General features: G+C 70.5%; 61 protein-coding genes and 1 tRNA gene (2 of these 62 running past the window's edge). 25 read left to right on the forward strand and 37 right to left on the reverse strand.

Features of this window, described 5'->3' with window-relative positions:
* Positions 1 to 73, reverse strand: the 5' end (the start) of a protein-coding gene (locus tag AC1RN5_RS14305) for a dTDP-4-dehydrorhamnose 3,5-epimerase family protein (protein WP_493041815.1). Its footprint begins 482 nt before the window's first position; only the first 73 of its 555 coding nucleotides appear in the window; its start codon is at positions 71 to 73; the stop codon falls past the left edge of the window.
* A gap of 146 nt (positions 74 to 219) precedes the next feature.
* Here AC1RN5_RS14305 and proC point away from each other — a divergent pair, with 146 nt between their 5' ends.
* Entirely contained in the window at positions 220 to 1,011 is a 792-nt protein-coding gene (gene proC / locus AC1RN5_RS14310; protein WP_493041816.1) for a pyrroline-5-carboxylate reductase, read from the forward strand.
* 3 nt (positions 1,012 to 1,014) lie between these two features.
* On the opposite strand, the gene AC1RN5_RS14315 is transcribed toward proC, so the two are convergent.
* Genes AC1RN5_RS14315 through AC1RN5_RS14330 form a run of 4 tightly spaced genes read right to left on the reverse strand, consistent with a single transcriptional unit; the run spans position 1,015 to position 4,048 of the window.
* Positions 1,015 to 1,449: a DUF2147 domain-containing protein gene (locus tag AC1RN5_RS14315; RefSeq protein ID WP_493041817.1), complete on the reverse strand. Its 435-nt coding sequence runs from the start codon at positions 1,447 to 1,449 to the stop codon at positions 1,015 to 1,017.
* Between the two features lie 60 nt (positions 1,450 to 1,509).
* Positions 1,510 to 2,856, reverse strand: coding sequence for an ATP-binding protein (locus AC1RN5_RS14320; RefSeq protein WP_493041818.1), 1,347 nt, complete (start codon positions 2,854 to 2,856; stop codon positions 1,510 to 1,512).
* Positions 2,856 to 3,563 (reverse strand): response regulator, encoded by a 708-nt coding sequence (locus tag AC1RN5_RS14325; protein ID WP_493042141.1) that lies wholly within the window; start codon positions 3,561 to 3,563, stop codon positions 2,856 to 2,858. The genes AC1RN5_RS14320 and AC1RN5_RS14325 overlap by 1 nt, the downstream gene beginning before the upstream one ends.
* Before the next feature lie 5 nt (positions 3,564 to 3,568).
* Positions 3,569 to 4,048, reverse strand: a complete 480-nt coding sequence (locus AC1RN5_RS14330; RefSeq protein WP_493041819.1) for a MarR family winged helix-turn-helix transcriptional regulator — start codon at positions 4,046 to 4,048, stop codon at positions 3,569 to 3,571.
* A 77-nt stretch (positions 4,049 to 4,125) separates the two neighbouring features.
* On the opposite strand from AC1RN5_RS14330, the gene AC1RN5_RS14335 reads away from it, so the two are divergent.
* A complete protein-coding gene (locus tag AC1RN5_RS14335; RefSeq protein ID WP_493041821.1) occupies positions 4,126 to 5,013 on the forward strand; it encodes a branched-chain amino acid aminotransferase in 888 nt (295 codons plus the stop codon).
* A 34-nt stretch (positions 5,014 to 5,047) separates the two neighbouring features.
* On the opposite strand, the gene AC1RN5_RS14340 is transcribed toward AC1RN5_RS14335, so the two are convergent.
* The 5 genes from AC1RN5_RS14340 to AC1RN5_RS14360 all read right to left on the reverse strand — a co-directional run bounded on the left by AC1RN5_RS14340 (position 5,048) and on the right by AC1RN5_RS14360 (position 8,332).
* Complete coding sequence (locus AC1RN5_RS14340; RefSeq protein ID WP_493041822.1) at positions 5,048 to 6,040, reverse strand: tetratricopeptide repeat protein; 993 nt, start codon at positions 6,038 to 6,040, stop codon at positions 5,048 to 5,050.
* Between the two features lie 146 nt (positions 6,041 to 6,186).
* Positions 6,187 to 6,591, reverse strand: coding sequence for a DUF4870 family protein (locus tag AC1RN5_RS14345; protein ID WP_493041824.1), 405 nt, complete (start codon positions 6,589 to 6,591; stop codon positions 6,187 to 6,189).
* Between the two features lie 62 nt (positions 6,592 to 6,653).
* On the reverse strand, positions 6,654 to 7,163 hold the full coding sequence (locus AC1RN5_RS14350) for a hypothetical protein (protein ID WP_493041825.1): 510 nt from the start codon (positions 7,161 to 7,163) through the stop codon (positions 6,654 to 6,656).
* 3 nt (positions 7,164 to 7,166) lie between these two features.
* The gene (gene folB, locus AC1RN5_RS14355) at positions 7,167 to 7,514 is read right to left on the reverse strand and encodes a dihydroneopterin aldolase (RefSeq protein ID WP_493042142.1); all 348 of its coding nucleotides are present in this window, start codon (positions 7,512 to 7,514) and stop codon (positions 7,167 to 7,169) included.
* Positions 7,515 to 7,597: 83 nt separating this feature from the next.
* The gene (locus tag AC1RN5_RS14360; RefSeq protein ID WP_493041826.1) at positions 7,598 to 8,332 is read right to left on the reverse strand and encodes an SDR family oxidoreductase; all 735 of its coding nucleotides are present in this window, start codon (positions 8,330 to 8,332) and stop codon (positions 7,598 to 7,600) included.
* A gap of 219 nt (positions 8,333 to 8,551) precedes the next feature.
* On the opposite strand from AC1RN5_RS14360, the gene AC1RN5_RS14365 reads away from it, so the two are divergent.
* The 3 genes from AC1RN5_RS14365 to AC1RN5_RS14375 all read left to right on the forward strand — a co-directional run bounded on the left by AC1RN5_RS14365 (position 8,552) and on the right by AC1RN5_RS14375 (position 11,697).
* On the forward strand, positions 8,552 to 9,130 hold the full coding sequence (locus AC1RN5_RS14365) for a YdcF family protein (RefSeq protein WP_493041827.1): 579 nt from the start codon (positions 8,552 to 8,554) through the stop codon (positions 9,128 to 9,130).
* Between the two features lie 64 nt (positions 9,131 to 9,194).
* Entirely contained in the window at positions 9,195 to 10,124 is a 930-nt protein-coding gene (locus tag AC1RN5_RS14370) for an SMP-30/gluconolactonase/LRE family protein (RefSeq protein WP_493041828.1), read from the forward strand.
* 133 nt (positions 10,125 to 10,257) lie between these two features.
* On the forward strand, positions 10,258 to 11,697 hold the full coding sequence (locus AC1RN5_RS14375; protein ID WP_493041829.1) for an aldehyde dehydrogenase family protein: 1,440 nt from the start codon (positions 10,258 to 10,260) through the stop codon (positions 11,695 to 11,697).
* 57 nt (positions 11,698 to 11,754) lie between these two features.
* Here AC1RN5_RS14375 and AC1RN5_RS14380 read toward each other — a convergent pair whose 3' ends face one another.
* Positions 11,755 to 12,315, reverse strand: a complete 561-nt coding sequence (locus AC1RN5_RS14380; RefSeq protein WP_493041830.1) for a TetR/AcrR family transcriptional regulator — start codon at positions 12,313 to 12,315, stop codon at positions 11,755 to 11,757.
* A gap of 113 nt (positions 12,316 to 12,428) precedes the next feature.
* On the opposite strand from AC1RN5_RS14380, the gene AC1RN5_RS14385 reads away from it, so the two are divergent.
* The 3 genes from AC1RN5_RS14385 to AC1RN5_RS14395 all read left to right on the forward strand — a co-directional run bounded on the left by AC1RN5_RS14385 (position 12,429) and on the right by AC1RN5_RS14395 (position 15,446).
* Entirely contained in the window at positions 12,429 to 12,869 is a 441-nt protein-coding gene (locus tag AC1RN5_RS14385) for a tautomerase family protein (RefSeq protein WP_493041831.1), read from the forward strand.
* 91 nt (positions 12,870 to 12,960) lie between these two features.
* Complete coding sequence (locus AC1RN5_RS14390; RefSeq protein ID WP_493041833.1) at positions 12,961 to 14,496, forward strand: long-chain-fatty-acid--CoA ligase; 1,536 nt, start codon at positions 12,961 to 12,963, stop codon at positions 14,494 to 14,496.
* A gap of 17 nt (positions 14,497 to 14,513) precedes the next feature.
* Entirely contained in the window at positions 14,514 to 15,446 is a 933-nt protein-coding gene (locus AC1RN5_RS14395) for an alpha/beta hydrolase (RefSeq protein ID WP_493041834.1), read from the forward strand.
* Between the two features lie 48 nt (positions 15,447 to 15,494).
* Here the strand turns inward: AC1RN5_RS14395 and AC1RN5_RS14400 are convergent, their stop codons facing one another.
* Positions 15,495 to 16,748, reverse strand: coding sequence for an adenosylmethionine--8-amino-7-oxononanoate transaminase (locus AC1RN5_RS14400; RefSeq protein WP_493041835.1), 1,254 nt, complete (start codon positions 16,746 to 16,748; stop codon positions 15,495 to 15,497).
* Between the two features lie 141 nt (positions 16,749 to 16,889).
* Here AC1RN5_RS14400 and AC1RN5_RS14405 point away from each other — a divergent pair, with 141 nt between their 5' ends.
* Entirely contained in the window at positions 16,890 to 17,906 is a 1,017-nt protein-coding gene (locus AC1RN5_RS14405) for a hypothetical protein (RefSeq protein WP_493041836.1), read from the forward strand.
* Here the strand turns inward: AC1RN5_RS14405 and AC1RN5_RS14410 are convergent.
* The 6 genes from AC1RN5_RS14410 to AC1RN5_RS14435 form a co-directional block, all read right to left on the reverse strand.
* Positions 17,890 to 18,360: an Hsp20/alpha crystallin family protein gene (locus AC1RN5_RS14410; protein ID WP_493041837.1), complete on the reverse strand. Its 471-nt coding sequence runs from the start codon at positions 18,358 to 18,360 to the stop codon at positions 17,890 to 17,892. The two genes, AC1RN5_RS14405 and AC1RN5_RS14410, sit on opposite strands and share 17 nt — an antisense overlap.
* Before the next feature lie 88 nt (positions 18,361 to 18,448).
* Positions 18,449 to 19,111, reverse strand: a complete 663-nt coding sequence (locus AC1RN5_RS14415) for a Crp/Fnr family transcriptional regulator (protein WP_493041838.1) — start codon at positions 19,109 to 19,111, stop codon at positions 18,449 to 18,451.
* A gap of 129 nt (positions 19,112 to 19,240) precedes the next feature.
* Positions 19,241 to 19,702 carry a pyridoxamine 5'-phosphate oxidase family protein gene (locus tag AC1RN5_RS14420; protein WP_493041839.1) on the reverse strand — a complete coding sequence of 154 codons (462 nt, stop codon included), beginning with the start codon at positions 19,700 to 19,702 and terminating at the stop codon, positions 19,241 to 19,243.
* A gap of 70 nt (positions 19,703 to 19,772) precedes the next feature.
* A complete protein-coding gene (locus tag AC1RN5_RS14425) occupies positions 19,773 to 20,567 on the reverse strand; it encodes an enoyl-CoA hydratase/isomerase family protein (protein WP_493041841.1) in 795 nt (264 codons plus the stop codon).
* Between the two features lie 49 nt (positions 20,568 to 20,616).
* Positions 20,617 to 21,150, reverse strand: coding sequence for an isochorismatase family protein (locus tag AC1RN5_RS14430; protein ID WP_493041842.1), 534 nt, complete (start codon positions 21,148 to 21,150; stop codon positions 20,617 to 20,619).
* 93 nt (positions 21,151 to 21,243) lie between these two features.
* Complete coding sequence (locus AC1RN5_RS14435; protein ID WP_493041843.1) at positions 21,244 to 21,795, reverse strand: OmpA family protein; 552 nt, start codon at positions 21,793 to 21,795, stop codon at positions 21,244 to 21,246.
* A gap of 241 nt (positions 21,796 to 22,036) precedes the next feature.
* On the opposite strand from AC1RN5_RS14435, the gene AC1RN5_RS14440 reads away from it, so the two are divergent.
* On the forward strand, positions 22,037 to 22,846 hold the full coding sequence (locus AC1RN5_RS14440; RefSeq protein ID WP_493041844.1) for a hypothetical protein: 810 nt from the start codon (positions 22,037 to 22,039) through the stop codon (positions 22,844 to 22,846).
* Positions 22,847 to 22,956: 110 nt separating this feature from the next.
* Here AC1RN5_RS14440 and AC1RN5_RS14445 read toward each other — a convergent pair whose 3' ends face one another.
* Positions 22,957 to 24,519: an ATP-binding protein gene (locus AC1RN5_RS14445; RefSeq protein WP_493041845.1), complete on the reverse strand. Its 1,563-nt coding sequence runs from the start codon at positions 24,517 to 24,519 to the stop codon at positions 22,957 to 22,959.
* A 245-nt stretch (positions 24,520 to 24,764) separates the two neighbouring features.
* On the opposite strand from AC1RN5_RS14445, the gene AC1RN5_RS14450 reads away from it, so the two are divergent.
* Entirely contained in the window at positions 24,765 to 25,571 is an 807-nt protein-coding gene (locus AC1RN5_RS14450) for an alpha/beta hydrolase (RefSeq protein WP_493041846.1), read from the forward strand.
* Between the two features lie 38 nt (positions 25,572 to 25,609).
* On the opposite strand, the gene AC1RN5_RS14455 is transcribed toward AC1RN5_RS14450, so the two are convergent.
* Together AC1RN5_RS14455 and AC1RN5_RS14460 are read right to left on the reverse strand one after the other, a co-directional pair.
* Positions 25,610 to 26,650, reverse strand: a complete 1,041-nt coding sequence (locus tag AC1RN5_RS14455) for an MBL fold metallo-hydrolase (protein WP_493041847.1) — start codon at positions 26,648 to 26,650, stop codon at positions 25,610 to 25,612.
* A 1-nt stretch (position 26,651) separates the two neighbouring features.
* Positions 26,652 to 28,619, reverse strand: a complete 1,968-nt coding sequence (locus AC1RN5_RS14460) for an SGNH/GDSL hydrolase family protein (protein WP_493041848.1) — start codon at positions 28,617 to 28,619, stop codon at positions 26,652 to 26,654.
* Positions 28,620 to 28,812: 193 nt separating this feature from the next.
* Between AC1RN5_RS14460 and bioF the strand changes: the two genes are divergently transcribed.
* Together bioF and bioD are read left to right on the forward strand one after the other, a co-directional pair.
* Positions 28,813 to 29,964: an 8-amino-7-oxononanoate synthase gene (gene bioF, locus AC1RN5_RS14465; protein ID WP_493041849.1), complete on the forward strand. Its 1,152-nt coding sequence runs from the start codon at positions 28,813 to 28,815 to the stop codon at positions 29,962 to 29,964.
* Positions 29,961 to 30,623 carry a dethiobiotin synthase gene (bioD, locus tag AC1RN5_RS14470; protein WP_493041850.1) on the forward strand — a complete coding sequence of 221 codons (663 nt, stop codon included), beginning with the start codon at positions 29,961 to 29,963 and terminating at the stop codon, positions 30,621 to 30,623. Before bioF ends, bioD begins: the two co-directional genes overlap by 4 nt.
* On the opposite strand, the gene nhaA is transcribed toward bioD, so the two are convergent.
* A complete protein-coding gene (gene nhaA, locus AC1RN5_RS14475) occupies positions 30,609 to 31,796 on the reverse strand; it encodes a Na+/H+ antiporter NhaA (RefSeq protein WP_493041851.1) in 1,188 nt (395 codons plus the stop codon). The two genes, bioD and nhaA, sit on opposite strands and share 15 nt — an antisense overlap.
* A gap of 83 nt (positions 31,797 to 31,879) precedes the next feature.
* On the opposite strand from nhaA, the gene AC1RN5_RS14480 reads away from it, so the two are divergent.
* Together AC1RN5_RS14480 and AC1RN5_RS14485 are read left to right on the forward strand one after the other, a co-directional pair.
* Positions 31,880 to 33,292 (forward strand): protein adenylyltransferase SelO, encoded by a 1,413-nt coding sequence (locus tag AC1RN5_RS14480; RefSeq protein WP_493041852.1) that lies wholly within the window; start codon positions 31,880 to 31,882, stop codon positions 33,290 to 33,292.
* A gap of 72 nt (positions 33,293 to 33,364) precedes the next feature.
* On the forward strand, positions 33,365 to 33,685 hold the full coding sequence (locus AC1RN5_RS14485) for a plasmid stabilization protein (protein WP_493041853.1): 321 nt from the start codon (positions 33,365 to 33,367) through the stop codon (positions 33,683 to 33,685).
* A gap of 79 nt (positions 33,686 to 33,764) precedes the next feature.
* Here AC1RN5_RS14485 and AC1RN5_RS14490 read toward each other — a convergent pair whose 3' ends face one another.
* Genes AC1RN5_RS14490 through AC1RN5_RS14500 form a run of 3 tightly spaced genes read right to left on the reverse strand, consistent with a single transcriptional unit; the run spans position 33,765 to position 36,145 of the window.
* Complete coding sequence (locus AC1RN5_RS14490) at positions 33,765 to 34,664, reverse strand: DMT family transporter (RefSeq protein ID WP_493041854.1); 900 nt, start codon at positions 34,662 to 34,664, stop codon at positions 33,765 to 33,767.
* A complete protein-coding gene (gene gluQRS / locus AC1RN5_RS14495; protein WP_493041855.1) occupies positions 34,661 to 35,506 on the reverse strand; it encodes a tRNA glutamyl-Q(34) synthetase GluQRS in 846 nt (281 codons plus the stop codon). The genes AC1RN5_RS14490 and gluQRS overlap by 4 nt, the downstream gene beginning before the upstream one ends.
* Positions 35,507 to 35,515: 9 nt before the next feature.
* Positions 35,516 to 36,145, reverse strand: a complete 630-nt coding sequence (locus AC1RN5_RS14500) for a TetR/AcrR family transcriptional regulator (RefSeq protein ID WP_493041856.1) — start codon at positions 36,143 to 36,145, stop codon at positions 35,516 to 35,518.
* A 783-nt stretch (positions 36,146 to 36,928) separates the two neighbouring features.
* Between AC1RN5_RS14500 and AC1RN5_RS14505 the strand changes: the two genes are divergently transcribed.
* Entirely contained in the window at positions 36,929 to 37,489 is a 561-nt protein-coding gene (locus AC1RN5_RS14505; protein ID WP_493041857.1) for an HNH endonuclease, read from the forward strand.
* On the opposite strand, the gene AC1RN5_RS14510 is transcribed toward AC1RN5_RS14505, so the two are convergent.
* Positions 37,486 to 38,136, reverse strand: coding sequence for a 2-hydroxychromene-2-carboxylate isomerase (locus AC1RN5_RS14510; RefSeq protein ID WP_493041858.1), 651 nt, complete (start codon positions 38,134 to 38,136; stop codon positions 37,486 to 37,488). The two genes, AC1RN5_RS14505 and AC1RN5_RS14510, sit on opposite strands and share 4 nt — an antisense overlap.
* A gap of 92 nt (positions 38,137 to 38,228) precedes the next feature.
* Here AC1RN5_RS14510 and AC1RN5_RS14515 point away from each other — a divergent pair, with 92 nt between their 5' ends.
* A complete protein-coding gene (locus tag AC1RN5_RS14515; RefSeq protein ID WP_493041860.1) occupies positions 38,229 to 38,612 on the forward strand; it encodes a DUF4345 family protein in 384 nt (127 codons plus the stop codon).
* On the opposite strand, the gene AC1RN5_RS14520 is transcribed toward AC1RN5_RS14515, so the two are convergent.
* From AC1RN5_RS14520 to AC1RN5_RS14540, 5 genes are read right to left on the reverse strand one after another with little or no spacing between them, the layout of a single operon-like run.
* Positions 38,609 to 39,802 (reverse strand): MFS transporter, encoded by a 1,194-nt coding sequence (locus AC1RN5_RS14520; protein ID WP_493041861.1) that lies wholly within the window; start codon positions 39,800 to 39,802, stop codon positions 38,609 to 38,611. The genes AC1RN5_RS14515 and AC1RN5_RS14520 overlap by 4 nt on opposite strands.
* Entirely contained in the window at positions 39,799 to 40,443 is a 645-nt protein-coding gene (locus tag AC1RN5_RS14525) for a GNAT family N-acetyltransferase (RefSeq protein ID WP_493041862.1), read from the reverse strand. The genes AC1RN5_RS14520 and AC1RN5_RS14525 overlap by 4 nt, the downstream gene beginning before the upstream one ends.
* A complete protein-coding gene (locus AC1RN5_RS14530) occupies positions 40,440 to 41,003 on the reverse strand; it encodes a demethoxyubiquinone hydroxylase family protein (RefSeq protein ID WP_493041863.1) in 564 nt (187 codons plus the stop codon). The genes AC1RN5_RS14525 and AC1RN5_RS14530 overlap by 4 nt, the downstream gene beginning before the upstream one ends.
* Positions 41,000 to 41,515, reverse strand: a complete 516-nt coding sequence (locus AC1RN5_RS14535) for a disulfide bond formation protein B (RefSeq protein ID WP_493041864.1) — start codon at positions 41,513 to 41,515, stop codon at positions 41,000 to 41,002. Before AC1RN5_RS14535 ends, AC1RN5_RS14530 begins: the two co-directional genes overlap by 4 nt.
* A 28-nt stretch (positions 41,516 to 41,543) precedes the next feature.
* Entirely contained in the window at positions 41,544 to 42,122 is a 579-nt protein-coding gene (locus AC1RN5_RS14540) for a YqaA family protein (protein WP_493041866.1), read from the reverse strand.
* Positions 42,123 to 42,236: 114 nt separating this feature from the next.
* On the opposite strand from AC1RN5_RS14540, the gene hppD reads away from it, so the two are divergent.
* From hppD to AC1RN5_RS14570, 6 genes are all read left to right on the forward strand, one after another.
* The gene (hppD, locus tag AC1RN5_RS14545; RefSeq protein WP_493041867.1) at positions 42,237 to 43,331 is read left to right on the forward strand and encodes a 4-hydroxyphenylpyruvate dioxygenase; all 1,095 of its coding nucleotides are present in this window, start codon (positions 42,237 to 42,239) and stop codon (positions 43,329 to 43,331) included.
* Positions 43,332 to 44,312 (forward strand): isoaspartyl peptidase/L-asparaginase family protein, encoded by a 981-nt coding sequence (locus AC1RN5_RS14550; RefSeq protein WP_493041868.1) that lies wholly within the window; start codon positions 43,332 to 43,334, stop codon positions 44,310 to 44,312.
* Positions 44,312 to 45,442, forward strand: coding sequence for a homogentisate 1,2-dioxygenase (locus AC1RN5_RS14555; protein WP_493041869.1), 1,131 nt, complete (start codon positions 44,312 to 44,314; stop codon positions 45,440 to 45,442). Before AC1RN5_RS14550 ends, AC1RN5_RS14555 begins: the two co-directional genes overlap by 1 nt.
* Before the next feature lie 66 nt (positions 45,443 to 45,508).
* Positions 45,509 to 45,817 carry a hypothetical protein gene (locus tag AC1RN5_RS14560; RefSeq protein WP_493041870.1) on the forward strand — a complete coding sequence of 103 codons (309 nt, stop codon included), beginning with the start codon at positions 45,509 to 45,511 and terminating at the stop codon, positions 45,815 to 45,817.
* Positions 45,814 to 46,821, forward strand: coding sequence for a fumarylacetoacetate hydrolase family protein (locus AC1RN5_RS14565; protein WP_493041871.1), 1,008 nt, complete (start codon positions 45,814 to 45,816; stop codon positions 46,819 to 46,821). Before AC1RN5_RS14560 ends, AC1RN5_RS14565 begins: the two co-directional genes overlap by 4 nt.
* Entirely contained in the window at positions 46,818 to 47,375 is a 558-nt protein-coding gene (locus AC1RN5_RS14570) for a MarR family winged helix-turn-helix transcriptional regulator (RefSeq protein ID WP_421934749.1), read from the forward strand. Before AC1RN5_RS14565 ends, AC1RN5_RS14570 begins: the two co-directional genes overlap by 4 nt.
* Here AC1RN5_RS14570 and AC1RN5_RS14575 read toward each other — a convergent pair.
* The 3 genes from AC1RN5_RS14575 to AC1RN5_RS14585 form a co-directional block, all read right to left on the reverse strand.
* Positions 47,311 to 47,622: a hypothetical protein gene (locus AC1RN5_RS14575; protein WP_304701728.1), complete on the reverse strand. Its 312-nt coding sequence runs from the start codon at positions 47,620 to 47,622 to the stop codon at positions 47,311 to 47,313. The genes AC1RN5_RS14570 and AC1RN5_RS14575 overlap by 65 nt on opposite strands.
* An 84-nt stretch (positions 47,623 to 47,706) precedes the next feature.
* Entirely contained in the window at positions 47,707 to 49,581 is a 1,875-nt protein-coding gene (gene feoB / locus AC1RN5_RS14580; RefSeq protein WP_493041872.1) for a ferrous iron transporter B, read from the reverse strand.
* Positions 49,578 to 49,874, reverse strand: a complete 297-nt coding sequence (locus tag AC1RN5_RS14585; RefSeq protein WP_493042143.1) for a FeoA family protein — start codon at positions 49,872 to 49,874, stop codon at positions 49,578 to 49,580. Before AC1RN5_RS14585 ends, feoB begins: the two co-directional genes overlap by 4 nt.
* 176 nt (positions 49,875 to 50,050) lie before the next feature.
* Between AC1RN5_RS14585 and AC1RN5_RS14590 the strand changes: the two genes are divergently transcribed.
* Both AC1RN5_RS14590 and AC1RN5_RS14595 read left to right on the forward strand, forming a co-directional pair.
* On the forward strand, positions 50,051 to 50,431 hold the full coding sequence (locus AC1RN5_RS14590) for a hypothetical protein (RefSeq protein ID WP_493041873.1): 381 nt from the start codon (positions 50,051 to 50,053) through the stop codon (positions 50,429 to 50,431).
* A 57-nt stretch (positions 50,432 to 50,488) separates the two neighbouring features.
* A tRNA-Leu gene (locus AC1RN5_RS14595) sits at positions 50,489 to 50,572 on the forward strand.
* A 30-nt stretch (positions 50,573 to 50,602) separates the two neighbouring features.
* Here the strand turns inward: AC1RN5_RS14595 and AC1RN5_RS14600 are convergent.
* The 3 genes from AC1RN5_RS14600 to AC1RN5_RS14610 form a co-directional block, all read right to left on the reverse strand.
* The gene (locus tag AC1RN5_RS14600; protein WP_493041874.1) at positions 50,603 to 51,631 is read right to left on the reverse strand and encodes a sterol desaturase family protein; all 1,029 of its coding nucleotides are present in this window, start codon (positions 51,629 to 51,631) and stop codon (positions 50,603 to 50,605) included.
* Between the two features lie 110 nt (positions 51,632 to 51,741).
* On the reverse strand, positions 51,742 to 52,119 hold the full coding sequence (locus AC1RN5_RS14605) for a DUF3597 domain-containing protein (protein ID WP_493041875.1): 378 nt from the start codon (positions 52,117 to 52,119) through the stop codon (positions 51,742 to 51,744).
* A 116-nt stretch (positions 52,120 to 52,235) separates the two neighbouring features.
* Positions 52,236 to 52,556 carry the 3' end of a TonB-dependent receptor gene (locus AC1RN5_RS14610; protein WP_493041876.1) on the reverse strand. Its footprint extends 1,941 nt past the window's final position, so the window shows 321 of its 2,262 coding nt (coding positions 1,942-2,262); the start codon falls outside the window, past its right edge; it ends in the stop codon at positions 52,236 to 52,238.

Below are 52,556 nucleotides of genomic sequence, written 5' to 3' on the forward strand. Positions count from 1 at the left end.
CATGCAGAACAACACCCTCAGGTAGTGGTCCGCTTGCTGCGCAGGATTGAGGCGGGGGCGGAGGGTTGTTCATGCTGGCGAGGTTCTTTGTAACCTTGGAGCATGTCTTCGTAGCAACCGCCGCGCGACGCGCCTAGTGCTCAAATCCGACTCCTCGCCAAGCTGACTTGGCCCGCCTCATCGCCTAGGGTGCGCCCTCCCTGACGCCTGGAGCGCGATATGACCCCCATTCTGATCCTGGGCGCGGGCCGCATGGGCGGCGCCCTGATCCAGGGCTGGCGCAAGGCCGGCGCCTTTTCCCCCGCCGAGCTGATCCTGCGCGATCCGCATCCCACCGAGCTGGCGCAGGCGATCGCCCGCGACGGCGCGCGGCTCAATCCGCCGGACGCCGACCTGGCGCAGGCCCGGACGGTGCTGCTGTCGGTCAAGCCGCAGCTCTGGCGCGAGACCGCGGCCCAGGTGGCCGATCGGCTCCACCCCGACGCGGTGATCGTCTCGGTCGCCGCCGGGGTGCGCTCGGCCGACATCGCCGCCGCCTTCGGCCGCCAGGTGGCGCGGGTCATGCCCACCACCGCCGTGGCCATCGGCCAGGGGACCACCAGCATCTACGCCGCCCAGGCCCCGGCGCGCGCCCGGGCCCACGCCCTGTTCGGCCCGGTCGGGACGGTGGTCGATCTCGACGACGAGGAGCTGATGCACGCGGCCACCGCCGTCTCGGGCTCGGCGCCGGCCTATCTCTACGCCTTCATCGAGGCCCTGGAGGCCGGCGGCGCGGCGGCGGGCCTGCCGCCGGAGGCCGCCCAGCGCCTGGCCCGGTCCACCATCGCCGGCGCCGCGGCCCTTCTGGCGGAGAGCGGCGAGGAGCCGGCCGAGCTGCGCCGCCAGGTCACCTCGCCCGGCGGCACCACCCAGGCGGCCCTGGAGGTGCTGATGGGGGAGGGGGGCCTCACGCCCCTGCTGCGCGACGCCGTGGCCGCGGCCGTGCGGCGGTCGCGGGAACTCGGCGCCTAGGGTCTAGCGCGTCCAGGTCTGGGCCTGGCAGATCGGGCCGATGCAGCCCTCCACCTTCAGGGTTCCATTGGGATTGGCGCTCAGCTTGGAGCCGTAGGTCTTGCCGCTGCCGGGGTCGTAGATCTTGCCGCCGGCCCACCTGCCCGGGCCGGCCGGCTTGAAGTCGCGGATCAGTTGCAGGCCCAGCACCGTGCGGGCCCGCTGGGCCGGGTCGGGATTGTTGGTGTCCTTCTGCGGGCCGCCGGCCTTGTCCTTGGGGTTCTTCATCCAGACGATGGTCCCGCAGGCCTTGCCCGGGTCGGCCGCGCAGGGGGCGACGCGGACCTTGGCCGAACCGCCCTGGGTCAGCCAGTCCCCCATCACCGGATCGGCGGCCTGGGCGGCGGTGGCGCTGAGCAGACAAAGCGCGGCGGCGGAGGCGAGATGGGCGGATTTCATGAAGGCGTCCCCGGTTTTTCCAAGCTGAACCATGATCGCCTGAACATGAGCTGAATGATCCTATCCCGGCAATCTGACGATGGCGCGAAGCCCGCCCATCGGCGAGCGGGCCAGGGTGACGTCCCCGCCATGGCCGCGGGCCACGTCGCGGGCGATGGCCAGGCCCAGGCCCACCCCCTTGTCGTTCTGGTTGCGGGACTCGTCCAGCCGGCTAAAGGCCTTGAAGGCCTCCTCGTAGCGGTCCTCCGGGATGCCCGGCCCGTCGTCGTCCACCGTGATCTCCACCCCGCCGGCGGTCCGGGCCTGGGCGTTGACGACGATGTGCTCGCCATGGACGGCGGCGTTCATCACCAGGTTGGAGAGGGCCCGCTTCAGGGCGTTGGGCCGGACGCTGGCGGTGAGGTCGTCCTGCGCGGTGACGCTGACCTGCGCGCCGGCCCGCACCGCGCCCTCGCTGACCTCCTCGATCAGGCCGCGCAGCCGCACGATCTCCACGCCCTCGCCCCCCTCGCCACGGGCGAAGGCCAGGTACTCGTCGATCATGTGCTCCATCTCGGAGAGATCGCGCTTCATCTCTCCGGTGCGCTTGGTGGGCTCGGCCAGGGCCAGCTCCAGCTTCAGGCGGGTGAGCGGGGTGCGCAGGTCGTGGCTGACGCTGGCCAGCAGGGCGGTGCGCTGGTCCAGGTGGCGCTGGATGCGCGCCTTCATGGCCAGGAAGGCCTGGGCGGCCTGGCGCACCTCGCGCGCGCCGGTGGGCTTGAAGAAGGGAACCTCCACCCCGCGTCCGAAGTCGTCGGCGGCTGAGGCCAGCCGTTCGATGGCGCGCACCTGGTTGCGGATGAAGAGGATGGAGATGGCGGTCAGCAGCAGGGTCGCCACGGTCATCCACAGCACGAAGATGTGGCCTTGCGTGGCGATGGCCCGGTCGCGGGGCGCCAGCACCCGCATCACCCCCTGGGGGGTCTGCACCCGGATGTCGACATAGGCCGGATAGCGGGTCGTATCGAACCAGAAGGGCTGGTCGATGCGGCCGGCCAGGGCCTTTTCCAGGGAGCGGTCCACCACCGCGAACAGGGCGGGCCTGCGGCCCACCGGCAGGGTGCGGCCGGTCTGGAAGGCCAGCGACAGGCTCATGGACCGCTCGGCCCGGTCGGCGATGCGGGCGAAGCTCTCCGGGGTGGGATCATCCTGATAGCTCTCCACCGCCCAGGCCACGTCGCCCGCCAGCCCCTCCGACAGCCGGCTGGTCACCGCCTGCCAGTGGGCGTCGAAGAACACCCAGGTCACGGCCACCTGCATCAGGGCCACCGGCAGGATGATGATCAGCAGCGAGCGGCCGAACAGGGTGGTCGGCAGGCTGCGCTTGATCAGCCGCTGCATCCGGATGGGCGACAGCCGCAGGCGCATCAGTCGGGCGCCAGCAGATAGCCCACGCCGCGCACCGTCTGCAGGTAGCGCGGGGTCTTGGGATCGGTCTCGATCTTGCGGCGCAGGCGGGTGACCTGCACGTCCACCGCCCGGCCGGAGGGGTCGACGGTCTCGCGGGCCAGCTCCAGCCGGTCCACCGGCTCGTGCGGGCTGCGGGCCAGGCGCTTGAGCAGCGCCACCTCGGCCTCGGTCAGCCGCACCGGCGCGCCGTCGCAGCTGAGCTCCCCGCGCTCCAGGTCGAACCGGCAGCGGCCCAGCGAGATCGGCCCGCCCCCGTTCGATCCCGGCCGCCCCTGGGCCCGGCGCAGGATCGCCTCGATGCGCAGCAGCAGCTCCTCGGGCTCGAAGGGCTTGTTCAGATAGTCGTCGGCCCCGAGCTTCAGCCCCTCGATCCGGTCCTCCGGCAGGCCGCGGGCGGTCAGCATCAGCACCGGGGTGCGGCCGGCGATCCCCTTGCGCTCCCGCAGCCACTTGGTGAGCGAGAACCCGTCCTCGCCGGGCATCATCACGTCGAACACCGCCAGGTCGAAGTCCAGGGTCTCCATCAGCCTGCGCGCCGCGGCCCCGCCGGGCGCGGCGGTGACCCGGAAGCCGGCCCGGGCCAGGTATTCCTTCAAGAGCTCGCGGATGCGGTCGTCGTCGTCCACCACCAGCAGGTGGCGTTCCCCGGCCTGGGTCTCGGTCATCGCCATCAGCCCAAAGTCCCCGTCTTGGTGCGCCCGCCGGCGAGCGCGGCCAGGATACGCCGCGTTCCGGTCACCCCGTCTAGTCCGCCGGTGCGATAGGCCCGCGCCAGCTGCCCGCGCAGCCGCTCGGCGATGCGGGCCTCGAAGGCCGCGCCGGCCGCCGTCAGGCTCACCGCCCGGCGCCGTCCGTCCAGCTCGCCCTGGGCCTTTTCCGCCAGGCCCTTGGCCTCCAGGTCGCTCAGCACCCGGCTGGCGGCCTGCTTGGACAGGCTGGTGATGTGGGCCAGCTCCTGCACCCCCAGGCCGGGCCGGCGCTTCAGCAGGAAGGCCGCCCGCCAGTGGGAGCGGCCCAGGCCCGCGCCCTCGGCCTCCAGGCCCGCGTCCACCCCGGCCCACAGGGAGGCCTCCGCCAGCATCAGCAGCTCAAGCCCCGCGTCCAGCTCCTCGTCGCGCAGCACCAGTCTCGGATCGGCCACGGCGCTCATCGGCCTGTCCCATTTTGTTTGACGTCGCAGGCGCGGAGGTCTGTAAGGAGGCGTTCCCCATAGGAGGTCTCCTTCCCATGTCTCTCGTTCCCTTCGACGACCGCGACGGATGGATCTGGCTCGACGGCCAGTTCACGCCCTGGCGCGAGGCGAAGGTGCACGTACTGACCCATGGTCTCCACTACGCCTCGGCGGTGTTCGAAGGCGAGCGGATGTATGGCGGGGAGATCTACAAGCTGACCGAGCATACCGAGCGTCTGTTCAAGTCGGCGGAGATCCTCGACTTCGAAATCCCGTTCACGGTGGCCGAGATCGATCAGGCCTGCAAGGACACCTGCGCCAAGAACGGTCTCACCGACGCCTATCTGCGGCCCATCGCCTGGCGCGGCTCGGAGATGATCGGGGTCTCGGCCCAGAACACCAAGATCCACGTGGCCATCGCCGTCTGGGATTGGCCCAGCTACTTCAAGCCCGAGGAACGCGCCAAGGGCATCCGCATGTGCTGGGCCAAGTACAAGCGCCCCTCGCCGGAGACCGAGCCGGTCCACGCCAAGGCCACCGGCCTCTACATGATCTGCACCATCTCCAAGCACGCGGCGGAGAAGGCCGGCTACACCGACGCCATGATGCTCGACTACCGCGGCTACGTGGCCGAGAGCACCGGCTCCAACGTCTTCTTCGTCAAGGACGGGGTGCTCCACACCCCCACGCCCGACTGCTTCCTCAATGGCATCACGCGCCAGTCGGTGATCGCGCTGGCCAGGTCCAAGGGCGTGGAGATCGTCGAGCGGCACATCAAGCCCGAGGAGCTCTCGACCTTCACCGAATGCTTCGTGGTGGGCACGGCCGCCGAGGTGACCCCGGTCTCCGAGATCGGTGAGTACAAATTCACCCCGGGCAAGCTGTCCCTGACCCTGATGGACGACTACGCCCGCATGGTCCGCCGCGAGCTGGTGGCGGCCTAGAGAGATACTGGGGATGAGCGGAGTGGAGAGGTGGTCAGACCATCACCTTGGCTTCCAGCTCCGCCAGACGCCGCCGCGTGACGGCCAGGTCCTCGCCGAAGGCGACGGGGTCGGCCGAGGCCAGGGCCCCGGAGATGTCCAGGCTCTCCCTGTAGAGATCCAGCGCCCGCACCCGGTGTCCGCGGTCCTCGCGGGCGTCGGCCAGGCGTTCCAGGGCGAGCGTCAGGGCGCGGCGGGCGCCGACGTCCGAGGGGACGGCCTCGACGAGACCGCGGCGTAGGGCGAGCGCCTCCTCATAGGCGTCCACCGCCCCGTCCAGCCGATGCTCCTCATAGGCCACGTCGCCGACATTGGTCAGCGCGTCGGCGAGCGCCGCGGGGTCGCCGATCTGGCGGGCCAGGCTGAGCGCCTCGTCATAGGCCTCGGCGGCCTGGTCGGTCAGGCCCTGGGCGCGGGCGAAGTCCCCGGCGTCCTGGGCGGCGATGCGCCGCTCCTGATCGTCCCCCGCCAACGACGAAAGCCGCCGGACGATGTCGGCGGCTTCTGACCAGCGTTCGGCCCTGGTGTGGTCGTGGAGCGCTCGCCTGGCCTCGGCGAAGGCTCCCGGGGCCCCGGGCGGCGCGCCGGAATGGACCGCCGGTTCGGGCGCCGGCTCGGCCAGGGCCACGATCTCGGGCTCCGCCGCCTCGGCGGCGACGGCGGTTTCTAGCGCATGGCTGGCGTGGGTGGAGCCGTGGTCGTGGCTGGCGGCCGCCGCCGGATCGGCGGTGAAGTCGACGGTGACCGGCGGACCGCCCTTGCGCCGCTTGCCGCCGGAGGGGCCGCTCGGCCCCTTGGGCATCAGGGCGGCGATGAACAGCAGGACCCCCAGGCCCGCGCAGGCGGCGGCCACGAACATCCGCAGGGTCTCGAAGGCCCCCAGCGGGATCGGGGGAATCCGCCCCTCCAGCCCGCCCGGAGTGAGAATGGCGTAGGCGACGCCTCCGAGCGCCAGCCCCAGCAGCATCCCGATGATCCGACCCAGCATACGAATTCCCCCGGCCGTCCGCCCCCCAGGCGCCGACCGGTGAAGGTTCGGGACCCGAGGCGGCGGGCGTCGAGGCGATGCAACCCGCAGGGGAGACGATCGGACCGATCCGCGCGCTTCTTGGGCGAAGCGCGCGGAATCTGCCTCTAAAACAGCCAGTTCAGGGGGCGGGGATAGGCCTCGTCCCGCGACAGGTACATCAGGCCCAGGATGCAGCGGACCGCGAACCAGATTCCCACCACGCTGCAGATGAAGATTCCCAGCATCAGGAACGGCACTCCCACCAGGATCAGGGAGAAGATCCCGCCGAACAGGCAGAGCGCCCCGCCGATCAGGAACCATCCGATCGACAGCCAGAAGGTGCGGATCAGGAAGGTGTAGTGGCTCTCCATCTTCGGGCCCGCCGTGGCGCGGTTCGCATAGGCGATGATCAGCCCGATGAACACGGTGAACCCGCTGGCGAAGGTCAGCAGGTAAAGCACATAGGACACCACCGGCAGGGTCTTGTCTTCGGCCAGGCCGGAACTGCCGATATCCACGCGATCACTCATGACGGGCTCCTCTTCGTCTCGTCTCTGAGGATCATGTGGCCCTGTTTCCGGCCGGCGCCAGTTTAATTCGCGTCCATGTTCTGGTCGGCGCGATTGAGCCACGGCAGGGCGCCGGCCGCCAGGATCAGCACGAAGACCAGGCGGGCGGCGAGCGCCACCCCCAGGGTCCAGGCGCCGGCCGTGGCGGCGAACAGCAGCAGGGCCACCGCGCCGGCCCCCAGCAGGCCGATGGCCCAGATCAGCGGCTCGGCCAGCGGCGTCCCGGCGTTGCGGAACCGGGCGCCCGGCGTGGTCACCGCCGCCGTGCCGGCCACCGCGCCGATGAAGGCGCTGAAGGAGGCGGCGCGGTTCTCCGGCCGCAGGCCGCGGGAATAGCTCATGGCCGGTATGGTCAGCCGCCCGCGGGCGAAGGTCAGGATGGCCCCGCCCTCGGCGCTCCTCAGGCTGCGCAGCTTGTCCAGGCTGTAGCGCCGCTCGCGCCTGCCCCGCCGCTCGACGATCTCGCCGCCTTCCAGCGTCCACACGGTCTCGCCCTGCAGGGGCGAGAGCCGGGCGCTGTGGGAGATGGCCATGGCTTAGCCGCGGACGACCGTGATCTCGACGCCGGCGGCCGCGGCGTGGGGGGCCAGCGCCAGGGGCTTTTCGACCCGTACCCGCGCCCGCGTCACCCGGGGATCGGCCAGGCAGGCCCGCGCCAGGCGTTCGGCGAAGGCCTCCACAAGGCCGATATGACCCTCGGCGGCGATGGCGCGCGCGGCCTCTCCGACCATCTCGTAATTGACGGTGTCGCTCAGCTTCTCGGCGCCGGCGGCCGGGACATCCAGCTCCACGTCGACCACCAGGGGCTGGGCCTTGCCCTTCTCGTGGGAATAGACGCCGATCTGGGCGTCGATCTTCAGTCCGGTGACGAAGATCTTGGTCATGACGATGCGGCCGGCGGCCAAGGGTTTGGCTTGAGTTTCGGCGGGAATCTCCTGGATCGGCGAGAGGGCCAAGGTGGGCTCCTTCAGGTCAGGTGCTGACCGGAATCGACAGCGACCATCTGGCCCGTCACCGACCTTGCGTCAATCAGATAGGCCAGGGCCTGGCCGATCTCCGCCGGATCGACGGCGTGGGCCAGGGGCGTGGCGGCGACCTCGGCGGCGAAGGCGGCGGCGTCCTGGTGGATGGAGGCGAGGGTCGGCCCCGGCCCGATGCCGTTGACCCGGATGCGCGGCGCCAGGGCCTGGGCCAGCATCTTGGTGGCGCTCCACAGGGCGCTTTTCGACAGGGTGTAGGAGAAGAAGTCCGCCCCCGGCGCCAGCACCCTCTGGTCGAGGATGTTGACGATCAGGCCGTTGCGGTCGGCCGGCAGCCGCCGGGCGAAGGCCTGGGCCAGGACCAGGGGCGCGCGCAGGTTGGTCTCCATATGCGCGTCCCAGGAGGCCCGGTTCAGGCTGGCCAGGCTGTCCTCCTCGAACACCGAGGCGCAGTTCACCAGCAGGGTGACGGGGCCCAGCTCGGCCTCGACGTCGCCCACCATGGGGGCGGCGGCCGCCTCCTGGCGCAGGTCGCAGGGATGGAGATAGGCCTTGCGGCCCAGGCTGCGGACATCGGCCGCGGCGGCCTGGGCGTCGTCGTCGACGGCCCGGCAGTGGATGGCGACATCATAGCCGGCGCGGGCGCAGGCCAGCACCAGGGCCCGGCCGATCCGCCGCGCGCCCCCGGTCACCAGGGCCGCGCCGCGCGTGGTCTCCGGCATGGCGGACGATCAGTCCAGGCGGCCGAACTCGAAGATGTTGAGGCCGCCGATGACGACGAGGAAGGCGAGGATGGTGTAGATGGCGACCATGGTCGGAGCTCCGGTTGTTGCGGTCGGCTTTAGCGAGCGGCGAGGGGTGGGGCAACATGGTTCGTAACCCGGCTTGATTTGCCGCCGATCCGAACCGCCGGTTCTATCGTCCCGACCAGGGAGGGACCGGTGCGCGACGACGAGCTGACAGACGCCCTGATCGCCCAGATCAATCGCGACCATCTGATCACCACCCCCCTCGAGCCCGCCGATCTGCTGTTCGTGTTCGGCACCCGCCATGGGGTGACGGAGTTCGTCGAGGCGGCGGCCGGGCTCTGGCGTGACGGTTATTTCCGCCACGCCCTGGTGAGCGGCGGCCCCACCCCGGGCGGCGAGGCGGACGAGGCCCGCGTCCTGGCCGACCTGATGATCGCCGCCGGGGTTCCGGAAGAGGTCATCCTGCTGGAGCGGGCGGCCGCCAACACCGGCGAGAACGTCATCTTCTCCCTGCCGATCCTGGAGGCCGCCATCGGCCTGGCCAACATCGGCTCGCTGATCGCGCTGGGAAAGGTCTGCACCTCGGCCCGCTACCTGATGACCCTGCAGCGCCATTGGCCGCAGGTCCGCAAGATGCTGTTTCCGGTGAACTATTTCCCACACCCCGTGGAGGAGTGGCCTCATCGCCCGCAGCTGCGGGCCAAGGTGCTGGCCGAGTGGCGCAAGATCGCGCCCTACCGTGAGGCCGGCTTCATCGCCGACCTGCCCTGACATCGGGCTTGTCTCGCGCGGCGCCTGGGGCCCAAGCTGAAAGAAAAGCCCGCGAGGAAACCCCATGCCGCTCACCGCCATCGCCCCGGCGAGCCTCACCAAGATCGCGCTCGGCATCGACCGGCCCGAGGACGTGGTGGTGGGCAAGGACGGCCGGGTCTTCGCCTCCGACCACCAGTGCGCGGTGGCCGAGATCCTTCCCGACGGCTCCTTCCAGCGGATGGGGCCCAAGGGCGGCGCCCCCAATGGCGTAAATATGGACCTCCAGGGCCGGGTGCTGATCGCCAACTTCGGCATCTACGACAAGGAGGAGGGACCCCTCCAGCGCTTCGACCCGGCGACCGGCAAGCACGAGACCCTGGTGGCGGAGGTGGGCGGCCGGCGCCTGACCAGCGCCAACTATCCGGTGCTGGACCGGGCCGGGAACATCTGGTGCGCCAACTCCACCCACGCCGAGACCTGGCCCCAGGCCCTGGACGGCCGCCCCGACGGCTTCATCTTCGTCCTGCGCCCCGACGGCTCGGCCGACATCGTCGCCGAGGGGCTGAAGTTCCCCAACGGCCTGGCGCTCTCGGCCGATGACCAGACCCTCTACTGCGCCCAGACCAGCGGCGCCGACGTCATGGCCTTCCCGATCCTGCGGGGCGGCAAGCTGGGCGCGGGCAAGCGCTATGGCCCGGTCCTGGGAAAACTCCAGCAGCCCGGCCAGCCGGCGCCCGAGGCCGCCGACCTCGGCTATACCGACGGGGTGGGCATGGACGCCGAGGGCAACCTCTGGGTCTGCCTGCCGGCCGCCAACAAGGTGGTGGCCATCACGCCCAGCCTTGAAGTCGTCACCGTGATCCACGATCTGTCGGGCGAGATCGTCAACCACCCCACCAACATCACCTGGGGCGGCCCCGATCTGAAGGACCTCTATATCGGCTCCATCCGCGCGGGTTACGTCCTCAAGGGGCGCAGCCCGGTGGCCGGCCAGCCGCACGCCCACCAGTAAGATTCACCCCCGTGCCCTTGCGGAATACGGCATTGGGGGCTTCCCCAGTGATCAACGATCACTAAAATGCTTGTTTGAAGTCCGGCGGTGACGCCCGCCGGCGAGCCATCAACGAAATCCCGGGAGGACGCCCATGCGCGAGTACCTGAAGTTCTACATCAACGGCGAGTGGGTCGAACCGGCCGAGAAGAAGACCCTCGACGTCATCAACCCCGCCACCGAGGAAGTCTGCGGCAAGATCGCGCTCGGCGCCGCCGCCGACGTCGACAAGGCCGTCATGGCCGCCCGCAAGGCCTTCCCGGCCTGGAGCCAGACCACCCGCGAGGAGCGCCTGGAAGTCCTGGGCCGCATCCTGGCCGAATACCAGAAGCGCTTCGGCGACCTGGCCGTCGCCGTGACCGAGGAGATGGGCGCCCCCGCCAACCTCGCCCAGCGCGCCCAGGTTCCGATCGGCATGGGCCACCTGGCCACCGCCGTGGAAGTGCTCAAGACCTTCAAGTTCGAGGAGGACCGCGGTCCGACCCTGCTGGTGAAGGAGCCGATCGGCGTCTGCGGCTTCATCACCCCCTGGAACTGGCCCCTGAACCAGATCGTCTGCAAGGTGGCCCCGGCCATCGCGACGGGCTGCACCATGGTCCTGAAGCCCTCGGAAGTGGCCCCGTTCTCCGGCCAGATCTTCGCCGAGATCATGCATGCCGCGGGCGTTCCCGCCGGCGTCTTCAACCTGGTGCACGGCGACGGCCTCGGCGTCGGCGTCCCGCTCTCCAGCCACCCGGAAGTGGACATGGTCTCCTTCACCGGTTCGACCCGCGCCGGCATCGAGGTGGCCAAGAACGCCGCTCCGACCGTCAAGCGCGTGGCCCAGGAACTGGGCGGCAAGAGCCCCAACATCGTCCTGGACGATAGCGCCTTCGCCAAGGGCGTCGCCCGCGGCGTGGCCACCATGATGACCAACTCCGGTCAGTCCTGTAACGCGCCGACCCGCATGCTGGTCCCCAAGACCCGCATGGACGAGGCCATCACCGTGGCCCGCGAAGCCGCCAGCCAGGTCACCGTCGGCGACCCCAACGGCAACGCCCAGCTCGGCCCGGTGGTCTCCGAGGTGCAGTTCAACAAGATCCAGAAGCTGATCCAGGCCGGCATCGACGAGGGCGCGACCCTGGTGGCCGGCGGCGTCGGCCGTCCGGAAGGCCTGGACAAGGGCTACTATGTGAAGCCCACCGTCTTCGCCAACGTGAACAACGAGATGACCATCGCCAAGGAAGAGATCTTCGGCCCCGTGCTGTCGATCCTTGGCTATGACACCCTCGACCAGGCCATCGAGATCGGCAACGACACCGAGTACGGCCTGGCCGCCTATGTGCAGGCCGAGGACCTCGAAAAGGCCCGCGGCGTGGCCCGCAAGCTGCGCGCCGGTCAGGTGTCGATCAACGGCGGCGGCGGCGACATGATGGCCCCCTTCGGCGGCTACAAGATGAGCGGCAACGGGCGCGAGTGGGGCGACTTCGCCTTCCACGAGTTCCTGGAGACCAAGGCCATCCTCGGCTACGCGCCGAAGCCGGCCGCCGAATAGTCCGACCCTACAGACCCCCGGGGCGTCCGCGCCTCGGGGGTTTTGGTTCGCCTCGGCCTAGGCGCGCGCGGCGTCCTTCCGGCAGCCCTCCAGGGCCGCGGCCAGCACCTCCCGACCCAGTTCAGACGACTCCGGCATCGCCCTCGCGAGAGCCAGCGCGCCCACCATGCGCGCCAGCAGGGCGATGGCCTGCGCCCGCGCTTCCGGCCCATCGGGCAGGCGGGCCGCCATCGATTCCACCATCCGCTCGAAGCCCTCGGCGAAGACCTGCTTCACAGGCTCGCCCTGACGCGCCACGTCCCCGGCCAGGGCGGCGGCCGGGCAGGCGCGGCCCGGCGCCCGGCGCGCGGCCTCCGACAGGTACTGGGCCAGCAGGTCGTCCAGATCCTCAACCCGCGCCCGCTGGTCGTCCATCTGGCGGAAGGCCTGGTCCAGGGCCTCGGCCGCCAGCGCCTCCTTGGAATTGAAGTGGTTGTAGAAGCCGCCGTGGGTGAAGCCCGCGGCCTTCATCAGGTCGCCCACCGCCAGCCCCTCGAAGCCCCGCTCGCGGAACAGCTTCGCCGCCGTGGTCACCACCTTGTCGTGGTTCTCCTGCGCCTGCTCGCGGCTGATGCGCATGGCGGACTCCTTCTTTGCTTACGGGCGTCATCAATAGAACCCCGACGGGGCTTGATCAATCCGCCGCTCCGCATCTATGATGACGATCATCATCATTGGAAATGGAGGGACCCATGCCGCTCTGGAAGATCTACCACCCCGAAGGCGCCTTCTCGGCGGCGGACAAGCAGGCCTTGTCCCAGGCGATCACCGCCCTCTACAGCCGCCTGCCCAGGTTCTATGTCGGCGTCGTGTTCCAGGCGGTGCCGGCGGACTCCTTCTTCGTCGGCGGCGAACCGGCGGAGAAGTTCGTGCGCATCTGGGTCGATCACATCGCCCGCACCCTGCCGACCCCGGAGGCCAAGGCCTGGTGGATCAAGGCCTGCGACGAGGTCCTCGCGCCCTTCATTCGCGACCGTGGCTTCGACTGGGAGTTCCACATCGACGAGACCCCCTTCGACCTCTGGTCCATCCAGGGCCTGCGGCCGCCGCCGGCCAATTCGGAGGCCGAGGCGCGCTGGATCGCCGAGAACAAGGCCACCCCCTACGATCCCCCGGCGGCGAGTCCCGCCTGACGCGGCGTCGCCCGTTGCCATCCCGGCCATCTGGTGCGAATTCAGATGGGCCGGGCCCCCGTCTCGAGGGGCCGGCGAGCCGGGAGGATCGATGTCCCAGGACATCTCGTGCGTGGCCGACGTCGCGCGTCATCACCGACGCGTGCGGCCTGACGCCCAGGCCCTGTGGTTCGAGGGCCGCGCCACGACCTATGCCGAGTTCGACAGCCTCTCGTCCCAGTGCGCCCAGGCCCTGATCGCCGCCGGGGCCCGGCCGGGCGACCGCATCGGGACCCTATCGAAGGGCAATGACGACTTCTTCGTCCTCTGGTTCGGCTGCCTGAAGGCGCGCGTCTGCCTGACGCCGGTGAACTGGCGTCTCGCGCCGCCGGAGGTGGAGTTCATCCTCAAGGACGCCGGCTGCCGGCTGGTGGTGGTGGGCCCCGACTACGCCGCCCTGCTGGCCGGCCTCGACCTGCCGGACCTCGACACCACCGTGGTGTTCGGCGAGGCCTTCCGCGCCTGGCTGGCGGATCAGCCGGTGACCGATCCCCATCTCGCGCCCCTGCCCGACGACGACGTCATCCAGCTCTACACCTCCGGCACCACCGGCCTGCCCAAGGGCGTCCAGCTCACCGAGACCAACTACGCCCACTGTTTCGATGGGGCGACCAAGGTCTGGGCCCGCTTCGAGCCGGGCGACGGGGTGCTGGTGGCCATGCCCCTGTTCCACGTGGCCGGCGCCAATCTGGGCATGCTGGCCCTGCTGCAGGGCGCCCGGACGGTGGTCATGCGCGAGGTCGATCCGGCCCTGCTGCTCTCGCTGATCGGCGAGCACGGGATCGCCCACGCCTTCCTGGCCCCGGCCCTGATCAACATGCTGCTGCAGCATCCGGCCATGGCGGACGCCGACCTCACCACCCTCGATCACGTCTATTACGGCGCCTCGCCGATCTCCGAGGAGGTGCTCAAGCGCGCCCAGGACCGCTTCGGTTCGGACTTCTCCCAGCTCTACGGCCTGACCGAGACCATCGGCGGCGGCGCCTACCTGCCCCCCGACGACCACGATCCCCGGCTTGGCAAGCTGCGCGCCTGCGGCAAGCCCTCGCCGGGCTACGAGGTGCGCATCCGCCTCGACGGCCGCGAGGCCGAGACCGGCGAGGTGGGCGAGATCGAGATCCGCTCGCCGGGCGTCATGAAGGGCTACTGGAACCGACCCGACGCCACCGCCCAGGCCATCGACGCCCAGGGCTGGTTCCGCTCGGGCGACGCCGGCTTCTTCGACGCCGACGGCTACCTGTTCATCCACGACCGGGTGAAGGACATGATCGTCACCGGCGGCGAGAACGTCTATCCGGCCGAGGTGGAGAACGCCCTGTTCTCCCATCCCGATGTCGCCGACGCCGCCGTGGTGGGCGTGCCCGACGCGCGCTGGGGCGAGGCGGTGAAGGCGATGGTGGTGCTGCGCCCCGGCGCGGCCGCCGGCCCGGCCGACCTCATCGCCCACTGCCGGCCGCTGATCGCCGGCTACAAGGTGCCCAAGAGCGTCGACTTCGTCGGCGTCCTGCCCCGAAACCCCTCCGGCAAGGTGCTGCGCCGTGAACTGCGCGCACCCTACTGGGAAGGCCGCGACCGCCAGGTCGGCTAGCTCAAGGAAAGAGACCCATGGATCCGCACATCAAAGCCATGCTCGACGCCGCCGACGCCGCGGCCGCGGGCCAGACCGCCCCGCCGCTGGACGCCATCCCGCCGGAGATGATCCGCGCCGGCTACCGCATGCAGCGCCAGGCCCAGAACCTGAACGCGCCGAAGGACGTCACCGCCACCGACATCAAGGTGGACGGCGCCGAGGGACCGATCCCGGCCCGACTGTACGTTCCGGCGGGCGCCCCGGCCGTCACCCCGCTGCTGGTCTATTATCACGGCGGCGGCTTCGCCATCGGCGACCTGGAGACCCATGACGGCCACTGCCGCCGCATGGCCGCCTATGCGGGCATCCGGGTCCTGGCCATCGACTACCGCCTGGCCCCCGAGCACCCCTTCCCGGCGGGCCACGACGACTGCCTGGCCGCCACGAAGTGGGCCTTCGACCACGCCGCCGAGATCGGCGTCGATCCCACCCGCATCGCCGTGGGCGGCTGCTCGGCCGGCGGCAACCTGGCCGCCTCCATCAGCGTCGACATGAAGAACGATCCGAAACGGAAGATCGCCTTCCAGCTGCTGCTCTATCCGGGCATCTGGCCCGATGAGGAGACCCAGTCGCGCAAGGACCTCGACGGCCCGGTGCTCACCAAGGCCGCTATCGCCTGGTTCGATAAGTGCCTGGCCGCCATCGGCCACCCCCAGGCCCACCGCGCCATGCTGGGCCGCGCCGACGTCGCCGGGACCCCGCCCGCCCTGGTGGTCACCGCCGGCTATGATCCCCTCAAGGACGAGGGCCGCGACTTCGCCGCCCGCCTCAACGCCGCCGGGGTCAAGGCGACCCACCGGGAATATCCGGACATGGTCCACGACTTCCTGATCATGGGCGACGTCTCCCCCGCCATCGACGCCGCCGCCCACGAGACGGCCGACGCCCTGAAGGCGGCCCTGGCCTAGGGACCTCTTCTCCTCTCCCCCGCAAGAGGGGGAGAGGAGGGGGCGCGGCTAGCCGCCCACCACCCGACAGATCGCCCCGGTCAACCGCTCCAGCTCCGCGTCCGAGGTCACGAAGGGCGGGGTCAGATAGACCACCTTGCCCATCGGGCGGATCCAGCAGCCCAGCTCCACGAACCGGGCGCACAGGACGCCGGCGTCCACGGCCTCGGCGAACTCCACCACCCCGATGGCGCCCAGGGTGCGCACGTCCACCACGCCCGGCGCGGCGCGGCAGGGTTCCAGCCCCTGGGCCAGGGCCGCATTGATCCGCGCCACATCGGCCTTCCAGGCGCCGCTCTCGAACAGGTCGAGGGAGGCGTTGGCCGCCGCGCAGGCCAGGGGATTGGCCATGTAGGTGGGCCCGTGCATCAGGGCCGCCCCGGCGTCGTCGGACCAGAAGGCCTCGAACACCTTGTCGCTGGCGATGGCCGCCGACAGGGGCAGGGTGCCGCCGGTGAGCGCCTTGGACAGCGTCACGATGTCGGGGACCACGCCGGAGCCCGTACAGGCGAACAGGTCCCCGGTCCGCCCGAAGCCGGTGAAGATCTCGTCGAAGATCAGCAGCAGGCCATGCTTGTCGGCCAGCCGCCGGAGCGTCGCCAGCACGCCGTCGTCGTGCAGCAACATGCCGCCGGCCCCCTGCACCCGGGGCTCGACGATCAGGGCGGCGATCTCGGGCCCCCTCTGGGTTAGCAGGGCGTCCAGGGCCGCCTCGCTGTCGGCGTCGTGGGGCAGGGCGACGACGTGCTGGGCCGGCATGACGCCGGCGAACAGGCCATGCATCCCCTCCTCGGGGTCGCAGATGGTCATCGTGGCGAGCGTGTCGCCGTGATAGCCGCCCAGGAAGCTGACGAACTTCGTCCGCCCCGCGACGCCCCGGTTGATCCAGTACTGCAGGGCCATCTTCATCGAGATCTCGACCGCCACCGAACCGCTCTCGGCGAAGAAGACGTGGTTCAGGTCCCCCGGCAGCAGGGCCGCCAGCCGGCTCGCCAGCCGGTAGGCCGGCTCATGGGCCAGACCGCCGAACATCACATGCGGCGCCTTCTCCAACTGCGCGCGGATGGCCGCAGCGATATGCGGGTGGTTGTAGCCGTGGCAGGCGGTCCACCAACTGGCGATGCCGTCCACCAGCTCGCGTCCGTCCTCCAGCACGATCCGCGCCCCGTGGGTGCGGGCCACGGCCAGGGGCGCGGGCGCGGTCTTCATCTGGCAGTAGGGGCGCCAGACATGGGGCGCGCCGTCGGTCAGCCAGCTGGTCATGGGGATCGTCTCCGTGGGCTCGGAGCGCCTGCATAGGGCGGTTGGCGCGCTCGCGCCACGCCGGAGCCGCCTGCGACCTAGGGGCGCAGGCCACGACCCTGAATACCCCGGTTATGTTTTTCTTTTCCCACGATCTCTATCGTGGCCCCGATGATTCACCCGCCCAACGATCCGACGTTCCGGGGAGACCTGCCGGAACTGATCCTCGACCAGCGCCGCCAGCTCTTTCGTCTGGCCGGCCAGCATTTCCTCAATACCGCCCGCCTGATCGCCGTGGCCGTCGACCGCGACCTGGTGACCGCCCTGACCTTCCTGTCCATCGCCCGGGCCAACCTGCGGGACCTGACCCTGGATCGCGAACGGGCCCTGTCCTACGGCGCGATCGACGCCATCCCACCCGACTCCGAGCGTGTTCCGGTCAGCGTCTACGCCGTCGCCAAGGAGCTGGGCCTTCCCTATGAGACGGTGCGCCGCCACGCGCTGAAGCTTCGCAAGGGCGGGGTCTGCCAGGCCGTCGACGGCGGTCTGATCGTCCCCAACAACGCCCTGGCCCGGCCCGAGACCCTGGCCGCCGTCGTCGCGTACTGGCAGGGGACCCAGGACTTCGTGAACGCCGCGGCCCGCGCCGGGATCGTCCCGCCGCCGCCGGCCGAACCCCCCGCCGGCGACGTCAGCCGGCAGGTGATGCGTCTGGGGGTGCACAACTTCCTCGAGGTGCTGCTGACCATGGCCCGGACCATCCAGGGCGACCCCCTGGACGCCATGGTCATGCGCGCCATCTCGATGTTCAACGTCAACAACGTCACCGTCGACCCGGGCCTGGCGGCCACCTACGCCAGCCTGGCGGCGCCGCCCCCCGACGACTCCCAGCGCCAGCCCATCAGCGTCTACGCCGTCGCCAAGTCCCTGATGCTGCCCTACGAGACCACCCGCCGGCACGTCCAGCGGCTGATCGACATGGGGCTGGCGGCCAAGGTCTCGGGGGGACTGCTGGTCCCGACGGCGGTGGTGGCGCGGCCGGACATCGCCGCAGGCATGCGGGAGTCCGCCGACCTGTCCATGGCCTTTCTGACCCGGCTGGCCGAACTGGGGGTCGGGCCGAGCCCCGATCTGATCGGCCGGGCCGAGGACGCCGTCGCGCCTACTTGCCCGGCTTGACCTCGATCGTCCGGGCCTCGGCGCCCGGGGTCTTGGGGGCGACGACCTTCAGCACGCCGTCGGCCAGGGTCGCCTTGATGGCGGCCGCATCGACATTGCGCGGCAGGCTGACCACCCGCTCGAAGGCGCCGTAGCTCCGCTCCACGACCCGCTGGTTGCGGTCCTTGGTCTCGGTCTCGGCCCTCTTCTCGCCGCTGACGGTCAGCAGGCCGTCCTCGACGGCGATCTTCACGTCGCCTTCCTTGAGGCCGGGCAGTTCGAAGGTCAGCTCCAGGGCGTCCTTGGTTTCCACCAGGTCCATGCGCGGGGTCAGGCCGACCTCGGCCAGACTGCTCCAGCCCGCGCCGAGCTGGTCGAAGATGCGGTCGAGTTCGCGCTGCACCGGCGTGAACAGGGTGGTGGCCGAACGCTGCAGGTTGGGCAGGAACTGGTTGGAGGGGGTCGGGACGCTCATGGGAAGTCTCCGCTCTGGGGGTTGAACCTGGCGACAGGACACACCCGGGACGACTACGGGGAATTGACCACCGTCAACATCGCCCCGATCAGGCCGCCGGCCGCGCCTCCAGGGCGGTGAACTCCGCGGCCGAGCGGACCCGCAGGGCCAGGGCGTGGCGCGTCAGGGCCAGGCCGCGGCGCCCGCTGCGCTGGATGTAGCCGCGGGTCTCCAGCAGGCGGAAGGCCCGGCTCAGGGTCTCGGGCTTCAGGCTCAGATAGTCGGCGATGTCGCGGTGGTTCATGGGCAGGCGGATGACGCCGGTCGCCGCCGCCGCCGGGTCGTGGTGGGTCAGCCAGTTGAAGAACCAGAGCAGCCGCTCGGCGGCCGGCAGGTGGGTGATCTTCTCGACGTGATGGGCCAGCTCGCCGAAGGCGCCGTTGGCCCGGTTCACCAGCTCCACCAGCACCTCGGTGGTGCGGCCGTTGAGGTCGAGGACCGAGGCGATGGAATAGCAGGTGACCTCGACCTCGGTCACCGCCTCGGCGCTGGCGCGGCGCTCGTCCAGGCAGAAGCCGAACAGGTCGCCGGGAAACAGGAAGCTGACGATCTGGCGGTCGCCGTCATGGCCATTGACCTGCAGCCGCACGCAGCCGCGCTCAAGGCGGTACATGGTGGTCGAGGGCTCGCCCTCGTCATAGAGGGTCACCCCCTTGGCGAACCGGGCCGGCCAGTGCGAAGCGCGGTCGAACACTGTGGTCAAGGCAAACATCATCGTCTCCTGTCCAGGCGAACAGAAGCATGGGGCGCAGACGACCCGCCGTCGTCCTTGACGCGGATCAAACCGGGCCTTGGCGCGCCGACTGTATCTTAGGTCGGATGTCCGACCTAATGATCCAGATCAAGACGGAGCGCCCACCTCCACCAGCTCGGTGTGGCCAAAGCCCTGGCGGTAGTCGAGCAGGGAGACCACCAGGGGCGTGATCTCGAACAGGGCCATCTCGCCGCCGTCCGGCGACAGGTACTGGCCGATCTCCGGGGCGAACTTGGCCAGGAACAGGGCGCCGGCCCGACCGATCTCGGCCTCCTCGGTCAGCCGCCGCGCCCGCCCGCCCAGGGACAGGCCGCGGATCTCGTTCCAGTGGTCATAGGCCAGGCCGACGGTGGCCGAGACCCGGTCGTCGCGGGCCAGGTTGGCGGCCTTCTGCGACTTGGCCGAACAGCCGAAATAGATCGCCAGGCCCTGGCTGACATAACCCACCGTGGTGGCCTGCGGAAAACCGTCGGGGCGCAGGGTGGCGAGCGTCAGGTCCTTGCCGGCCTCCAGCACGGCGACGATGGCCTCGGTCTGTTTGGCGTCCATGGGGTGCTCCGACAAAGGGGTCGCCTCACCCTGGCGCGACGCGCGCGCTGCGCCCTGACCCAGATCAAGTCTAGCGCCCGGTGAACACCGGTTTGCGCTTCTCCAGGAAGGCCTTGCGCGCCTCCTTGCCGTCCTGGCTGGCGAAGGCGCGGCCGATGTTGGAGACCTCGTAGCGGAGCTGCTGCTCCATGTCGGTGCTCTCGTAGGACTTCACCATCCCGCGCTTCAGCAGCCGCAGCGTGATGGGCGACCACTCGCAGAGCGAGGCGCAGTATTCCGCCAGCCGCGCGTCGAAGGCGCCCTCGTCCACCACCTCGCCGGCCATGCCCCAGGTCAGGGCCTCGGCGCCGGTCACCGTGCGGTTCTCCATCATGAAGCGCATGGCCTTCTCATAGCCCATCACCTGCGGCAGGGTGATGGTCAGCCCCGCGTCCGGCGAGCCGCCGATGCGGGTGTAACCGGCCATCAGCCGCGCGCTCGAACTGATCAGCCGCACGTCGGTGGCCATGGCCAGGCCAAGGCCCGCGCCCACCGCCACCCCGTTGATCCCGCCCACCACCGGCTTGTCGCAGCGCTTGCGGATCGACAGCACGAACTGGCCGACCCAGCTGATGTCGTCCAGCTGGGCGCTCTGCGGCGGCAGGGGCGAATAGGGCTCCGAGCCCGACAGGTCGAGCCCGGCGCAGAAGGCGTCGCCCGCCCCGGTGATGGCCACCACCCAGACATTGTCGTCGCGGGCGGCCTCGTCCACCGCCGCCACCACGCCCCAGGCCAGCTGCTGGCTGAGCGCGTTCTTCTTCTCCGGTCGGTTCAGCGCGATCGTGCGGACGTGACCCTCGTCGGAAACCTTCACCAGCGTGCTCATGCCGCCCTCCCTTGTTGTTGAAGGCAGGCTAGCATCGAACGCGCCGGGGTCAGCCCCCCGTCAGCGCCGCCGTCGTCACCACCCGCGCGCCCGCCGACGCGAACTCCGCATTGTGGCGGGCGATGATCTGCGGGGCGGTCTCGCCGCCATAGTCCCAGGTGGAGTGGGCGTCGGCCACCACGGTCACCGCCAGGCCGGCGGCGAGCGCCCCCTTGCACGTCGCGGCCACGCAGTGGTCGGTCTGGGCGCCCAGCAGCACCACGCCCTCGGCGCCTTGGGCCTCGATCCAGGCGCCGAGCTCGGCGTTGCTGAAGGCGTCGCCGACGGTCTTGCCGAAGGTGGGCTCGTCCTCGGCCTGGCCCAGGGCCGGCCACACCGGCCAGCCCGGCCGCCCCGGCGCCAGGGGATCGCCCGCCGGCCCGTCATGCCGCACGAAGGCCACCGGATGCCCCTGGGTCCGCGCCCAGGCCGTCACCGCCCGCGTCCGGGCCACCAGGGTCTCCGCATCATGGATCGGCGGCTCATGCACCCCGTCGAACATGCCGGTCTGCAGGTCGATGACGAGGACGGGGATTTGGGTCATGGGCGAAAGTCTAGCGCGGGGGTTTGGCCGATCAAGCGGCGCTCAGCATCGCCCCCACACGGCGGCCCGCACCCCGGCCGCCGCGCCGGCCCTCTAGCTCAGGACGACGATGGCCACGCGCCGGTTCTGGGCGCGGCCCTCGGGCGTCGTGTTGTCGGCCACGGGGGTGTCCTCGCCGTAGGAGATGGTGGCCATGCGGTTGAGCGCGATGCCCTGCTGGCTCAGGAACTTGCGCACCGCCTCGGCGCGGGCGGCGCCGAGCTGCTCGTTATATTCCGGGGTCCCGGTGGCGTCGGTGAAGCCCTGGATCTCCAGATAGACGTTGCGGTTCTCCGCCTTCAGCCGCTCGGTCAGCTCCGTCAGCCGGGCCTCGGCCTCCGGCGACAGGGCGTGGCGGTCGGTGGGGAACTTCACCGAGTCGTCGGAGAGCACGACCTGGTAGAGGAACTTGCCCTCGGCCAGCTTGTGGGCCGCGTTGGCGCGCGAGAGCGCCTCGCCGGCCTTGCCGTCCACCTGGGTGACGCGGCTGTCCACCACGGCCACCTGGTCGCGGACGAACCGGTGGGTGGCGCAGCCGCTGGTGGCCACGGCCGCCATCACCAGCACGCCGCCGAGCGCGGCGGTTCTAAGGGTTGATGTCTTCAAGATCGGTATCCTTCCGTCGGGCGCGCGACGCCCAAGGTCTTGCGCGCCTGAAATGTGGGGAGTCCGAAATGGCCGTCTGACGACCGCTTTGGGTCCGGAATCTGGCTCAGCGTGGCTGTAGGCGGGGGTTCAGGACCCCCGATACGCCCCCAGCGCACGGCGCGATATGGGGGCGAATCCGAGGCGCCCCACGGCCAAGCCGCGCCACGTTCCTGACGCGCCGGGGTGCTCCAAGGCGGCGGTGACTGAGGCCGTCAACGACTTCGGCGAGGGGCCCCGGGCGCCGCGCCGGCCAAGCCCGACGACGCGGTGGGCCATCGCCTTGAGCGCGGCCGCCCACCTGCTGATCCCGCTCGTCCTGCTCACCGCCCCGCCGCCGCCCGAGCCGCCGGCCGAGCCCGAGCCCATGGTGGTGACCCTCTTCCAGCCGCCGCCCCCGCCACCGCCGCCGCCGCCGCCGAAACCCGCCCCGGTTCCGAGCCCGGCGCCGGCCGCCCCCGCCCCGGCCCCGGCCGAGCCCCCGGCCAAGCCGACCCCGCGCCTGAAGGTCCGCCCCACGCGCCCGGCCCCGCCCCAGGTCACCCCGGTCTATGTCGCCCCGGCCCCGGTCACCCAGCCCATGGCCACCCTCAGCGACGCCCAGCTCGCCGGCGCGCTGACCGCCGGCGGCGGTGGCGGCTCCGGGGCGGGGGAGGGCGGCGGCGGTGGCGCGGGGGGCGGCCGCTGCGACATGGTCGAGCGCCTGCAGGCGGCCCTGCGCCGCAACCGCGGCATCCAGGCCGCGGTGGCCGACGCCCGCCAGGGGACCGGCGGCCGGGCCCTGCATGTCTGGAACGGCGACTGGGTGCAGACTCCGGGTCAGGCGGGCAAGGGCCTGGCCGGCCTGCGCCAGGCCATCGCCCTGGAGGTCGCCTTCGCGCCCGCCGCCTGCCGCGCCCAGCCCATGCGCGGCCTGGTCCTCATCACCCTGGCCGATACGCCCGGCGCCGCCCGGCTGGTCCTGGGCGACGGCGCCTGGCGCTGGAGCGACCTCCTGGCCGCCCATCGGTGAGCGGGGCTCATTCTCTCCCCGTCATCCCGGCCGCAGGTCCCAGGTCTCCCTCCGGTCGCCCGGGATGACGTATGGAGACAGCTCCCCCAGTGGGGCGGCGCCCGTCCCCGCTACTCCGCCGCCTCGGCCATCTCGAACACCGCCCCGATGCCGTCCATCAGCAGGTGGGCGGTCACCGGCTTGGCGATGTGGTGGTCGGCGCCGGCGGCCAGGGCGTCGCTGCGGTGCTCGGCCATGGCGTTGGCGCTGAGCATGATGATCGGGGTGCGCGCCCGCTCGGGGTGGCGGGCCTCGAGGTCGCGCAGGGCCCGCGTGGCGGTCAGGCCGTCCATCACCGGCATCTGCATGTCCATCAGCACCAGGTCGAACTCGCCCGTCGCGAAGGCCGCGAGGGCCGCCTCGCCGTCCGCCACCGTGGTGATCTCGGCGCCCAGGGGCGACAGGATCAGCTGCACGACCTTCTGGTTGATGGGGTGGTCCTCGGCCAGCAGCACCCGCAGGGCGTCGACCCGGGCCAGGGGCGCCTCGGCCGGCGTCGGCGCCGCGTCGGCCGCGTCGTGCTCGGCCAGGGTCAGGGTGCGGGCCAGCGGCAGGGTCACGCGGAAGACGCTGCCGCGCCCCGGCTCGGACTCCGCGGCGATCTCGCCCCCCATCATCTCCACCAGGGCCTTGCAGATCGACAGGCCCAGGCCCGAGCCGCCGAACCGGCGGGTGATGGTGGCGTCGGCCTGGCTGAAGCGCTGGAACAGGCTGGCCTTCGCGACGTGGTCGAAGCCCACCCCGGTGTCGGCCACCTCCAGGGTCAGCTCGGCGGCGCCCTGGGCGTCCTCCGCCAGGCCCACCTTCAGCCGCACCTCCCCCTCGCCGGTGAACTTCACGGCGTTGGAAAGCAGGTTGCCCAGCACCTGCTTCAGCCGGGTGACGTCGCCGAGGAACTGGCCGCGGGCGGCGGCCTCGTAGTCGATATGGAAGTCCAGGCCCTTGTCCTGGGCCCGCAGGCGGTTGAGGTGCAGCACCCCCTCCAGGTCGCGGCGCAGGTCGAAGGGGGCGGCCTCGATCTCCAGCTGGCCGGCCTCGATCTTGGTCAGGTCCAGGATGTCCGACACCAGCCGCTCCAGGGTCAGGCCGGAGCTGGAGATCAGGTCCAGCATCTCCCTCTGGGCGGGGGTCAGGTCGGTCTGCTGCAGGGCCGCGGCGACCCCGATCACCCCGTTCAGCGGCGTGCGGATCTCGTGGCTCATATTGGCCAGGAAGTCGGTCTTGGCCTGGTTGGCGGCCTCGGCGGCCTCGCGGGCGGCCTTCATCTCCGCCTCGGCGGCAAGGCGGTCGGTGACGTCCCGGGCCACGGCGAAGACCTGATCGCCGCACTGGCGGGCCCGCCATTCCAGCTGCCGGTAGCGGCCGTCGCGGTGGCGGTAGCGGTTCACGAAGCCGACGATCTCGCCCTCGGTGGTGATGCGGGCCATCAGGGCCTTGGTGGAGGGCACATCTTCGGGGTGGATCAGGGGCAGCAGGGGCTGACCCAGCAGCTCGGCCACCGGATAGCCCAGCACCGTCTCCCAGGACGGACTCAGCCGCACGAAGCGGCCCGCCGCGTCGCGGATGCAGAGCATGTCGAGAGAGACGTCGAAAAAGGTCGCCAGGTCCGACGACGCCTTGGTTTCGGAGGTCATGGGGTACGCGGGGACTCCGCCGCCAGACGTGACGGCCAACCCAATATGGGGCCCGCGCCTTAACCATGGGTTTTCGCCGGCCAGATATTGACGTTATTCGTGCCAGAACATTCGCGGGCCGTCGCTCGGCCTGCCGCTGGCTTGGATGACGCCGTACGTGTTCCGAGAAAGCCTACCGCCCGGCAAGGGGAGAAGGCGCGCCGCCAGGCCTTGCACCCGCGCCGCGCCTCACGCTCAATGCCCGCATGATCCGCCTTCTCCTCGCCCTCGCCGTCCTGGCCCTTGCTGCCCCGGCCCGGGCCGCCGAGCCCGGCCGTCCCATCGTCATCGGGGCCGCCTACGGCCTGGCCTCCAAGCTCCTGGGGGAGACCCGGACGATCAATGTCTACCTGCCGGCCGGCTACGGCGCCGGGGACCGCAAATATCCCGTCGTCTACCTGCTGGACGGCGGCGAGGCGGAGGACTTCCATCACATCACCGGCATCGCCCAGGTCGGCGCCATGAACGGCTATCTGGCCGACGCCATCGTGGTCGGGATCGCCGGGACCGACCGCCGTCGCGACCTCACCGCCCCCTCCGCCGACTCCCGGGATCTGAAGGACGCCCCCACCAGCGGCGGCGCGGCGACCTTCCGCCGCTTCCTCACCGAGGAGCTGGTCCCCTATGTCGCCGCCCGCTACCGCACCGACGGACACGCCGTGCTGATGGGGGAGTCCCTGGCCGGCCTCTTCGTCACCGAGACCTTCCTGAAGGCGCCTGGCCCCTTCGACGCCTTCGTGGCCATCAGCCCCAGCCTCTGGTGGGATGGAAACAGCCTGGCGAAATCGGCGCCCGCCCTGCTGGCCGCCCAGCCCCCCGGATCGCGCCGCCTCTATCTCGGCCTCGCCGACGAGGGCCCGGCCATGGGCCTCGAGCCCCTGCTGGCCGCCCTGAAGACCGCGCGGCCGCCCGGCCTGGCCTGGCGCTACGACCCCCGCCCCCAGGAACACCACAGCACCATCTACCACCCCGCCGCCCTGGCCGCCCTGAGGTGGCTGCTGCCGGCGAAGTAGCTGCGGCCATCCGGAGCCGGACCGCGGCCCGGCGCGCGTCATCGGGCGGTGGCGACCGGCCCGGGCAGATCCAGCGCCTCGAAGGGCGGTGGCGACAGGATCGTCACCCCGTCGTGGCGCGCCAGCCGCGAGATGACCCTCATCGCCCCCGCATGGTCGGCGAACGGGCGGGGCGGCGGCTTGAGCGGCTGGTCCAGCGGGCGCCAGAAATTGTCCCAATGGACCGGGATGACCGTGGTCGGCCCGGTCATCCCCACCACCTCCCGCCAATAGGTTTCGAGGCCATCCTCGTCGCGCCCGCCCAGGCCCCCCAGGCCGAGGAAGACGACATCGGCCCGCATGTCCTGGAACAGGTCTGGCCGACTGTTGGCGCTCGGATGCAGCAGGACGCGCGTCCCGCCGTGCTCCACCAGGTAGGAGAAATTGCCGCCCTCCTTGTAGGCCCAGGCCCGGGCGGGCGAGGCCAGGGGGCGGGGGATCGCGCCATCGAACAGCCACCCCCTCAGCCGGCCGGTCGGACTGTGGGGCGCGGCGACGGCCCGGATGGTGAAGCGGCCAAAGCACAGGGTTTCGCCGCCGGTGATCGTCCGGATGCGGGCGGCGGGAAACCCCCGTCCCAGGGCGATATTGGCGACCGAGGCCGATCCCACCAGCGGCGCGCCCGTGGCCTCTGCGACATCGGGGGCGTCGAGGGCGTGGTCATAGTGGGCGTGGGCGGTGAGGACGGCCGAGAGCCGGGTGATCCGGGCGCGCGCCAGCCCCGCCTTGATGCGACTGGGATCGGGTCCGATCTTGCGGAAGATCACCGACGACAGCCGGGGACGGGAAAAGAAGCCATCCAGCAGGATCTGGTCGACGCCGTCCTCCAGCAGGATGGTCGTCGTCCCCATGAACCGGGCCCGCACACCCGGCGGCTGCGCAGCGTCGGCGGGGGGATCGAGGCGCGCCGCCGGACAGCGGCCGATGGCGTCCTCCGCCGCGCCGGCCGGGGCGGCGGCCCCGCCGAGGGCCACGACCATCAGGGCGGCCAGGAAGAGGGTGGCCCCCCGGCGGACCGGAGAGCCTGACGGCCGGCCCACCTTACCGGCCCGTGGCGGCGCTATCCGTCGCCGGGGCGGGGAAGACCGCGTCGGCCACGGCCTCGGCATAGGCGATGTGGGTGTTGAAGGTCGGGTGGATGGTGCCCTGGTGCATGCGCTTGCGGCTGGCGTATTGGCTGCGCGCGCTGTCGTTGGTCGTCCGGAACCAGCGTCCGAGGTCGGGGTCATAGGGATCGAATGCCGCCGGAGAGGCCGGCACCCAGCCATCGCCGTGGTCGCGCACCGCCCAGACATATCGCCCGTCCTGAAGGACCGAGATCGGCATGCTCAGGGAATCCTTGGGACTGACGCACCAGCCGTGCCCGGTGGTGGCGGCGACCTGGTCGCCCACCACCGTCCAGCCGCGCGCCTCCTTCGAGCGGGCCACCTCGTCGTTCAGGTGGCTCCACACCCAGTGGGCCTTGCAGACCTCCGACTCCTCGCCGCGCGCGGTCTTTGGGTCGCAGGGTTCGGGCCCCTCGCGTTCGGGTGTGTACTGGAACTGGAAGTTCCAGGTCTGCTTCCATTTGGCGAAGCCGGGCAGCTGATAGGCGGCGGACTCGAAGCCGCCCCGCGTGTCATCCCGGTGCCGCAGCTGGAACTTCGCTTCACGGCGGGCCTGGGCCTCGTCACGTTCCCGAAGCTGCGCCAGATCGCGATCGTTCAGCGCCGTGCGGCAGAAATCTCCCGTCTCGTCGTGCAGGATGTCGGGATACATGACGTGGACGATGTCGCGGGACGGGACCTTGAGCCCCACCTCGAGAGTCCGCTTCGTTTCCGCCAGCCTTCCGGGCAACGCCTCGAATCGCGCCTCGGCGGGCTTGCGCCAGATGCCGATGGCCGAGAGCGGCAGCCTGTCCTTCCGGTAGGGCCGGACCACCCCACCCACCAGGCCGTTGAGCGCCGCCGGCACGACATCCAGGGGGCCGAGGCCGTAGCCGTTCGGCGGTATGAACGCATAGGCGATGACCGGCGCGAACCCGACATCATTGCCGCCCAGCGAAAGCAGCACCTTGTCGATCCGCCGCGGCTCCGCGCGGGCGTCCAGCAGCGCCTTCAACTGGTCCGCCTGTGAGGCCCTTTCGTCGCCGCCGCCGGGCAGCTTCCGTTGGGGCTTATACAGCCCGTCGGGTCCCTCGGCGCCGGAACAGCCCAGGTGCGCCAGGGTGACCACGGCGTGCTCGTTCCGCGACGCCTCCAGCAGGGTGGCCAGGACGGGCCAGGACAGCAGGCTTCGGTGGCAAGGCTCGTCCCACCATTCCGCAGGCGTGACATAGGGTTCGGCCGCCTTCGTGCCCAGCCAGTCGGGCCGCTGGAAGGCGGGGCCGGCGGGGATGTTCGGCGAGATGGCCGAAGGTTGGTCGGGATTGCCCTCTCCGGAGATGAAGGAGTCCCCCAGCGCCACCACCAGCCGGTCGGTGATCGCCACCGGCGTGCTGACGGCGGGGCCCTCGCCGACGGTCACGGTGATCGTGGTGTCCGCCCCCCAGCCGCCCTGCCGTTGGCCCGCGGGCACGGTCAGCAGGACGGGCTGGGCGCAGGGCTGTTCCACCCCGGCCGGTTCCGCTCCGACCCTCCACCGGCAAGGCCCCTCGACCGGCGGATTCACAAGCCGCGCCTCGACCCGGTACTGCTTCGGATACAGGTAGTCCGGGCTGTAGCGCCGCAGATCCGCGTCGCCCGTCGCCCTGGCCCACGCCCAGTTGGAACGGCGCAGGCTGCTGGCCTCCGGACCGGCCAGGGTCTTCAGGACCAGGTCATAGTGGCTGCGGATCAGCCCTTCGGCGCCTCGGCCGGGCGTCTTGCCCAGGGTGTCGAGCAGGTGCTCCACCCGGGCGCGGGCCGCGGGATCGGCCTGATCGAACAGCCGGTAGCGGTCGGCGACCTTCCAGGCGATGGTTTGGGCTGAGGCGCCGCCACCGGCCATCAAGGCGATGGCGCCCACCATCGTGGCGATCAGTCGTCGCATGCCCGGCCCCCCAGTTCGTCGAACCGCGATACTGGAGGGCGGGGAGCGCCTTCGCAACTTCGGCTTGCGCTCCTAATCTCTCACATCTCCGACAGGACCGCCGCCAGAGGCGCGCCGCCGCCGCCCGGCTTCGTGGCCGGACGATGCGCTTCTGCTTTCCTGACGCCCCCAACAGGGTGCATATCGCCGCCCCATGACCGACAGCCTCACCGCCTTCGCCGCCGAGAAGCTCGATCAGCTCGAGGCCCGCAGCCTGCGCCGGCGGCTGGTGACCACCGACCGTCTCGACGGCCTGTGGGTGGAGCGGAACGGCCGCCGCCTGCTGTCCTTCTCCTGCAACGACTATCTCAACCTCTCCCACCACCCCGCCGTGAAGGCCGCGGCCATGGCCGCCGTGGAGCGCCATGGCGCCGGCGCCGGCGCCTCGCGGCTGGTGACCGGCGACCACCCGGTCTTCGCCGAGCTGGAGGCGCGGCTGGCGGCCTTGAAGGGGCATGAGGCCGCCGCGGTGTTCGGCTCCGGCTATCTCGCCAACACCGGCATCATTCCCACGGTCGTTGGACCTGGCGACCTGGTCCTGGCCGACGACCTGGCGCACGCCTGCATCTGGGCCGGGGCCCAGCTCTCCGGCGCCACGGTGGCGGCCTTCGCCCACAACGACATGGCCGACCTGGCGGCGAAACTCGCGGCCCACCGCGGCCAGGCGGGCCGCTGCCTGATCGCCACCGACGGGGTCTTCTCCATGGACGGGGACCTGGCGCCCCTGGACGCCATCAGCGAGCTCGCCCGCGCACACGAAGCCTGGCTGCTGGTGGACGACGCCCACGGCCTCGGCGTGGTGGGGCAGGGCGGCGCGGGCTCGGGCGCGGTCTATCCGGGGGCCCGCATCGACCTGGCCATGGGCACCTTCTCCAAGGCGCTCGGCGGCTACGGCGCCTATGTCTGCGCCAGCGCCCCGGTGATCGACCTGATCAAGACCCGGGCCCGCACCTTCGTCTATTCCACCGGCCTGCCGCCGGCCAACGCCGCCGCGGCTCTGGCCGCCCTCGAGGTGATCGCCGCCGACCCCTCGTTGGTCGGCCGTCCCCTGGCCAACGCGCGGCGCTTCACCCGCGCCCTGAACCTGCCCGAGGCGACCTCGGCGGTGGTGCCCCTGGTGATGGGGTCGGCCGAGCGGGCCCTGGAGGCCGCCCAAGCTCTTGAATCCCAAGGCTTCCTGGTCGTCGCCATCCGCCCGCCCACCGTGCCCGCCGGGACCGCCCGCCTGCGCCTGGCCTTCACCGCCGGCCACACCTCGCGGGACATTGACGGTCTAGTGTCGGCCATCGTCGGTCTGATCCCGTGAGGGCCGTCTTCATCGCCGGATCCCATACGGATGTGGGAAAAACCTGGGCCGCCTGCGCGATCCTGAAGGCCGCCCGCGACAAGGGTTGGTCCGTGGAGGCCTTGAAGCCCGTCGTAACCGGTTATCTTCCATCCGTGGCCACCGACACGTCCGATCCCGGTCGGCTGCTGTCGGCGCTTGGTCGGGACCTGTCGGCGCAGGCGCTGGCGGCCATGTCCCCCCTGCGTTTCGAGGCCGCGCTCTCGCCCCCCATGGCCGCCCGCCTGGAGGGGGTGACGCTCACCCTGGCCGACCTGCTGGCCGTCTGCCGCCCGGTCCTGGCCGCCCAGACCGCCGACCTGCTGCTCGTGGAGGGCGCCGGCGGGGTGATGAGCCCGATGGCCGAGGACGCCACGGGCCTGGACCTGCAGCTGGCGTTGGGCCTGCCGACCATCCTGGTGGGCGGGTCCTATCTCGGTGGGGTCAGCCACACCCTCACGGCCCTGGAGGTCCTGCGCGCGCGGGGCCTTGCGGTGCTTGGGGTCGTGGTCAGCCAGAGCGCCGATCCCGACGCCCCGGACTTCCCCCAGACGGTGGCCGCCGTCGCCCGGTTCGCCGGCGACGTCCCGGTCCTGGCCGCCCCCCGCGACGACGAGTCCTGGGCCTCAGCCCTGCTCTAGATTGCGCCGCGCCTGTGACCAGCTCAGCACCGCCATCCCCAGCAGGGTCGAGGCCACCGACCCGGCGATCACCCCCAGCCGCACCTCGGTCTGGGCCGCCACGTCGCTGGGGCTGAAGGCCAGGCCGCCGATGAACAGGCTCATGGTGAAGCCCACCCCGCAGAGCAGGGCCACCCCATAGAGCTCGATCCACTTCGCCCCCGTCGGCCGCCGGGCCAGCTTCAGCCCCATGGCCAGGGCCGCGGCCCCGAACACCCCCACCTGCTTGCCCAGGAACAGGCCGGCGGCCACCCCCAGGGCGACGGGGCTGAACAGCTCCCTCAGCGACAGCCCGCTGAGGCTGAACCCCGCCGCCACGAAGGCGAACAGGGGCAGGATCAGGAAGGCGACATAGCCGTGCAGGCTGTCCATGAAGTAGTGCAGCACCCCGGCCTGGCCCGGCCGGCGCGGGTCGATCGGCACCGTCATGGCCGCCGCCACCCCGGCCAGGGAGGTGTTGATCCCGCTCTTCAGGGTGAAGGCCCAGATCAGGGCGAAACAGCAGGCGTAGAAGAAGTAGGGGGCGTTCTTCCAGCGCCCCAGCAGGAACATCATGGCCAAGGTCGAGACCGCGCCGCCCAGGGCCAGCAGATTGAGCTTGGCGGTGAACAGGATGGCGATCAGGGCCACGGCGCCCAGGTCGTCGGCGATCGCCAGGGTCAGCAGGAACACCCGCAGCGAGGGGGGCAGCTTCTTGCCCACGATGGCCAGGGCCGCCAGGGCGAAAGCGATGTCGGTGGCCGTCGGGGTGGGCCAGCCCTGGGGCGATCCGCCGGGGCCGAGATTGAAGGCCAGATAGACGCCGGCCGGGATCACCATCCCGCCGATGGCCGCCAGGACGGGCAGGGCCAGGCGGCGGGGATTGGACAGCTCACCCCGCAGAATCTCGTATTTGATCTCCATCCCCACCACGAAGAAGAAGATGGCCATCAGCCCCTCCTTCACCCAGTCCATCACGCTGTGGGTCTCGTCGAAGGCGCCGATCTGGATGGTCAGGGGGTGGGCGATGAACCCGAAATAGTGCTGTGACCACGGGGAGTTGGCCAACAGGATGGCCGCCAGGGCGGCGCCGGCCAGGATCATGCCGGAGGCGGCTTCGGTCTTCAGGAAATCGAGGGTGATGCGTCGCGCCATGGGCTGTTCGGTAGCATGGCTTGTACGACCGGCGTACCACAACCGGCCTTGCCGCGGACGGTTTTCGCCTCCATCTGGCCCCCATGCCCGTCTCCCCCGCCTACCGCCCCGACCCGCGTCTCCCCAGCCTCGGCCCGGCCTTCGCCGATCCCGTCGCGGCGGCCCATTTTCCCCAGGCGCTGCAGCGGTTCCGCAATGACCGGGCCGCGGCCAGCGTGGGCCTGGAGACCCTGACGGACGCCGAGTGGGTGGCCCACTTCGGACGCTTCCAGCCCCTGCCGGGCAATATCGATCCGCCCCTGGCCCAGCGCTATCACGGCCACCAGTTCCGGGTTTACAACCCCGACCTCGGCGACGGCCGCGGCTTCACCTTCGCCCAGATGCGGGAGGTGGGGACCGGCCGCCTGCTGGACCTGGGCACGAAGGGCTCCGGAACCACCCCCTGGTCGCGCAGCGGCGATGGCCGCCTGACCCTGAAGGGCGGGGTGCGCGAGGTCCTGGCCACGGCCATGCTGGAGGCGCTGGGCGTCCCCACCTCCAAGTCCTTCTCCCTGATCGAGACCGGTGAGGCCCTGGAGCGCGGCGACGAGCCGAGCCCTACCCGCTCGGCGGTGCTGACCCGCCTGTCCCACGGCCACATCCGCTTCGGCACCTTCCAGCGGCAGGCCTTCCTGGAGCAGCCCCAGGAGATCGTCCGCCTGGTCGACTACGTCATCGAGACCTACTACCCCGAGCTGGAGGGCGCCCCCGACCGCGCCGAGGCCCTGCTGACCGCGGTGGTGGAGCGGGCCGGGACCCTGGCGGCCGCCTGGATGGCGGCGGGCTTCGTCCACGGGGTGCTCAACACCGACAACATGAACATCACCGGCGAGAGCTTCGACTACGGCCCCTATCGGTTCCTGCCGCGCAACGACCCCAACTTCGTGGCGGCCTATTTCGACCAGCAGGGCCTCTACAGTTTCGGCCGCCAGCCGGAGGCGGTGTTCTGGAATCTGCAGAACCTCGGCGGCTGCCTGGCCATGGTCAGCGAGCAACAGCCCCTGGTGGACGCCCTGAACGGCTTCGCCGACGCCTATCGCGGGGGGCTGGCGGCGGCCATGCTGAAGCGCCTGGGGCTGAAGAGCCGCGGCCGCGAGCTGGACGCGGGCCTGGTCAATGCGGCCTTCACGGCGCTCGCCGCCGGGGGCGAGCGGCTGCGCTGGGAGCCCTTCTTCTTCGACTGGTTCTGCGGCGATGTGGGCCGGGCCATGGCCAGTCCGCGGGGCGACATCTATGGCGGCCAGCCCTTCGCCGACTTCCGTCGCCGGGTGGCGGAGACCGAGCCTGAGCGCCCGGGCCGCCTGCTCGATCCCTACTTCACCCGGACCGAGCCGGAGGAGCTGCTGATCGATGAGATCGAGGCCATCTGGGCCGCCATCGCCGCGGAGGACGACTGGACCGCCTTCCACGAAAAGCTCGCCCGGATCGAAGCCGCGCGGAGGGCCTGGGACCTCTAGCCGACCCTGGAACTCCACCGGCCGCCGTCACGTTGGCGAGACGGGCGGGGCTTCATCGCAGGAGTTCGTGTCATGCCCCAGGGCGACAAGTCCAAGTACACCGACAAGCAGGAACGCAAGGCCGACCACATCGCGGAAGGCTATGAAAAGAAAGGCGTCTCGGAGAAGGAAGCCGAGCGCCGCGCCTGGGCCACCGTCAACAAGGACGACGGCGGCGGCAAGCAGGCCGGCGGCTCCGGTCGCGGCAAGTCCACCGGCCACCCGGCGGCTCACAGGGGCGGCGAGAAGGGCGGCAAGGCCTCGGCCAGCCGCTCGGCGGCGGAACGCTCCGCCTCGGCCAGGAAGGCCGCCGCCACCCGCAAGCGGAACGCCGAACACCACGCCCATCACTAGGAGGCGGCGATGAAAGGCATCCTGCTCTGGGCGATCGGCATTCCGATCCCCGTGATCCTCGTCCTCTACCTGCTGGGCGTCATGCGCTGACGGAGGCGACCTCTGCGACCCTCGGCCGGCTGGCCCATTGCGCCAGGACCACTCCGGCCAGGGCCACGGCCGCGCCGACGGCGGGCCAGGTCCCCAGCAGCTCGTCGAACAGCAGCCAGCCCAGGATCGCGGCCACCACCGGCTGGATCAGCACCACCACCGAGGCGGTCGCCGCCGGCAGCCGTCCCAGGGCCCAGGCGATCGAGCCCTGGCCGGCGACGTGCATCAGGCCGAGGCCCGCGCAGGCCGCCCACCCGGCGGGACCGGTGGGAAGGATCCGCTCGCCCAGACCCAGCGCGGCCAGCAGCAGCAAGGGCGCGCCCACCAGGGTCGACCAGAACATGATCCGCGTGGCCGAGATGGACTGGCGCGCCGACGAGACCGCCAGGAAGTAGATCGAGTACCAGATGGCCGTCGCAGCCGAGAAGGCGTCGCCCAGGGCCGGGTCGCGGCCGGTGGAGCCGGCGCCCTTGGTGAGCGCCATGGTCCAGGCGCCGGCCACGGCGAAGGCCACCGCCAGCAGGAACAGCCGCCGGGGTCTCTGCTTGAGGAAGATCCAGGCGAAGGCGGTCACCAGCACCGGCGTCAGATTGGAGAGCACCGTGGCCTTGGCCACCGAGGTGTAGGCGATGCCGTAGTGCCAGAAGCCGAGGTCCAGGGCGAAGGCCACCCCGGCCAGCATGGCGGCCCGGGGCGGGGTTCCGATGCCGCCCCCGGCCTTCTGGGCCATGACCGCCAGCAGGGGCAGGGCGAAGACCAGCCGCCAGAAGCCCGCCGCCGCCGGGCCGGTCTCCGACATGCGCACCAGCACCGGCCCGACCCCGATCACGCAGGCGCCCATCAGCAGCATGACCAGGGCCTTGCCGCGTTGCTCGGAGGTCTCGGTCAAAATCCCATCTCCGCGCGTAGGTCCTGCGGCGTCACCCCGGCCGCCCGCAGTTCGGCCAGGGTCTGCGCCCGGTCGCGCTTGGCGTAGCGCTTGCCGTCCGGGCCGGTGAGCAGCTGGTGATGGCGGTAGACGGGCTCGGGCAGGCCCAGCAAGGCCTGCAGCAGGCGCTGCACGTGGGTCGCCTCGAACAGGTCCTGGCCGCGGATGACGTGCGTCACCCCCTGTAGGGCGTCGTCGACGGTGACGGCCAGATGATAGGCGACCCCGACGTCCTTGCGGGCCAGGACCACGTCGCCGCCCAGCTCCGGCCGGGCGGTGATCAGGCCGGTCTCGCCGTTCGGGCCGGCGCCCTCCTCCCGGAAGGTGAGGGGAGCTTCGAGGGCGCGCAGCGCGGCGTCGAGGTGGAGCCGCCAGGCGAAGGTCTCGCCGGCCGCCAGCCGCCGGTCTTCCTCGTCGGCGGGAAGGGGCCCGCCGCGCCAGGTCTCCATGGCGCCGTGCGGGGCGCTGGCGATGGCCTGGGCGATCTCCCGGCGGGTGCGAAAGCAGCGGTAGAGCAGGCCGCGGGCGGCGAGCCGCTCCAGGGCGGCCTGGTAGTCGGCCAGATGCTCGGACTGCCGCCGCACCGGCTGCTCCCAGGTCAGGCCCAGCCAGGCCAGGTCCTCCAGGATCGCGGCCTCGTATTCAGGCCGGCAGCGGGTGGCGTCGATGTCTTCGATGCGCAGGAGGAAGCGGCCCTGGGCGGCGCGGGCCGCGGCGTGGGCGGTGAGCGCCGAGAAGGCGTGCCCGCGATGCAGGCGCCCGGTGGGGGAGGGGGCGAAACGGGTGACGAAGGGCGCGCTCACGCCCCGGGTTTAGGGCTTATGGTCGTCGGCGAAAATCTTCATGTGCTCGAAGACGCCGCGGAAGAAGGCTTCCTCGCCGCCGAGGGCGGCCTTGAGCGGATCGAACTGCTTGAAGGAGGCCATCTCGGCCAAGCCGTGGGCGGCGCACCAGGCCGCGGTGGTGGCCAGCTCCAGGGAGATCTCGTCGGTGGGATCGGCGCCGGCCTCCACCAGGGTGTCGCGCACCTGGCAGTAGGCGCTGTCGTCCTGCATGTGGAGGTGGGAGGGCAGGTCCTCCTTGTCGCGGGAGCCGTCGTACATGATGCGGTAGAGGCTGGGATTGTCGCGGGCGAAGACGACATAGGCGACGCCGAGGGCGGTGAGCTTGTCTTTCACCGAATGGGCCGACTTGCGGGCGGCGCTGAGCGACTCGTTGAGCAGGTCCCAGCCCTCGTGGGCCACCGCGTCCAGCAGTTCGCCCTTGTCCTTGAAGTGGTGGTAGGGCGCGGCCGGGCTGACCCCTGCCTCCCGGGCCACGGCGCGAAGCGACAGGGCCGAGGGCCCGTCGGATTCCAACAGACGGCGGGCCGCGTCGATCAGGGCGCGGCTGAGGTCGCCGTGGTGATAGGGCCGGGATTCGGCGGCTGCAGTTTCTCTCATCGCGCTCACTGTAAAAGTATATCTGGACGCCGTAAAGATCATCTTGACGTCGCTTAGATGGGTGCTATCTTAGCATCGTTCAAATAACAAACGCCCCGCCTCCCCGCGGGTTCAAACTTAAAAGGTGTGTGTCATGTCTCTCGCAAACTTCGAACGGTTCTTCGATCGCATCGCCCCGGCCGTCCTGCTGGTCCTGGGCCTCACGGTCGCCGCCGCCACGGCAGTGGTCGGCGCCTGAGCCGAAAAGTCGATCCTTGATCGCAAGGGGCCCTTCGGGGCCCCTTTTTGCTGCGCCGAACCCCACCGATCCGCCTATTCATAAACGCATAGCGTACAGCGTAAAATGTATCTGTACATTGTTCAGATTGTTGCTATCTTAGCATTGTTCACATGAACGGGGCGGCCGGACCCACCGGCCAGATCAAAAGGAAAACATCATGTTCGCCAACACCGACCACCGCTTCGCCCGCTTCTTCGACGCCGCCGTCGTGGTCGCCTTCACCGTGCTCAGCCTGACGCTCGCCGGCGCCACCGCCCTCGTCAGCGCCTAATGCCTTCCGGCAGCGCCCCGCTCGCCTGAACCCCCAGGGGGTGCGAGCGGGGACAGCCGCAACCATGCGGTCATGGAGATGTCTCGAAATCTCCCCTATAATTCCCGTGCGTCGGGAATCAGGGGCATCAGTGTTCCAGCCGATTCGCCGATAGAGCGGTTGAGAATGAGGGCTCCGTCTTCAGTTTCCTCGCGTACCCATCTGGCGCCGTAGCGCACCGGGATGCCCGGCGATGAAGGTGCTCACCCACCCGCCGTCCGGCTGGCCCTGTCTCGTGCTCAACGCGGACTTCCGTCCCCTGAGCTACTATCCCCTGTCGCTGTGGCCCTGGCAGGATGTGATCAAGGCCGTCTTCCTCGACCGGGTCGATGTGGTCTCCACCTACGACCAGGAGATCCACTCTCCCTCCTTCACCATGAAGCTGCCCAGCGTCGTCTCGCTCAAGCAGTACGTGACCCAGGACCGGCCGCCGGCCTTCACGCGGTTCAACCTGTTCCTGCGCGACGCCTTCACCTGCCAGTACTGCCATTCGACGGCTGACCTGACCTTCGACCACGTGGTGCCCCGGTCCCGTGGCGGCCGCACGACGTGGGAGAACATCGTCACCGCCTGCGCCCGCTGCAACCTGACCAAGGGCGGCCGCACCCCGCAGGAGGCGCACATGTTCCCGCGCCACAAGGCCAGGCGGCCCACCGCCTATGAGCTGCAGGAGCGCGGCCGCAAGTTCCCGCCCCACCACCTGCACCAGAGCTGGCTCGACTACCTCTACTGGGACATCGAGCTGGAGGCCTAGCGGGCCTTCAGCCCCTGCTGCTCCAGCCGCCACTTGAACTGGTCGACGCGGTCCTGGCCGAAGAAGGGTTCGCCGTTGAAGGCGATCATCGGCACGCCGTAGTGGCCGGCCTCGCGCTGGGCGACCTGGGAGGCCTCGATCAAATCGTGCAGGCGGTCGGCCTCGTCATCGGCGGCCGCGGCGATCTCGGCGGGGTCGAGGCCCGCCCGCGCCGTGGCCTGGGCGATGTGGTCCCCCAGGTGCCAGTCGTCGACGATCCCGCTCCAGATGGTCTTGCTGACCTCCTCCAGGAAGGCCAGGCCCTTGCCGCGCTCGGCGGCGGCGGCCCCCATCCGGGTCAGGCGGTGGATGTGCGGCTGCTCCTTGGGATAGGTGCGGGTGGCGAAGTCCATCAGCACCGGATCGGGCCGGGGCCAGCGGAAGGGCAGGCCGAGGAAGGCCGCCTCGCGATGGATGTCGACCATGAAGTAGCTGAACCAGAGCGGGTCGCGGGTCTCGAAGAACTCCGGGGTCCGCACCGCCAGGGGATAGACCGGGCGCACATTGCAGGTGACGTCGTAGTCCCGCTCCAGCGCTGTCAGCCGAGGCATGATCATGTAGGAATAGGGCGACCGGAAGGACCAGTAGAGGTCGTAGCTGAGCGTCATGGGAGAGGTCCTGGCGGGGGGCCTGATTTTGCGTTGCGCGCAAATAGTGGCATGGACCACGCCATAATCAATCCAAAGCTCACGGAGCCTCCATGGTCCGCCTCGTCCTTCGCCTGCTCGTCGGCCTGATCGGCGCGCTCGCCCTGCTGCTGGCGCTCCGGCTCTGGTTCGCCCCGGTTCAACCCGCCGCCCTGCTGGGCCTGATGGCTCAGAACGGCCTGGGCCTGGCCACCCTGCGGGCCGACGTGGCCGGCTTCTTCGGCGGGGCGGGGATCTTCGCCCTGGCCGCGGCGATCCGCGACGACCGCCGCCTGCTCACCGCGCCCCTGCTGCTGATCGGCCTGGCCCTGTCGGGCCGGATCGTCACCGTGGCTGTGGAGGGGCTGGATTCCACCATGGTCCAGCCGATGGTGATCGAGGCGGTGCTGCTGGTGATCTTGGCGCTGGGACGCAGGACCCTGGGGGAGCGGGTCTAGCCCATCTCCTCCGGCGGCTTCACCGTCCGGAACATCAGCAGCAGCAGCAGGTCGTAGCCGATCTTCAGGCCGCCGCCGATCAAGAGAGGCCAGGCGAAGGGGCTGAGCGTCAGCAGCAGGCCGGCGATGGAGGGGCTCAGCGCCGAGGCCAGGCTGCGGGGCACATTGGTCAGGCTGGCGGCCGCGGCCCGCTCCGGCGGGGTGACGATGGCCATGACGTAGGAGGTGCGCGCCGGCACATCCATGGCCGACAGGGTCGAGCGCACCAGCAGCAGACCCATGGCCACCGGCAGGCTGGGGGCGAAGGCCACCAGCATCAGGCACAGATTGGCCGGGATGTGGGTGAAGACCATGGTGTTCACCAGGCCGATCCTCTGGGCCAGCCGTCCGGAGGCGAGCTGCGAGAAGGCGGTCAGCACCCCCATCCAGAAGAACAGGGCCGAGGCGGTGGTCAACGACAGGCCGTAGTGCTGGAAGAGGTAGAGGGCCAGCAGGGACTGAACGAGAAAGCCGCCCCCGAAGCTGTCGACGCTGAACAGGCCGGCCAGAAGATAGACCCGGTTGCGGGAAGGTCCCAGGGGCTGGCGGGCCTTCTCCGCGTCGCTCTCCGCCGCCGGCAGGCCCCGGTAGAGGGCCATGACGATCAGGCCCAGCAGGCCGTAGAGCACGAACATGGCGCGCGCGATGTCCAGACTCGCCCAGCCCAGTGCGCGTCCCACCTGCTCGGCCACCCCCACCGCCAGGGCGCCGGCCGCCACGCTGAGCGACCCGGTCAGGCTGTAGCGGGCGAACAGGCCGGTGCGGGCGGCGTCCGTCGTGCTGTGGGCCAGCATCGACTGCTCCAGGGGCAGGAAGGGACTGACGTCGCCGCCGGAGGGATTGAGGGTGCCGACGCAGCCCACCACCACCAGGGGCCAGAACCCGCCCAGCCCGGCGAAGGCGAGGCCCGTCAGGCACATCAGGCCCGAGACGGCGATCAGCAGCCGGCGCGTGCTGACCCGGTGGGCGATGGCGCCGACGGCCAGGGTCAGGGCGGCCGATCCCAGCAGGGTGGCGGTGGTGAGCACCCCCACCTGCAGGGGCGAGAAGCCAAGGGCGGTCAGATAGACCGGCAGCAGCAGGGCGACGAAGCCGTCCCCGAAGGCGCGGACGCCGCGGGTCAGCAGCAGGGTGCGGGCCGGGCCGGTCACACGGCCTGGGGTTCGCGCCACATGGCCCAGAGGGGCGGGGCGTCGGGCCGGGCGCGGAACTCCTGGGTCACCTCGAAGCCGTAGCGGCGATAGAGGGGCACATTGGCTTCGTTGGAGGACTCCAGATAGGCCGGCAGGCCCTGGGCGTCGACCTTGGCCAGGCCCGCCTTCAGCATCCGCGAGCCGACCCCCATGCCTTGAGCCTCGGGCCGCACGCCCAGGAACCACAGATAGGCGTGGGGCCGGTCCATGGGGTGCAGTTCGTCCATCACCTTGCGCATGGCCGACAGCCGCCCCAGCCGCCCGAACCCGGTGGCCGCCAGGATGGTGGGCAGGACCCGCAGCTCCTGCATCAGGCTGTTGGGTCCGAGCTGGGAGGAGGGGATCCAGATGGAGACGGCGCCGCCGGCCGCCGGGCGGGTCACCTCGCCGGTGGGCAGGGCGATCTCCTTGAGGATCATCTTCATGAAGGCTAGGCGGGCGGCCTCGCGCTTGGCGTCGTCGCGCAGGAACCAGCAGAACTGCGGGTCGGTGCGGAAGGCGGCGCTGAGGTCCTCGGCGACGGCTGCGAGGTCAGCGGGGCCGGCGGTGACCGGCGTCTCGGCGCCCCGGCGCAGGGCCTCGATCTCGGCCTCGGTCATAGCTTCTCACTGATCTTGATGGCGGCCTTGCAGCCGGCGCGGATCACGGCGGCGAGGACCGGATAGCCGGGCGCCTCCCGGGCCCCTTCCTCCAGGGCCTTGTCGCGGTGGGCCAGCTCCTCGTCGCGGAACTTCGAGAGCTCGGCGGCCAGGGCCGGATCGCGGCCCTCCAGTTCGGCGATCTGGCCGGCATAGTGCTGCTCGATCACGTCCTCGACGGCCTCGGTGCAGGCATGGGCCGCCTTGTCCCCCAACAGGGCCGTGCCGGCGCCCAGGGCGAAGGCCGCCACCCGCCAGAAGGGGGTCATGGCGGTGGGCCGCACCCCGTGCTCGGTGAGCAGGTCGTCGAAGCGGGCCAGGTGGACGGCCTCGTCGGCCTCCATCTCGGCGAGCTGGCCGGTGATGCGCTCATGGCCTCGGGCGGCGCCGAGCACCGCGCGCTGGCCGCGATAGATCTGGACGGCCGCCATCTCGCCGGCGTGATCGACCCGCAGGATCTCGGCCAGACGGGCGCCGCCGGCGCCCTGGCCGGGGCGGGGGGGAACGGGCTTGTCGCTCATGGCCGGCGCCTGTCGTGGAAGATGGCCATGACGCTATAGGCCACCAGCTTCAGGGAGATCAGCACGTTCCAGCCGGCCATGGAGAGGCCCAGGAACCGCCAGGCCGCCTCGTCGCAGGCGGGGGGGCGGATCTTGGCGCCGCCGAGCAGGTCGGCCATGGCGTCGGCGCTGACCCCGGCGCCGGTGGAGGCGCAGGTGGACGGGCCGGGCCACCACTTCCACTCCGCCCCGGCGTGCCAGGTGGCGACCGCGACGCCGACGGCGAAGGTGAGGGCGAGGGCCAGGTCGAACAGCCAGCGCCAGCGCAGGCCGCGCGGCAGCTTGGTGACCAGGATCGCGACCAGGGCGATGGTCCCGGCGACCCAGTAGACCTCCCGCTGGCGCAGGCAGAGCGTGCAGGGGGCGTAGCCGCCGAAGGTCTCGAAGGCGTGGGCGGCCGCCAGCATCAGGGCGGAGGCGCCGAGCGCCCAGAGGGCCCAGCGGTCGAGGACGGCGCGGATGAGCTGCATCATGGCGCGCGATATGAGCGCAAAACGCGCCTCAGCCCAAGACTTTCAGCGCGACGATCCCACCGACCAGGATCGTCAGCCCGATGACGGTGTAGAGGGTCAGGCGCTTCTCCACCTGCTCGCGCACCGCCGGCCCGAAGTATTTCAGCAGGGTGGCGGTCATGAAGAACCGCGCGCCCCGGGTCAGGACCGAGGCCCAGAGGAAGGTGACGAAGGAAAACTGGGCCAGGCCCGCGGCGATGGTCACCAGCTTGTAGGGGATGGGCGTCGCCCCCTTGATGAGGATCACCCAAAGGCCCCACTGGTCGAACCAGGCGCGGAAGGCGGCCTCGCCGTCGGCGTGACCCATCAGGGCCAGCAGCCAGTGGCCCAGGTCCCCCAGGTGGTAGCCGATGAAGTAGCCCAGGCAGCCCCCCAGCACCGAGGAGAGGGTGCAGAGGCCAGCATAGACAAAGGCGCGGTCGGGCCTGGCCAGCACCATGGGCGCCAGCATGACGTCCGGCGGAATGGGGAAGAACGAGCTCTCGGCGAAGGACACGCCGCACAGCATCAACGGCGCATGACGAGATCCGGCCAGGCCCATGACCCAGTCGTACATTTTGCGAAGCATGGCGATCCGAGGTGAGAGTTCACACGTTTGCTAGCAGGCGGGGCAGGACTTGTCTCGCCGCCTCGGATCGGGCAATTGGTTTCATCTGATACTATCCCCCTGCAAGGAGCGCGCATGAACGCCCAAGCCCCCACCCGCGACCTGTTCGACAATCCCCTGGGCACCGACGGCTTCGAGTTCGTCGAGTTCACCGCCCCCGAGCCCGAGCAGCTCAAGGGCCTGTTCGAGAAGATGGGCTTCACCGCGGTCAGCAAGCACCGCTCGAAGAACGTCCTCCGGTTCCGCCAGGGCGACATCAACTTCCTGCTGAACATGGAGCCCAGCGGCCAGCCGGCCGACTTCCGCCAGATTCATGGCCCGTCGGCCAACGCCATGGCCTTCCGGGTCAAGGACGCGGCGAAGGCCCTGAAGCTGGCCCTGGAGCGCGGCGCCAAGCAGGTCCAGGGTCCGGTGGGCCCCATGGAGCTGAACATCCCGGCCATCGAGGGGATCGGTGGCTCCAACCTCTATCTGGTGGACCGCTACGGGGCCCAGGAGATCTACGACGTCGACTTCCTGCCGATCCCCGGCGCGGCGGAGGCCGAGGCCCGCAACAGCGTCGGCCTGACCTATCTCGACCACCTGACCCACAACGTCTTCCGCGGCCAGATGGCCAAGTGGGCGGAGTTCTACGAGAGCATCTTCAACTTCCGCGAGATCCGCTATTTCGACATCGAGGGTCAGCAGACCGGCCTGATCTCCAAGGCCATGACCAGCCCCTGCGGCAAGATCCGCATCCCGCTGAACGAGAGCCGGGACGACCACTCGCAGATCGAGGAGTTCCTCAAGGACTACCACGGCGAGGGCATCCAGCACGTGGCGCTGGGGACCGGCGACATCTACCACGCGGTGGAGACCATGCGGGCGCGCGAGGTCCGCTTCCAGAGCGTGCCGGAGACCTATTACGAGCAGCTTCCCGACCGCGTCCCCGGCCATGGCGAGAACCTGCAGCGCCTGCGCGCCGACCAGATCCTGATGGACGGCGCCCCGACCGAGGGCCAGGGTCTGCTGCTGCAGATCTTCACAGAGAACATGGTCGGGCCGATCTTCTTCGAGCTCATCCAGCGCAAGGGCAACGAGGGCTTCGGTGAGGGCAACTTCAAGGCCCTGTTCGAGTCCATCGAACTCGACCAGGTGCGCCGCGGGGTGCTGCCCGCCAAGGAGGGCTGATTGGCGCCGAAATGGGCGATCGTCGTGCATGGTGGGGCGGGCGTGATCGAACGCGCCCACCTCAAGCCGGAGCAGGAGCAGGCCTATCGCGCCGCCATGGCCAAGGTCACGGAGGCCGGCGCCGAGGTGCTGAAGTCCGGCGGCCTGGCCCTGGACGCCTGTGAGACCACCGTCCGCCTGCTGGAGGACGATCCCCTGTTCAACGCCGGCCGCGGCGCGGTCTTCACCGCCGAGGGACGCAACGAACTGGACGCCGCCATCATGGAGGGCCGGACCCTGGCCGCCGGCGCCGTGGCCGGCGTCACCCGCGCCCGGCATCCCATCTCCCTGGCCCGCGCGGTCATGGAGCGATCGGGCCACGTCATGCTGATCGGCCAGGGCGCCGACGACTTCGCCGCCGACCAGGGCGAGGAGCTGGTCGAGCCCTTCCACTTCCACACCGCCCGGCGCTGGCGCAGCCTGACCAACTTCCTCAAGGCCGAGAACCTGCCGATCCCGCCCGAGCCGGCGGGCGCCGACCGGCCCGATCCCGCCCTGGACCTGGCCCATGACGAGGGCAAGCACGGCACGGTGGGCGTGGTGGCCCTGGATATCCGCGGCGACGTGGCCGCGGCCACCTCCACCGGCGGCACCACGGGCAAGCGCTGGGGCCGGGTGGGGGACAGCCCCCTGATCGGGGCGGGCACCTATGCGTCGAACGCCGGCTGCGCGGTATCGGCCACCGGGACCGGCGAGTTCTTCATCCGCCTGACCGTGGCCCGCGACATCTCGGCCCTGGTGGAGCTGAAGGGCATGGGCCTGCAGCAGGCCTGCGACGAGGTGATCCAGAAGCGCCTCACCGCCATGGGCGGCGACGGCGGGGTCATCGCGGTGGCCCCCGACGGCCAGCTGGCCTGGAGCTACAACACCTCGGGCATGTACCGGGCCCGCGCGGCCGAGGGCCAGCCGGTGAGCGTGCACATCTACAAGGACGAATTCTGATGGCTCGAAACTGGATCCCGGTTCGCGGGGCGCAGGGAGCCCATTCCCGCCAGGCCCATGCGGACATGCCCGCCGGCACCTATGAACGGGAGATCTCCAAGGAGGGCTTCTTCGGTCCCGCCGCCTTCCTGCACCACCCGCGCCCGCCCACCGGCTGGACCAATTTCGAGGGGCCGCTGCGGCCCCGGGCCTTCGACCTGGCCCGGCTGAACGAGGCGGCCGGCTCGCCCTGGAGCGCGCCCGTCGTGCTGCACAACGCCGCCGTGGAGATGCGCTTCTGGAAGCTGGCGGGACCCATGCCGGCCCTGGCCCGCAACGCCGACGGCGACCAGCTGCTGTTCGTCCACGAAGGCGCCGGCGACCTCTTCTGCGACTATGGCCGCATCGCCTATGAGGCCGGCGACTATCTCTACCTGCCGCGCGGGACCATGTGGCGGCTGACCCCCTCGGCGCCCACGGCGGTGCTGACGATCCAGGCCACCAACAGCCACTTCACCCTGCCCGACAAGGGCATGCTGGGGGGCCACGCCCTGTTCGATCCGGCCATGCTGGACACGCCCGCCATGGACGAGGCCTTCCGCGCCCATCAGGCCCTGGCCGGCGAGTTCAAGGTGGAGATCAAGAAGCGCGGCCAGGTCTCGACGGTGACCTACCCCTACAACCCCATCGACGCGGTGGGCTGGCACGGCGACCTGGCGCCGGTGCGCCTGAACGTGCGTGACCTGCGGCCGGTGGTGAGCCACCGCTATCACCTGCCCCCCAGCGTCCACACCACCTTCGTTGCCGACCGCTTCGTGGTCTGCACCTTCGCCCCGCGCCCCTTCGAGACCGATCCGGGGGCCTTGAAGGTCCCGTTCTTCCACAACAACGACGATTACGAGGAAGTGCTCTTCTACCACGCGGGCGACTTCTTCAGCCGCGACGGCATCGGCGCGGGCATGATGACCTTCCATCCCTCCGGCTTCACCCACGGGCCGCACCCCAAGGCGCTGAAGAACATGCTCAGCCAGCCCAAGCCGGCCACCGATGAATATGCCGTGATGATCGACACCCGCGACCCGTTGGAGGTTGGCGAGGCCGCCGCGACGGTTGAGAATGCCGCCTATGTCGACAGCTGGAAGACCGCCTAGGTGACCATCCCCCTCGACCGCAACAAGCGCTCGGCCGCCACCGTCCCCATGGACGTGCGCATCTGAATGCCCAGCGTCGACCGCCAAAAGGATTTGGCGGACGCCGCCGAGGAAGAACTGGCAAGGGCCTGCGACCTGGGGTGGCGCGAACTCTCCCAGGTCACCCCGTGGGGCGACACCTACGAGGGCTTCACCCCCGCCGGCCGCTCGGCCTGCTTCGAGCGCAACTACCTTTGGGAGCTCGAGCCCAAGGGGGACATCCGCGTCGAGGTCGTCGTCTATCAGCCGCAAGCCTATGAGCGTGGAGTCCGCCTGACCCGCGTCATTCCGCGCCGCGATTCAATGAAAACAGACATGGCAGGAGACCAGGAATGAAGCTCGCTTCAAAGAAGTGGGGGCGCGACGGGCGCCTCGTGGTGGTCTCCAACGACCTGGCCTGGTGCGTCGAGGCCAACAATGTCGCCCCCACCCTGCAGGCGGCCCTCGATGACTGGGAGCGGTGCGAGCCCCTGCTGCGCGGCCTGGCCGAGAGCCTGGAGCACGGCTCGATCCCTCGCGTGCGCTTCCACGAGCACAACGCCGAGAGCCCCCTGCCGCGCGCCTATCAGTGGGCGGACGGCTCAGCCTATGTGAACCACGTGGAGCTGGTGCGGAAGGCCCGGGGCGCCGAGATGCCCGCCAGCTTCTGGACCGACCCCCTGATGTACCAGGGCGGCTCCGACGGCTTCCTGGCGCCGCGCGATCCCATCCCGCTCGCCGACGAGGCCTGGGGCTGCGACATGGAGGGCGAGATCGCGGTGATCACCGGCGACGTGCCCCAGGGCGCGAGCCGCGAGGAGGGCCTGGCCGCCATCCGTCTGGTGATGCTGGCCAACGACGTCTCCCTGCGCAATCTGATCCCCGACGAACTGGCCAAGAACTTCGGCTTCTTCCAGTCCAAGCCGGCCTCGGCCTTCTCGCCGGTGGCGGTGACCCCCGACAGCCTCGGCGACGCCTGGAAGGACGGCCGGCTCTCGGGCGCCCTGGAGGTGGAGTTGAACGGCAAGCCGCTGGGCGAGGCCGACGCCGGGGTCGACATGACCTTCGACTTCGGGACCCTGATCGCCCACGCGGCCAAGACCCGGGCGCTTGGGGCCGGGACCATCATCGGCTCGGGCACCGTCTCGAATCGTGGCCCCGACGGCGGTCCAGGGAAATCTGTAGCCGAGGGTGGTGTTGGCTATTCCTGCCTCGCAGAGTTGCGGACCGTCGAAACCCTTGCCCATGGCGCGCCCAGGACCCCCTTCCTCAAGGTGGGCGACCGGGTGCGGGTTGAAATGCGCGACGCGCGCCGCCACTCCATCTTCGGCGCCATCGAGCAGGAGGTCTTGGCCAGATGACCGTTCAGTCCCCGCCCGCGGATACCGACGCCCCGGCGGGCCTGAAGCTGGACGCCTATCTGCCCTATCGGCTGTCGGTGGCTTCCAATGCGGTCTCGGGCCTGATCGCCCGGGCCTATGAGGACCGCTTTGGCCTGACCATCCCGCAGTGGCGGCTGATCTGCGTCCTGGCGGAGGACGGGGGCCTGACCCAGGGGGCGATCGTGGCGCGCACCGGCATGGACAAGGTGACGGTCAGCCGGGCCGCCCACGGCCTCTCCAAACGCCGGTTGCTGGAGCGGTCGGAGCACCACGCCGACGGCCGCTCCCACGTCCTGGCGCTCACCCTGGAAGGATCGAGGCTGCACGCCGAGATCGCGCCCCTGGCGCTCGCCTACGAGGCGGCCCTGATCGCGGGCCTGGCTCCCGACGAGGTGGCGCTGCTGAAGCGCCTGCTCAGCCGCCTGCAGGCGGCCGCGGTCGCCCTGGCGGGCGATGCGCCGCCCAAGGCTAGTGTGCCGTCTCCGGCATCCGTACGCCCCAGCGGTGCGACCCCTCGCCGAAGCGCAGGGTGAAGCCGAGGCTCTCGCGCCGGGCCTCGTCGCGCCAAACCTCCTCGAAGCTGGTGATGACGCTGGCCTCGAGGTCCTCGGGGATATGACGGACGTCATGACCCGCGTCGCGAGCCATCTGCATGATGACCTCTCGCCGGTGCGCCTCGCCGCCGAAGAGCAGCAGGGTCTGGCGGATGCGCTCGGCCACGGCCTCGGCGCTGGTCTTAGGGCGCGGCTTCCGCCGCCGTTCGGTCTGGATCTTTTCCATGATCACGCCTCCCACCAGTGCAGGTTGCGCTCAGGCCGTTTATCGCGTCGTTAAAGGTCAGGCTTAACTTGCGTTCGTATAATTCTAGCCGCCGCCCAGGGCCACCGTGAGCTGGTAGACGATCAGGGCGGCGAGATAGGCCAGGGTGATCATGTAGCCGAACATGACCGCCGGCCAGAGCCAGCTGTTGGTCTCGCGCTTCACCACCCCGAGCGTCGCCACGCATTGCGGGGCGAAGACGTACCAGGCCAGGAAGGACAGGCCCGAGGCCAGGGACCACTGGGCCGCCAGGCGGGCCGACAGGCCGCCGGTGGCGGCCTCGGCGTCGCCGACGGCGTAGACGGTGCCGAGCGCGGCCACCGCCACCTCGCGGGCGGCCATGCCCGGCACCAGGGCCACCGACATCTGCCAGTTGAAGCCGATGGGGGCCAGGGCGGGCTGGATGAAGTGGCCGATCATGCCGGCGAAGCTGTAGTCGATGGCCGGTCCCGTCGCGCCGGCCGGCGCATAGGGGAAGGTCGACAGGAACCAGACCAGGACCATCAGGGGCAGGATGATACGGCCGGCCCGGCTCATGAAGATCTGGCCGCGCAGCAGCAGGTTGCGCGCGACGTTGGTGGGGTCGGGCTTCTTGTAGGTGGGCAGCTCCATCATGAAGGGCTCGCTCATGCCCCGCCAGAAGAAGCGCCGCATGACGAAGGAGACCCCCAGGGCCGACAGGATGCCGGCCGCATAGAGGCCGAACATCACCAGGCCCTGCAGGCTGAAGATCCCACCCACGTTCCGGTGCGGGATCACCGCCCCGATGATCAGGGTGTAGACGGGGATGCGGGCCGAGCAGGTCATCAGGGGCGCCACCAGGATGGTGGTCAGCCGGTCGCGCTTGTTGTCGATCACCCGCGTCGACATGATTCCGGGGATGGCGCAGGCGAAGGAGGAGAGCAGGGGGATGAAGGCCCGTCCGTGCAGGCCCGCCCCGCCCATGATCTTGTCCATCAGGAAGGCGGCCCGGGCCATGTAGCCGGAGTCCTCCAGCATGATGATGAAGAAGAACAGGATCAGGATCTGCGGCAGGAAGACCAGCACGCTGCCGACCCCGGCGATGATCCCGTCGACGATCAGGCTGCGCAGCAGACCCGCCGGCAGGACCTGCGCCACCAGGCCGCCAAGCCCGGTCATGGCCGCGTCGATCAGGTCCATCAACGGCGTGGCGCCGGTGAACACCGCCTGGAACATCACCAGCAGCAGGCCCAGCAGGATCGCCAGGCCCCAGACGGGATGCAGCAGGACGCTGTCGACCTTGCCGGTCAGGGTGTCGGGCCGCTCCGGCGGCCGGACATAGGCCTTCATCAGCCGCTGGGCCTCGCGGTGGGCGTCGCGGATCTCGGCCGCGTCGGGCTCGCGCCAGGTCTGGGCGCCCAGGGCCGCGGCCTCCAGGGTGGTGGCGTCGATCTGGGCCACCAGCTCCTCGATGCCGCGCTTGCGGGTCGCCACGGTGGTGACGATGGGGGCGCCGATCTCGCGGGACAGGCCCTCCAGGTCGATGCGCAGGCCCTGCCGCTGGGCGATGTCGAACATGTTGAGCGCCAGCACCAGGGGCCGGCCGACCCGCTTCAGCTCCAGGATCAGCCGCAGCACCAGGCGCAGGTTGGTGGCGTCTGCCACGCAGACGATGACGTCGGGCGGAGTCTCGCCGGCCAGCTGGCCCAGGACCGCGTCGCGGGTGACCACCTCGTCGGGGCTGCGCGCGCGCAGGGAATAGGTGCCGGGCAGGTCCAGCACGTGGATGGTGCGGCCCGTCAGGGTGGTGACGACCCCTTCCTTCCGCTCGACCGTGACGCCGGCATAGTTGGCCACCTTGGCGCGGCCGCCGGTCAGGGCGTTGAAGAGGGCGGTCTTGCCGGAATTGGGATTGCCGACCAGGGCGACCCGGGCCGGCGACAGGGCGGCCTGGCTCATGGGCGGTCCAGCAGGACGACGACCTCGCCGGCGTCGCGGCGGCGCAGGGCCACCCGCATGTCGTCCAGGCGCACGGCGATGGGATCGTGGCCGATGGCGCCCTCATGGATCACCTCGATCCGCGCGCCCTCGACGAAGCCGAACTCCAGCAGCCGGCGCTGAAGCTCCTCGACATCGACCCCGTGGTCCTTGCCGTCGAGGTCGGCGCGCACGTCGACGATCACGCCGCGGTCGCCCACGGAGGCGTCGCTCAGACGCACGGTGATCCCGACCTCGGGGATCGGATCGGCCATCGCCACCCGGTCCATCGACAGATTGTTCATGCGGACGCCCTCAACTCGTTGCGAGTGATTATCATTCGGACGTGATTACGTCGAGAGTACGTTGGAAGAGCCGCTTGCGGCGAAGAGTCCCGCCGGAACCCGGACGCGGATCGGGAATTGGCCAGTTCAGGCTGGAGGAAACGCAATTGGACCTGGTCATCGTCAAGCGCGCCCTGGGCGTGGTCAGCCTGGGACTCGGCCTTGCGGCCGTGGCGGCGCCCCGGCGCTTCGCGAAGTTCGTCGGCCTGACCTCCGACGAGGAGACGGTGGCGGCGTTCGGCGCCCGCGAGATCGCCGCGGGCGCGGGCCTGTTGTCGCCGGTGCGGCCCGGACCCTGGCTCTGGCTGCGGGTGGGGGGCGACGCCATGGACCTGATCACCCTGGGCAAGGCCACCGGCCGGGAGAACCCGAGGCGCGGCGCGGCCCTGGCGGCGGCGGCCGTGGTGGGCGCGATCGTGGCGGTGGATATCCTGCTGGCCGCCCATGCCGCCCTCAATCGCCGGGAGGACGAAGCCGCCGCGCAATAGCGGCATTCGCCGCTTGCGGCGCGAGGTCCCGCCGCTACATTGCCGGCCGCTCCTGGGGCCCCAGTGGCGAAATGGTAGACGCGGCAGACTCAAAATCTGTTGCCGAGAGGCGTGTTGGTTCGAGTCCGACCTGGGGCACCAAGATTTTCAAGGCGTGAGCGCGCCAGGCGCTCACTCGGTGCGCCGCACGACGAAGCCCGACCAGAAGTGCCAATAGTCCCGCAGCAGGTCCGGCACGATCCAGAAGCCGTGCCGATAGGGCTGGGACACGCCGATCACCAGGTCGCGCTTGGCCCCGCCGTACCAGGTGCCGAACAGCCGGTCCCAGATCGGAGCCATGGCGAAGTGGCCGGTGGGGTGGGTCATGTCCAGCTTGTGGTGCAGGCGGTGGTGCAGGGGCGACTGCAGGACCCAGCGGCCGAACCAGCCCCAGTCCGACTGCAGCTGGGAGTGGATCAGGAAGCCCACCGTCGTCACCACCACGCTGACGAAGATCATCACGGCCGGTGTCGCGCCCAGGACGGCCAGCGGCAGGTTGATCACGAAGAAGGCGCTGAAGGCGGCCGGGTGCTGCCGCGCCGAGGTGACGACGCAGAAGTCCTCCGCCGAGTGGTGATAGCGATGCAGCGGCCAGAAGAACCGGCTGTGGTCCAGCCGGTGGGTCCAGTAGTCGAAGAAGGTGTAGATGTAGAAGTAGACCACCAGCTGGGCCGCGAAGGGCAGGCTGGTCAGGTCGACCGCGAAGCCGGTCCGCGCCTTGATCCACTCCCGGAGCGCCATGCCGGAGATCATCGAGGCGCCCAGCATCATCGCCTTGCCCACCAGATCAAGCACGTGGCCCTGGCCGAGGATCAGCACCGCCAGGTCGGTGCGCATGGACATGGTGGGGCCGAAGATCAGCGCGCGCGCCGAGCTGCGCTCCCAGCCCACGACGAGCCATTCGATCCACAGCGCGGTGGGCAGGATGGCGGCGATCAGGCCGATGCCGGTGACGATCCGGTTGTGAACGTCGCCCACGGTCTTCGACTTACCGAAGGCCTGCAGGGTGATCTGGTCGGGGAGGAGATGGACCACCGCCCACCAGGCGCCGCCCAGCAGGGCGGCATAGGCCAGGAGGCCGAGGACCACGGCGGCGCGCCCCATGACGGTCCGGCGGCGGTCCGCGCCCTCCAGCGTCAATGAGGTCTCGGCAAGCGCCATCCGTCTTCGCTCCACGTTCTGCGGTCGGCCGCAGTAGAGCGAGATGGCGTTGAATGGCCGTTAACGGGGGCGGGAAAGGGCGCCGAAGGCCCTCTCCGCGCCTTGCCGCGTCAGTCCTGAAGGCTGGCCGGAACCTTGCCGCCGTTCTCGGCGAGCTTCTTCCAGACCGCCTTCTGCAGGGCGATGTTCTGCTCGGCGCTGCCGTCGGCGCCGGCGTGGACGCCCAGCTCCTGACCCAGCTCCTTGCGCGCCTGCAGGCTAGAATCCAGATCCAGCATCTTCAGCAGGTCGACGATGGAGGTGCGCCAGTTGCCGCCGCCGCCCTTCTGGGCCGCCAGCTCGGTGAGCACGGCCTCGACGTCGACGGGGGCCGCCGGAGCGGGCGCGGCCGCAGGTGCGGCCGGAGCTGCCGCCGTGGGCGCGGGCGCCGGAGCCGCCGCGGTCTTGTGGTGGAAAATCTTGTCGAAGATCTTGCCGAAAATGCTCATGAGCGCCTCGCTGAAGTGTGAGGACAGAAGGCTCGGGAGTCCGGCGGGTTCCGCCTGGGGCGGAAGAAGAAGCGCCTGGGCCGCATGCTCTCTATGCGGCCCAGGGCTGGAGCGTCCTAGCCGCCGAAGTTGGCGCGGATGGTGACGCCGTAGTAGCGCTCGGAGTCACGCGGCACCTGCTGGCGGATGTAGGTGCTGGTGATCCGGGCGGTGGTGTAGAACTCGTCGGTGATGTTCTTGACCACGAAGGTCACGCGGTAGCGGTCGTCGCGGTCCACCAGGGCGACACTGGCGTCCCACAGGCCGTAGCCCTCCAGCGGCGGACCGATCACCGGGTTGTTGGCGTTCGGGCGGCCGGCGTCCTGGTGCACGAAGGAGGTGTTCAGGTTGACGTCGAAGGGCAGGGACGGCGTTTCCACCCGGTAGTCGGCGGCCAG

This window comes from Phenylobacterium sp. GW821-FHT12F10 (assembly GCF_058806695.1).

Excerpts from the sequence above, each read along its gene's own strand:
- proC (WP_493041816.1), top strand. The coding sequence starts at position 220 with ATGACCCCCATTCTGATCCTGGGCGCGGGCCGCATGGGCGGCGCCCTG.
- AC1RN5_RS14315 (WP_493041817.1), bottom strand. The coding sequence starts at position 1,449 with ATGAAATCCGCCCATCTCGCCTCCGCCGCCGCGCTTTGTCTGCTCAGC.
- AC1RN5_RS14320 (WP_493041818.1), bottom strand. The coding sequence starts at position 2,856 with ATGCGCCTGCGGCTGTCGCCCATCCGGATGCAGCGGCTGATCAAGCGC.
- AC1RN5_RS14325 (WP_493042141.1), bottom strand. The coding sequence starts at position 3,563 with ATGACCGAGACCCAGGCCGGGGAACGCCACCTGCTGGTGGTGGACGAC.
- AC1RN5_RS14330 (WP_493041819.1), bottom strand. The coding sequence starts at position 4,048 with ATGAGCGCCGTGGCCGATCCGAGACTGGTGCTGCGCGACGAGGAGCTG.
- AC1RN5_RS14335 (WP_493041821.1), top strand. The coding sequence starts at position 4,126 with ATGTCTCTCGTTCCCTTCGACGACCGCGACGGATGGATCTGGCTCGAC.
- AC1RN5_RS14340 (WP_493041822.1), bottom strand. The coding sequence starts at position 6,040 with ATGCTGGGTCGGATCATCGGGATGCTGCTGGGGCTGGCGCTCGGAGGC.
- AC1RN5_RS14345 (WP_493041824.1), bottom strand. The coding sequence starts at position 6,591 with ATGAGTGATCGCGTGGATATCGGCAGTTCCGGCCTGGCCGAAGACAAG.
- AC1RN5_RS14350 (WP_493041825.1), bottom strand. The coding sequence starts at position 7,163 with ATGGCCATCTCCCACAGCGCCCGGCTCTCGCCCCTGCAGGGCGAGACC.
- folB (WP_493042142.1), bottom strand. The coding sequence starts at position 7,514 with ATGACCAAGATCTTCGTCACCGGACTGAAGATCGACGCCCAGATCGGC.
- AC1RN5_RS14360 (WP_493041826.1), bottom strand. The coding sequence starts at position 8,332 with ATGCCGGAGACCACGCGCGGCGCGGCCCTGGTGACCGGGGGCGCGCGG.
- AC1RN5_RS14370 (WP_493041828.1), top strand. The coding sequence starts at position 9,195 with ATGCCGCTCACCGCCATCGCCCCGGCGAGCCTCACCAAGATCGCGCTC.
- AC1RN5_RS14375 (WP_493041829.1), top strand. The coding sequence starts at position 10,258 with ATGCGCGAGTACCTGAAGTTCTACATCAACGGCGAGTGGGTCGAACCG.
- AC1RN5_RS14380 (WP_493041830.1), bottom strand. The coding sequence starts at position 12,315 with ATGCGCATCAGCCGCGAGCAGGCGCAGGAGAACCACGACAAGGTGGTG.
- AC1RN5_RS14385 (WP_493041831.1), top strand. The coding sequence starts at position 12,429 with ATGCCGCTCTGGAAGATCTACCACCCCGAAGGCGCCTTCTCGGCGGCG.
- AC1RN5_RS14390 (WP_493041833.1), top strand. The coding sequence starts at position 12,961 with ATGTCCCAGGACATCTCGTGCGTGGCCGACGTCGCGCGTCATCACCGA.
- AC1RN5_RS14395 (WP_493041834.1), top strand. The coding sequence starts at position 14,514 with ATGGATCCGCACATCAAAGCCATGCTCGACGCCGCCGACGCCGCGGCC.
- AC1RN5_RS14400 (WP_493041835.1), bottom strand. The coding sequence starts at position 16,748 with ATGACCAGCTGGCTGACCGACGGCGCGCCCCATGTCTGGCGCCCCTAC.
- AC1RN5_RS14410 (WP_493041837.1), bottom strand. The coding sequence starts at position 18,360 with ATGAGCGTCCCGACCCCCTCCAACCAGTTCCTGCCCAACCTGCAGCGT.
- AC1RN5_RS14415 (WP_493041838.1), bottom strand. The coding sequence starts at position 19,111 with ATGTTTGCCTTGACCACAGTGTTCGACCGCGCTTCGCACTGGCCGGCC.
- AC1RN5_RS14420 (WP_493041839.1), bottom strand. The coding sequence starts at position 19,702 with ATGGACGCCAAACAGACCGAGGCCATCGTCGCCGTGCTGGAGGCCGGC.
- AC1RN5_RS14425 (WP_493041841.1), bottom strand. The coding sequence starts at position 20,567 with ATGAGCACGCTGGTGAAGGTTTCCGACGAGGGTCACGTCCGCACGATC.
- AC1RN5_RS14430 (WP_493041842.1), bottom strand. The coding sequence starts at position 21,150 with ATGACCCAAATCCCCGTCCTCGTCATCGACCTGCAGACCGGCATGTTC.
- AC1RN5_RS14445 (WP_493041845.1), bottom strand. The coding sequence starts at position 24,519 with ATGACCTCCGAAACCAAGGCGTCGTCGGACCTGGCGACCTTTTTCGAC.
- AC1RN5_RS14450 (WP_493041846.1), top strand. The coding sequence starts at position 24,765 with ATGATCCGCCTTCTCCTCGCCCTCGCCGTCCTGGCCCTTGCTGCCCCG.
- AC1RN5_RS14460 (WP_493041848.1), bottom strand. The coding sequence starts at position 28,619 with ATGCGACGACTGATCGCCACGATGGTGGGCGCCATCGCCTTGATGGCC.
- bioF (WP_493041849.1), top strand. The coding sequence starts at position 28,813 with ATGACCGACAGCCTCACCGCCTTCGCCGCCGAGAAGCTCGATCAGCTC.
- nhaA (WP_493041851.1), bottom strand. The coding sequence starts at position 31,796 with ATGGCGCGACGCATCACCCTCGATTTCCTGAAGACCGAAGCCGCCTCC.
- AC1RN5_RS14480 (WP_493041852.1), top strand. The coding sequence starts at position 31,880 with ATGCCCGTCTCCCCCGCCTACCGCCCCGACCCGCGTCTCCCCAGCCTC.
- AC1RN5_RS14485 (WP_493041853.1), top strand. The coding sequence starts at position 33,365 with ATGCCCCAGGGCGACAAGTCCAAGTACACCGACAAGCAGGAACGCAAG.
- AC1RN5_RS14500 (WP_493041856.1), bottom strand. The coding sequence starts at position 36,145 with ATGAGAGAAACTGCAGCCGCCGAATCCCGGCCCTATCACCACGGCGAC.
- AC1RN5_RS14505 (WP_493041857.1), top strand. The coding sequence starts at position 36,929 with ATGAAGGTGCTCACCCACCCGCCGTCCGGCTGGCCCTGTCTCGTGCTC.
- AC1RN5_RS14510 (WP_493041858.1), bottom strand. The coding sequence starts at position 38,136 with ATGACGCTCAGCTACGACCTCTACTGGTCCTTCCGGTCGCCCTATTCC.
- AC1RN5_RS14515 (WP_493041860.1), top strand. The coding sequence starts at position 38,229 with ATGGTCCGCCTCGTCCTTCGCCTGCTCGTCGGCCTGATCGGCGCGCTC.
- AC1RN5_RS14525 (WP_493041862.1), bottom strand. The coding sequence starts at position 40,443 with ATGACCGAGGCCGAGATCGAGGCCCTGCGCCGGGGCGCCGAGACGCCG.
- AC1RN5_RS14530 (WP_493041863.1), bottom strand. The coding sequence starts at position 41,003 with ATGAGCGACAAGCCCGTTCCCCCCCGCCCCGGCCAGGGCGCCGGCGGC.
- AC1RN5_RS14535 (WP_493041864.1), bottom strand. The coding sequence starts at position 41,515 with ATGATGCAGCTCATCCGCGCCGTCCTCGACCGCTGGGCCCTCTGGGCG.
- AC1RN5_RS14540 (WP_493041866.1), bottom strand. The coding sequence starts at position 42,122 with ATGCTTCGCAAAATGTACGACTGGGTCATGGGCCTGGCCGGATCTCGT.
- hppD (WP_493041867.1), top strand. The coding sequence starts at position 42,237 with ATGAACGCCCAAGCCCCCACCCGCGACCTGTTCGACAATCCCCTGGGC.
- AC1RN5_RS14555 (WP_493041869.1), top strand. The coding sequence starts at position 44,312 with ATGGCTCGAAACTGGATCCCGGTTCGCGGGGCGCAGGGAGCCCATTCC.
- AC1RN5_RS14560 (WP_493041870.1), top strand. The coding sequence starts at position 45,509 with ATGCCCAGCGTCGACCGCCAAAAGGATTTGGCGGACGCCGCCGAGGAA.
- AC1RN5_RS14565 (WP_493041871.1), top strand. The coding sequence starts at position 45,814 with ATGAAGCTCGCTTCAAAGAAGTGGGGGCGCGACGGGCGCCTCGTGGTG.
- AC1RN5_RS14570 (WP_421934749.1), top strand. The coding sequence starts at position 46,818 with ATGACCGTTCAGTCCCCGCCCGCGGATACCGACGCCCCGGCGGGCCTG.
- AC1RN5_RS14575 (WP_304701728.1), bottom strand. The coding sequence starts at position 47,622 with ATGGAAAAGATCCAGACCGAACGGCGGCGGAAGCCGCGCCCTAAGACC.
- feoB (WP_493041872.1), bottom strand. The coding sequence starts at position 49,581 with ATGAGCCAGGCCGCCCTGTCGCCGGCCCGGGTCGCCCTGGTCGGCAAT.
- AC1RN5_RS14585 (WP_493042143.1), bottom strand. The coding sequence starts at position 49,874 with ATGGCCGATCCGATCCCCGAGGTCGGGATCACCGTGCGTCTGAGCGAC.
- AC1RN5_RS14600 (WP_493041874.1), bottom strand. The coding sequence starts at position 51,631 with ATGGCGCTTGCCGAGACCTCATTGACGCTGGAGGGCGCGGACCGCCGC.
- AC1RN5_RS14605 (WP_493041875.1), bottom strand. The coding sequence starts at position 52,119 with ATGAGCATTTTCGGCAAGATCTTCGACAAGATTTTCCACCACAAGACC.